Below are 57,258 nucleotides of genomic sequence, written 5' to 3'. Positions count from 1 at the left end.
AGCACGGTCGTATGGTCGCGACCACCGAACATGTCGCCGATTTCCGGCAGACTGTGGTTGGTCAGTTCCTTGGACAGGGCCATGGCCACCTGGCGTGGACGCGCCACGGAACGTGAACGACGCTTGGACAACAGATCGGAGATCTTGATCTTGTAGTACTCGGCGACGGTACGCTGAATGTTATCCACACTGACCAGCTTGTCCTGGAGCGCCAGCAGGTCCTTGAGCGACTCACGAATCAGTTCAATGGTGATGTCGCGGCCCATGAAGTGCGAGTGAGCGATCACCCGCTTCAATGCGCCTTCCAGTTCACGGACGTTGGAACGAATGCGCTGGGCAATGAAGAAGGCCGCGTCATGTGGCAGTTCGACCTTGGCCTGGTCGGCCTTCTTCATCAGGATCGCCACGCGGGTTTCCAGCTCTGGTGGCTCGACCGCCACCGTCAGGCCCCAACCAAAGCGCGACTTCAGACGCTCTTCCAGGCCTTCGATCTCCTTGGGGTAGCGGTCAGAGGTAAGGATTACCTGCTGGCCACCCTCGAGCAGGGCGTTGAAGGTGTGGAAAAACTCTTCCTGCGAGCGCTCTTTACGGGCAAAGAACTGGATATCGTCGATCAGCAACGCATCCACCGAGCGGTAGAAACGCTTGAATTCGTTGATGGCGTTGAGCTGCAGCGCCTTGACCATGTCCGCGACGAAGCGCTCCGAATGCAGGTACACGACCTTGGCGTTCGGATTCTTCTTCAGCAGGTGGTTACCCACAGCATGCATGAGGTGGGTTTTACCCAGGCCCACACCACCATAAAGGAAGAGCGGGTTGTAACCATGCTTGGGGTTGTCTGCCACCTGCCAGGCAGCCGCGCGCGCCAGCTGGTTCGACTTACCTTCGACGAAGGTGTCGAAGGTGAAGGTGCGGTTCAGGTAACTGGTGTGTTTGAGCGCACCTTCAACCTGCACGGTACGCTGTTCGGTCCTGGCACTGCCAGACGACGCAGAAGCCGGTTCGGCCATGGCATCAAAGCTATCACGCGAGGATGGCTCGGCCAGTTCATCGACCAGCACAGGCTCAGCCGCCGCGACGGCGACGGGTTCGACCGCTGCCGGCACTGCCTTCTGTGTCTGGCTCTGGGCCTGGGTCTGGGCCAGCGAGGCGGCCACCGCTGCACTTACTGGCGCGTTGGGTGCAGCACGTGGCGCGGAGCTGCGACGGCTGCCGATCAACAAGGAAAGGGCAGGCGCAATGCCGCTGCCGTTTTCGCCCAACAGCTCGAGCAAACGACCCAGGTACTTTTCATTGACCCAATCGAGAACGAAACGGTTAGGCGCATAGACGCGCAACTCGTCGCCTTCGGCTTCGACCTGTAGCGGACGGATCCAGGTGTTGAATTGCTGGGCAGGCAGTTCATCGCGCAGAAGCTCCACGCACTGCTGCCAAAGTTCCACTGACACGGATATCCCCTGAGTTTGAAAGCCGGATGAGGCAAAAACAAACCGCCATTGTACCGGTCGAGCGTTCAGTTATCCACATGTGGACACGTTAGGAACCATGCCAAAACAGCCATTTATCGACCAAAACGGCTTCCTCACACTGTGAATAAGCCCTGTGGATAAGCGGCCATGAGCGCTATGCACAACCTTGAGGTCAGGCCTGTTGATAACTCCCCTGTGGATAAGCGGTGATTTAATCCACAGCTTTTGACCACGAAGAAAACAAGCGCAGCACCGGTTGAGAACACAGTTGTAAAACTCTGTACAGCCCGGATTTTCTGGCCTAGAGCATGTTATCCACAGAAGGTTATCCACTTAAGATTTATAGATTCTTCAGAAAAGCTTTTTATATGTCTCTTCTTTTTTTTCATGTTGTCCCCAATTCGTGTGTCCGATCAAGCACCCTTGGTGAATGGACAAGCACGCACCGTCCATCACGTGCTCTATATGGAAAGACTGGTTGGAAATTGACCTACGGGCTTGCTTTCTCTAGAATCGCCGGTCTCTTAAAAAGGGGGCCATCCCGGCCCGTCGTCGACAAACCAGGTAACACGCCATGAAACGTACTTTCCAACCAAGCACCATCAAGCGCGCGCGCACCCACGGCTTCCGTGCCCGTATGGCTACCAAGAACGGCCGCGCTGTTCTGTCGCGTCGTCGTGCCAAAGGCCGTAAGCGTCTGGCCATTTGATTTTTCGGCACAGGTGGTGAGTCAGGACTTCAGTCGGGAAAAGCGACTGCTTACACCCCGACATTTCAAAGCGGTCTTCGACTCCCCAACCGGCAAGGTTCCAGGGAAAAACCTGCTGATCCTTGCTCGCGAGAACGGCCTCGATCACCCCCGCCTTGGCCTGGTGATCGGCAAGAAGAGCGTCAAGCTCGCCGTTCAACGCAACCGCCTCAAGCGCTTGATGCGCGATTCCTTTCGCCTGAACCAGCAATTGCTTGCCGGGTTGGACATTGTGATCGTCGCGCGCAAGGGATTGGGTGAGATAGAAAACCCGGAATTGCACCAACACTTTGGCAAACTCTGGAAACGCCTGGCGCGCAGCCGGCCCAGTCCAGCAGTAACCGCCAATTCCGTAGGGGTAGACAGCCAAGATGCGTAAACTGGCGCTCGTTCCGATCCAGTTTTACCGTTACGCCATTAGTCCTCTGATGGCCAACCACTGTCGTTTCTTCCCCAGTTGCTCCTGTTACGCTTATGAAGCCATCGAAAACCACGGCCTCTGGCGTGGTGGGTGGCTAGCCGTTCGTCGCCTGGGGCGTTGTCATCCGTGGAACGACGGCGGTTTCGATCCCGTTCCTCCCGCTCCTTCCTCCCGAACTTCTTCGATAGCCGAGTAATCATGGATATTAAACGCACGATCCTGATCGTCGCCCTGGCAATCGTGTCCTACGTCATGGTCCTCAAGTGGAACCAGGACTACGGCCAGGCTGCCCTGCCGACTCAGAATACTGCTGCCAGCACCGTTGCCCCGGGTTTGCCGGATGGCGTACCGGCCGGTAATGCCGGCGCCAGCGCCGATGTGCCAAGCGCCAACGCCGAAACCAGCGCTGCCGAACTGGCGCCGGTTGCGGTCAGCAAGGACCTGATCCGGGTCAAGACCGATGTCCTGGAACTGGCTATCGATCCGGTCGGTGGTGACATCGTCCAGTTGAACCTGCCGCAGTACCCACGTCGTCAGGACCACCCGGACATTCCGTTCCAACTGTTCGACAACGGTGGCGAGCGTGTCTACCTGGCACAAAGCGGCCTGACCGGCGTCAACGGTCCGGATGCACGTCCTGCCGGTCGCCCTCTGTACGCTACTGACAAGAAGGGTTACCAGCTGGCCGATGGTCAGGAACAACTGGTGGTCGACCTGAAGTTCAGCGACAACGGCGTCAACTACATCAAGCGCTTCAGCTTCAAGCGTGGCGAGTATGACCTGACCGTCAGCTACCTGATCGACAACCAGAGCGGCCAGGCCTGGAGCGGCAACATGTTTGCCCAGCTCAAGCGTGACGCCAGCTCCGATCCGTCGTCGAGCACTGCCACCGGCACCGCTACTTACCTGGGCGCTGCCCTGTGGACCCCTTCCGAGCCTTACAAAAAGGTCTCGATGAAGGACATCGACAAAGGCAATTTGAAAGAAAATGTGTCCGGCGGCTGGGTTGCCTGGCTGCAGCACTACTTCGTGACCGCCTGGATTCCGGCCAAGTCGGACAACAACGTTGTCCAGACCCGCAAGGACAGCCAAGGCAACTACATCATCGGCTACACCGGCCCGGCCATCAGCGTGCCTGCTGGCGGCAAGGTCGAAACCAGCGCCATGCTGTATGCCGGCCCGAAAATCCAGTCCAAGCTGAAAGAGTTGTCCCCAGGTCTTGAACTGACTGTCGACTACGGTTTCCTGTGGTTCATCGCCCAGCCGATATTCTGGCTGCTGCAACATATCCACAGCCTGCTGGGTAACTGGGGCTGGTCGATCATCGTGCTGACCATGCTGATCAAAGGCCTGTTCTTCCCGCTGTCGGCTGCCAGCTACCGTTCGATGGCGCGCATGCGTGCCGTCGCACCAAAGCTCGCTGCACTGAAGGAACGCTTCGGTGACGATCGCCAGAAGATGTCCCAGGCGATGATGGAGCTGTACAAGAAAGAGAAGATCAACCCGCTGGGCGGCTGCCTGCCGATCCTGGTGCAGATGCCAGTGTTCCTGGCCCTGTACTGGGTACTGCTGGAAAGCGTGGAAATGCGCCAGGCCCCATGGATGCTGTGGATTACCGACCTGTCGATCAAGGATCCGTTCTTCATCCTGCCGATCATCATGGGCGCCACCATGTTCATCCAGCAGCGCCTGAACCCGACGCCGCCGGATCCGATGCAGGCCAAGGTGATGAAAATGATGCCGATCATCTTCACCTTCTTCTTCCTGTGGTTCCCGGCTGGTCTGGTGCTGTACTGGGTTGTGAACAACTGCCTGTCGATCACACAGCAGTGGTACATCACTCGCAGCATCGAAGCAGCCAGCAAAAAAGCTGCTGCTTGACAGGCTACTGCGCTAGCCTGTGAATAAAAAACGCCCCCTAGTGGGGCGTTTTTGCTATCTGTCGTTTTTGTCGTAGAGGCTTTCGAGCATGAACACTGTGCGTGAAACCATCGCCGCCATCGCCACCGCCCAGGGCCGCGGCGGTGTGGGTATTGTCAGGTTGTCCGGCCCTCTGGCCGCCAAGGCCGGCCAGTTGATCACCGGCCGTACGCTTACCCCGCGCCACGCCCATTACGGCCCGTTCCGCGACGAGGAAGGCCTGGTACTGGATGAAGGGATCGCGCTGTTCTTCCCCGGGCCGAATTCGTTCACCGGCGAGGACGTGCTGGAACTGCAGGGCCATGGTGGCCCGGTGGTGCTGGATATGCTGCTGCAGCGCTGTGTACAGGTTGGTTGCCGGCTGGCTCGCCCGGGTGAGTTCAGCGAACGTGCATTCCTCAACGACAAGCTCGACCTGGCCCAGGCCGAAGCCATTGCCGATCTGATCGAAGCCAGTTCCAGCCAAGCTGCGCGCAATGCCCTGCGTTCGCTGCAGGGGGAGTTCTCCAAGCGCGTGCACTTCCTGACCGAGGCGTTGATTGCGCTGCGCATCTACGTCGAGGCGGCGATCGACTTCCCTGAAGAGGAAATCGACTTCCTCGCCGACGGCCATGTGCTGGCGATGCTCGATACGGTGCGGGGCGAGTTGTCCAAAGTACAGCGTGAAGCCGGGCAGGGGGCTTTGCTGCGTGATGGCATGACTGTGGTCATCGCCGGTAGGCCGAATGCCGGCAAGTCGAGCCTGCTGAACCAGCTGGCCGGACGGGAAGCGGCCATCGTCACCGACATTGCCGGCACCACGCGGGACATCCTGCGCGAACATATCCACATCGACGGCATGCCGCTGCACGTGGTCGATACTGCCGGTTTGCGCGACACCGATGACCATGTGGAAAAGATTGGCGTGGAACGTGCGCTGAAGGCCATTGGCGAGGCAGACCGGGTGTTGTTGGTGGTGGACTCCACCGCGCCCGAGGCCAGCGACCCGTTTGCCCTGTGGCCAGAATTTCTCGACCAGCGGCCAGACCCGGCCAAGGTGACGCTGATTCGAAACAAGGCCGATCTTAGTGGTGAGCGGGTAGCGCTGGAACAGTGCGATGACGGGCATGTAACGATCACCCTCAGTGCCAAAGGGGACGATGCAGGGCTGCAGTTGCTGCGTGACCACCTGAAGGCCTGCATGGGTTATGAACAGACGGCCGAGAGTGGCTTCAGCGCTCGCCGGCGCCATCTGGATGCCCTGCGCCAGGCCAGTGAGCACCTGGAACATGGCCGTGCACAACTGACCCTGGCTGGCGCGGGTGAGCTGTTGGCGGAAGACCTGCGGCAGGCGCAGCAGGCCCTGGGGGAGATTACCGGGGCATTCAGCTCTGATGACCTGCTGGGGCGGATTTTCTCCAGCTTCTGCATCGGCAAGTAATTCACAGCCAGGCAAAACCAAGAGCCGCTCCTTCGGGAGCGGCTTTTTTTTTGCCTCAAATTTCGCAGCTCCTACGGAAAACGCGCCGCACCTGCAGGCTGTGCAGACCCCTGTGGGAGCGGCTTCACCCGCGAAGAGGCCGGTGCAGGTTCACATTTTTTTCATTTACCTACCCCAATCTGCTCTCAGGAGCCCTGTGGAAAACTCGCCTTCAGCTCCGTTGATAAGCAGGCTTTTTTTCTGAGGACAAACCCGCTTGTGGGTAAACAGCCATTTAATCCACAGGCTAAATCGTGTTATCCATAACCCTCATGGTACTCCAGCCACAGGGTTTAATTTTGCTCTACACAGCATGGATAAAGGCCTGTATAAGCTTATCCACAGAAAGGCTTGTGCATAAGAATAAACATAAAAACAAAGCTTTTTTAAATTTTTCCTCTTTGATTTCTGTTGGCTGCCACTCATCCACAGACTGGTCAAAATTTGCTCAGACGGTTTCTTTAAAGGGGGTGAAGTCCCTATACTTGTCCGCTTACCTTCTCTATTCGCAAAAACAGGCACGAGGTGCGTGGTGGATTTCCCTTCCCGTTTTGAAGTGATCGTCATCGGCGGCGGCCATGCCGGTACCGAGGCTGCGCTTGCGTCTGCACGCATGGGTGTGAAAACCCTGCTGTTGACCCATAACGTGGAAACCCTCGGTCACATGAGCTGCAACCCCGCCATTGGCGGTATTGGCAAAAGCCATCTGGTCAAAGAGATCGATGCCCTCGGCGGCGCCATGGCGCTGGCCACCGACAAGAGCGGCATCCAGTTCCGCGTTCTGAACAACCGCAAGGGCCCGGCTGTACGCGCCACCCGTGCACAGGCCGACCGCGCCATCTACAAGGCAGTGGTGCGCGAAATCCTGGAAAACCAGCCGAACCTGTGGATATTCCAGCAGTCCTGCGACGACCTGATCGTCGAACAGGACCAGGTCAAAGGCGTGGTGACCCAGATGGGCCTGCGTTTCTTCGCCGAATCGGTGGTACTGACCACCGGTACTTTCCTCGGCGGGCTTATCCACATTGGTTTGCAAAACCATTCCGGTGGTCGCGCCGGTGATCCGCCTTCGATCGCCTTGGCCCACCGCATGCGTGAACTTCCGCTGCGCGTCGGCCGCCTGAAAACCGGTACCCCGCCGCGTATCGACGGCCGTTCGGTGGACTTCTCGGTGATGACCGAGCAACCAGGCGATACGCCGATCCCGGTGATGTCGTTCATGGGCAACGCCCAGATGCACCCGCGTCAGGTGAGCTGCTGGATTACCCACACCAATGCGCGCACCCACGAGATCATCGCCTCGAACCTCGACCGTTCGCCGATGTACTCGGGTGTCATCGAAGGTGTTGGCCCGCGCTACTGCCCGTCGATCGAAGACAAGATCCACCGCTTCGCCGACAAGGAAAGCCACCAGGTGTTCATTGAGCCGGAAGGCCTGACCACCCATGAGCTGTACCCCAACGGTATTTCCACTTCGTTGCCGTTCGACGTGCAGCTGGAGCTGGTGCGGTCGATCCGCGGCATGGAGAACGCCCACATCGTGCGCCCGGGCTATGCCATCGAATACGACTACTTCGACCCGCGTGACCTCAAGTACAGCCTCGAGACCAAAGTCATCGGCGGCCTGTTCTTCGCCGGCCAGATCAACGGCACCACCGGTTACGAAGAAGCCGGCGCCCAAGGTCTGCTGGCCGGGACCAACGCGGCCCTGCGGGCGCAGGGCCGAGACAGCTGGTGCCCGCGCCGCGACGAGGCATACATCGGCGTACTAGTCGACGACCTGATTACCCTGGGTACCCAAGAGCCGTACCGCATGTTCACTTCGCGTGCCGAGTACCGCCTGATCCTGCGCGAAGACAACGCCGACCTGCGCCTGACCGAAAAGGGGCGCGAACTCGGCCTGATCGACGACCAGCGTTGGGCCGCCTTCTGCGCCAAGCGCGACGGCATCGAACGCGAGGAGCAGCGCCTGAGGTCGACCTGGGTACGCCCGAACACCGAGCAAGGCCAGGCCATTGTGGATAAGTTCGGTACTCCGCTCAGCCACGAGTACAGTCTGCTCAACCTGCTGGCGCGCCCGGAAATCGACTACGCCGGGCTGATCGAGGCAACCGGTGGTGAAGCGATCGATCCACAGGTCGCCGAGCAGGTCGAAATCCGCACCAAGTACGCCGGCTACATCGACCGCCAGCAGGATGAAATCGCACGTCTGCGCGCCAGCGAAGATACCCGCCTGCCTGTGGATATCGATTACTCGACGATTTCCGGCCTGTCCAAGGAAATCCAGGGCAAGCTGGGCCAGACCCGTCCGGAAACCCTGGGTCAGGCTTCGCGTATCCCGGGCGTGACCCCGGCGGCTATTTCCCTGTTGCTGATTCACTTGAAAAAACGCGGCGCTGGCCGCGAATTGGAGCAAAGCGCTTGAGTTCCCTGGTCACCCCGCAACACGCTGAAGAGTTGTCCACAGGTGCGCGTCAGCTCGGTGTCGAGCTGAGCGCCGAGCATCACGAAAAGCTGCTCGGCTACCTCGCCCTGCTGATCAAATGGAACAAAGCCTACAACCTCACCGCCGTGCGCGACCCCGACGAGATGGTGTCGCGTCACCTGCTCGACAGCCTCAGTGTCATGCCGTTTATCCACAGCGAGCGTGATAACTGGCTGGATGTCGGCAGTGGCGGTGGCATGCCCGGTATCCCGTTGGCTATCCTGCATCCAGACAAGCGCGTGACGGTGCTGGACGCCAATGGCAAGAAGACCCGCTTCCTGACCCAGGTGAAAATGGAGCTCAAGCTGGACAACCTCACGGTTATCCACAGCCGGGTCGAAGCCTTCCAGCCGGCACAACCTTTCAGCGGAATCATCTCTCGCGCCTTCAGCAGCATGGAGAACTTCACCAACTGGACCCGCCACCTGGGCGACACCGGGACGCAATGGCTTGCAATGAAGGGGCTGCATCCTGCCGATGAACTGGTAGCATTGCCCGCAGACTTCACAGTGGAAAGCGAGCAGGCCCTGACCGTTCCAGGTTGCCAGGGCCAGCGCCATCTGCTGATACTGCGCCGCAAGGCATGACTGGGAACACACGCAACAATGGCTAAGGTATTCGCAATCGCGAACCAGAAAGGTGGTGTGGGCAAGACCACCACCTGTATCAATCTCGCCGCCTCGCTGGCCGCGACCAAGCGTCGTGTGCTGCTGATCGACCTCGATCCGCAGGGCAACGCCACCATGGGCAGCGGTGTGGACAAGCACGAGCTCGAGCACTCGGTCTACGACCTGTTGATCGGGGAATGCGACCTGGCCCAGGCCATGCATTACTCCGAGCACGGTGGTTTCCAGTTGCTGCCGGCCAACCGTGACCTGACAGCCGCCGAAGTGGTGCTGCTGGAAATGCAGGTCAAGGAGAGCCGCCTGCGCAACGCCTTGGCGCCTATCCGCGAGAACTACGACTACATCCTCATCGATTGCCCTCCGTCGCTGTCGATGCTGACGCTCAACGCCCTGGTCGCTTCCGATGGCGTGATCATTCCGATGCAGTGCGAGTATTACGCACTGGAAGGTCTCAGCGACCTTGTGGATAACATCAAGCGCATCGCCGCCCGGCTGAACCCGGAGCTGAAGATCGAGGGCCTGCTGCGGACCATGTACGATCCACGCCTGAGCCTGAACAACGATGTTTCGGCGCAGCTGAAGGAGCACTTTGGCCCGCAGCTGTACGACACGGTCATTCCGCGCAACATTCGCCTGGCCGAGGCCCCGAGCTTCGGCATGCCGGCCCTGGCCTACGACAAGCAATCGCGAGGCGCGCTGGCTTATCTGGCCCTGGCCGGGGAACTGGTACGCCGTCAACGCCGTCAATCACGCACTGCACAAACAACTTAAGGAATCCGTATGGCCGTCAAGAAACGGGGTCTCGGACGTGGGTTGGATGCACTGCTCAGTGGTCCTTCCGTCAGCGCGCTCGAAGAGCAGGCTGTGAAGATCGACCAGAAAGAACTGCAACACCTGCCGGTCGAGCTGATCCAGCGTGGCAAGTACCAGCCGCGCCGGGACATGGACCCGGAGGCGCTGGAAGAGCTCGCGCACTCGATTCGCAACCATGGCGTGATGCAACCGATCGTGGTGCGCCCGATCGATGGTAACCGCTACGAGATCATCGCCGGTGAGCGCCGCTGGCGCGCCACCCAGCAGGCTGGCCTGGACAAGATCCCGGCGATGGTCCGCGAAGTGCCCGACGAAGCCGCCATCGCCATGGCGCTGATCGAGAACATCCAGCGTGAAGACCTCAACCCGCTGGAAGAGGCGCTCGCCCTGCAGCGCCTGCAGCAGGAGTTCGAGCTCACCCAGCAACAGGTGGCCGATGCCGTGGGCAAGTCGCGGGTGACCGTGGCCAACCTGCTGCGCCTGATCACCCTGCCTGACGCGATCAAGACCATGCTCGCCCATGGCGACCTGGAGATGGGCCACGCCCGTGCATTGCTCGGCCTGGAAGAACACCGCCAGGAAGAGGGGGCGCGTCATGTTGTCGCACGTGGCCTCACCGTGCGCCAAACCGAGGCACTGGTTCGTCAGTGGCTCAGCGACAAACCTGATCCGGTCGAACCGAGCAAACCTGATCCGGATATCGCACGCCTTGAACAGCGGCTCGCAGAGCGCCTGGGCTCGGCCGTGCAGATACGCCATGGCAACAAGGGCAAAGGCCAATTGGTTATTCGCTACAACTCGCTTGACGAGTTGCAAGGCGTGCTTGCTCACATCCGCTGAAACAATTCCCGTTGTAGCGCGCAGTCGGAAATCACTACCGAATAGTTGAATAGGGGTTAATCCACCCCTATACTCTGCGCGCATTTTGTCGGCACAAATTATGCCAAGTCATAACTGACTTGCTGGTCGACTTCCGAGGAGCAGTTGTGATGGAAATCCGCACGCCAAACCGCCTGCCTTTCCATCGCTGGGCGGTTTTCCCGGTACTGCTGGCTCAATTCGTCGTACTGCTGCTGGCAACGTTGGTGTTGTGGCAGTGGAAAGGGGCGGTCAGTGGATATTCAGGCCTTTGCGGAGGTTTGATTGCCTGGCTACCCAATGTGTATTTCGCCTGGAAGGCTTTTCGCTTCAGCGGGGCCCGGGCGGCACAAGCCATCGTCAAGTCGTTCTACGCTGGCGAGGCAGGCAAGATGATTTTGACGGCAGTGCTTTTTGCACTGACCTTCGCAGGAGTGAAGCCACTGGCGCCGCTAGCAGTATTCGGCGTCTTCGTGTTGACCCTTTTGGTCAGCTGGTTCGCGCCCCTGCTGATGAATAAAAGACTTTCGAGACCTTAGGGCGTTTGAGGCAACCATGGCAGCAGAAACCGCTTCGGGCTATATCCAGCACCACTTGCAGAACCTGACCTACGGTCAACTACCAGACGGCAGCTGGGGCTTCGCCCATTCGGCTGCAGAAGCCAAGGCAATGGGCTTCTGGGCGTTCCACCTGGACACCCTGGGTTGGTCCGTCGCGCTGGGTCTGATCTTCCTGTTCATCTTCCGCATGGCGGCCAAGAAGGCGACTTCCGGCCAACCTGGCGGCCTGCAGAACTTCGTAGAAGTGATGGTGGACTTCGTCAACGGCAGCGTGAAGGACTCCTTCCACGGCCGTAGCCCGGTAATCGCTCCGCTGGCGCTGACCATTTTCGTCTGGGTATTCCTGATGAACGCCGTCGACCTGGTACCGGTCGACTGGATTCCTCAGCTGGCCATCCTGATATCCGGTGACCCGCACATTCCGTTCCGCGCCGTGTCGACCACCGACCCGAACGCGACCCTGGCCATGGCCTTCTGCGTGTTCGCCCTGATCATCTTCTACAGCATCAAGGTCAAGGGCCTGGGCGGCTTCATCGGTGAGCTGACCCTGCACCCGTTCGGCAGCAAGAACATCTTCGTTCAGATCCTGCTGATTCCGGTCAACTTCCTGCTGGAATTCGTCACCCTGATCGCCAAGCCGATCTCGCTGGCACTGCGTCTGTTCGGCAACATGTATGCCGGCGAACTGGTGTTCATCCTGATCGCTGTAATGTTCGGCTCCGGCCTGCTGTGGCTCAGCGGCCTGGGTGTGGTGCTGCAATGGGCGTGGGCTGTATTCCACATCCTGATCATCACCCTGCAAGCTTTCATCTTCATGATGCTGACCATCGTCTACCTGTCGATGGCTCACGAAGATAACCATTAAGACCGCCTGGCGTGTCTGATAGCCTTCCCCGCCTGTTCGGGGGGAGGGCTTAAAAAGTCCGCAAGGGCATGCTGTACCAAACGATTTGTTTTACCGCTTCAAACTAAAAACCTAACCAATACGACGTAAAAGTCGGGAGGAAAGATGGAAACTGTAGTTGGTCTGACCGCTATCGCTGTTGCTCTGCTGATCGGCCTGGGTGCTCTGGGTACCGCCATTGGTTTCGGCCTGCTGGGCGGCAAGTTCCTGGAAGGCGCTGCTCGTCAACCAGAAATGGTTCCGATGCTGCAGGTTAAAATGTTCATCGTTGCCGGTCTGCTCGACGCCGTAACCATGATCGGTGTTGGTATCGCTCTGTTCTTCACCTTCGCGAATCCGTTCGTTGGTCAGATCGCCGGCTAATCACTCGTCACCACGAGTTGATGGCTGTATGAATTAAGACCGAGCGAGGTGTTGGCGTGAACATTAATGCAACCCTGATTGGCCAATCCGTTGCTTTTCTGATTTTTGTACTCTTCTGCATGAAGTATGTGTGGCCTCCGGTCATCACTGCCCTGCAAGAGCGCCAAAAGAAGATTGCCGACGGCTTGGACGCTGCCAACCGCGCAGCTCGCGACCTGGAGCTGGCCCAAGAGAAAGCGGGTCAGCAACTGCGCGAAGCTAAAGCACAGGCAGCCGAAATCATCGAGCAAAGCAAGAAACGCGCTGCTCAGCTTGTCGAGGAAGCCCGTGATCAGGCCCGCGTCGAAGCTGACCGTGTGAAGGCTCAGGCTCTGGCCGAGATCGAACAGGAACTGAACAGCGCTAAAGACGCCCTGCGCGCCCAAGTGGGTGCCCTGGCCGTTGGTGGTGCTGAAAAGATCCTTGGCGCCACAATCGATCAAAACGCGCATGCGGAGCTGGTTAACAAACTGGCCGCTGAAATTTAAGCGAGGGCGATCATGGCAGAACTGACCACGTTGGCCCGACCTTACGCTAAGGCTGCCTTTGAGCATGCCCAGGCCCATCAGCAACTGGCCAATTGGTCAGCCATGCTCGGCCTGGCTGCTGCGGTGTCGCAAGACGACACCATGCAGCGCCTGCTCAAGGCCCCGCGACTGACGAGCGCAGAAAAGGCCGCCACGTTCATTGACGTGTGCGGTGACAAGTTCAATGCACAGGCACGGAATTTCATTCATGTTGCCGCGGAAAACGACCGTCTCCTGCTTCTGCCGGAGATTGCCGCCCTGTTCGACCTGTACAAGGCCGAGCAAGAGAAATCCGTGGACGTGGAAGTCACCAGTGCCTTCGCGTTGAACCAAGAACAGCAAGACAAACTCGCCAAGGTTCTCAGTGCACGGTTAGGCCAGGAAGTGCGCCTGCACGCGTCGGAGGATGCCAGCCTGATTGGCGGCGTCGTCATCCGCGCTGGTGACCTGGTAATCGATGGCTCTGTTCGCGGCAAAATCGCGAAACTGGCCGAAGCATTGAAATCTTGAGTTTGAAGGGGCAGCAGAGCAATGCAGCAACTCAATCCTTCCGAAATTAGTGAAATCATCAAGGGCCGCATCGACAACCTCGATGTGAGCTCCCAAGCCCGTAACGAAGGTACCGTTGTTTCGGTATCCGACGGTATCGTGCGGATCCACGGTCTGGCCGACGTCATGTACGGCGAAATGATCGAGTTCCCTGGCAGCGTATTCGGCATGGCCCTGAACCTGGAGCAAGACTCCGTAGGTGCAGTGATCCTGGGTGCCTATGACACCCTCGCCGAAGGCATGAGCGCCAAGTGCACCGGTCGCATCCTGGAAGTTCCGGTCGGCAAAGGCCTGCTGGGCCGCGTCGTCGACGCTCTGGGTAACCCGATCGATGGCAAAGGTCCTCTGACCACCACCGAAACCGACGCGGTCGAAAAGGTCGCTCCAGGCGTGATCTGGCGTAAGTCGGTAGACCAGCCTGTACAGACTGGCTACAAGTCCGTCGACGCCATGATCCCTGTCGGCCGTGGCCAGCGCGAGCTGATCATCGGTGACCGTCAGATCGGCAAGACCGCCATGGCCATCGACGCCATCATCAACCAGAAAGACTCCGGTATTTTCTGTGTTTATGTTGCTGTCGGCCAGAAGCGTTCCACCGTTGCCAACATCGTTCGCAAGCTGGAAGAAGCCGGCGCCCTGGCCAACACCATCGTGGTCGTTGCCAGTGCTTCGGAATCCGCCGCACTGCAGTTCCTGGCGCCATACGCCGGCTGCACCATGGGCGAGTTCTTCCGTGACCGCGGTGAAGACGCCCTGATCGTTTACGATGACCTGTCCAAGCAGGCCGTTGCCTACCGTCAGATCTCCCTGCTGCTGCGTCGTCCACCAGGACGTGAAGCGTACCCAGGTGACGTGTTCTATCTCCACTCCCGTCTGCTGGAGCGTGCATCGCGCGTTTCGGAAGAGTATGTCGAGAAGTTCACCAACGGCGCAGTCACTGGCAAGACCGGTTCCCTGACCGCCCTGCCGATCATCGAAACCCAGGCTGGCGACGTTTCCGCGTTCGTTCCGACCAACGTGATTTCCATCACCGACGGTCAGATCTTCCTGGAATCGGCCATGTTCAACTCGGGCATCCGCCCAGCAGTGAACGCCGGTGTTTCGGTATCCCGCGTAGGTGGTGCCGCTCAGACCAAGATCATCAAGAAGCTGTCCGGTGGTATCCGTACCGCTCTGGCTCAGTACCGTGAACTGGCTGCATTCGCCCAGTTCGCTTCCGATCTGGACGAAGCGACCCGCAAGCAGCTGGAGCATGGTCAGCGCGTTACCGAGCTGATGAAGCAGAAGCAGTACGCGCCGATGTCCATCGCGGACATGGCCCTGTCGCTGTATGCCGCTGAGCGTGGCTTCCTGACTGACGTAGAAGTCTCCAAGATCGGTAGCTTCGAGCAAGCACTGATCGCCTTCTTCAACCGTGATCACGCTGAACTGATGGCGAAGATCAACGTGAAGGGTGACTTCAACGACGAAATCGACGCAGGCCTGAAAGCCGGTATCGAGAAGTTCAAGGCCACCCAGACCTGGTAAGCCGCAGCGGGGGCTCAGGCCCCCGCTTGCTAACCTGATAGGTGATACATGGCAGGCGCAAAAGAGATTCGCAGTAAGATTGCGAGCATCAAAAGCACGCAAAAAATTACCAGCGCCATGGAGAAAGTGGCGGTCAGCAAGATGCGCAAGGCACAAATGCGCATGGCTGCTAGCCGTCCTTACGCGGAGCGTATCCGCCAGGTGATAGGTCATCTGGCCAACGCCAACCCGGAATATCGCCACCCGTTCATGATCGAGCGCCCTGTAAAGCGCGCCGGTTATATCGTGGTGAGCAGTGACCGTGGTCTGTGCGGTGGCTTGAACACCAACCTGTTCAAGGCCCTGGTCAAGGACATGAACGAAAACCGCGAACAGGGCGTGGAAATCGACCTGTGCGTGATCGGCAGCAAGGGTGCGACTTTCTTCCGCATCTTTGGCGGCAACGTCGTAGCCGCGATCAGCCACTTGGGCGAAGAGCCATCGATCAACGATCTGATCGGCTCCGTCAAAGTGATGCTGGACGCCTACCTGGACGGCCGTATCGATCGCCTCTCGGTGGTTTCGAACAAGTTCATCAACACCATGACCCAGAAGCCAACGGTCGAGCAATTGGTACCGTTGGTGGCAACCCCGGATCAGGATCTCAAGCATCACTGGGACTACCTGTACGAACCCGACGCAAAAGAGCTGCTGGACGGCTTGATGGTGCGTTACGTGGAGTCGCAGGTGTACCAGGCGGTGGTCGAGAACAACGCTGCTGAACAAGCGGCCCGGATGATCGCCATGAAGAACGCCACAGACAACGCCGGTGATTTGATCAAAGAGCTTCAGTTGATCTACAACAAGGCGCGTCAGGCTGCGATCACCCAGGAGATCTCGGAAATCGTCGGCGGCGCTGCCGCGGTTTAACGGTTCAAATATTCAGAGGATCCAGCTATGAGTAGCGGACGTATCGTTCAAATCATCGGCGCCGTCATCGACGTGGAATTCCCACGTGACGTCGTGCCGAGTGTTTACAACGCGCTGAAAGTACAAGGCGCGGAAACCACCCTGGAAGTTCAGCAGCAGCTGGGCGACGGCGTGGTTCGTACCATTGCGATGGGCTCGACCGAAGGCCTGAAGCGCGGTCTGGAAGTCGTTGACTCCGGCGCTGCCATTTCCGTTCCTGTTGGTAAGGCCACCCTGGGCCGTATCATGGACGTACTGGGCAACCCGATCGACGAGGCCGGCCCGATCGGCGAAGAAGAGCGTCGCGGTATCCACCAGCCAGCGCCTTCGTTCGCTGACCAGGCAGGCGGCAACGACCTGCTGGAAACCGGCATCAAGGTTATCGACCTGGTTTGCCCGTTCGCCAAGGGTGGTAAGGTTGGTCTGTTCGGTGGTGCCGGTGTCGGCAAGACCGTAAACATGATGGAACTGATCCGTAACATCGCCATGGAACACAGCGGTTACTCCGTGTTCGCTGGTGTGGGTGAGCGTACTCGTGAGGGTAACGACTTCTACCACGAGATGAAGGACTCCAACGTTCTCGACAAGGTAGCGCTGGTCTACGGTCAGATGAACGAGCCACCAGGAAACCGTCTGCGCGTAGCGCTGACCGGCCTGACCATGGCCGAGAAGTTCCGTGACGAAGGTAACGACGTTCTGCTGTTCGTCGACAACATCTATCGTTACACCCTGGCCGGTACCGAAGTATCCGCACTGCTGGGCCGTATGCCTTCGGCAGTAGGTTACCAGCCGACCCTGGCTGAAGAGATGGGCGTTCTGCAAGAGCGTATCACCTCCACCAAGGAAGGTTCGATCACCTCCGTTCAGGCCGTATACGTACCTGCGGACGACTTGACCGACCCGTCGCCAGCGACCACCTTCGCCCACTTGGACGCCACCGTCGTTCTGTCCCGTGACATCGCCTCCCTGGGTATCTACCCAGCGGTCGACCCACTGGACTCGACTTCGCGCCAGCTGGACCCGAACGTGATCGGCAACGAGCACTACGAGACCGCTCGTGGCGTTCAGTATGTTCTGCAGCGCTACAAAGAGCTGAAAGACATCATCGCGATCCTGGGTATGGACGAACTGTCCGAAGCCGACAAGCAACTGGTAGCCCGCGCTCGTAAGATCCAGCGCTTCCTGTCGCAGCCGTTCTTCGTGGCCGAAGTCTTCACCGGTTCGCCAGGCAAGTACGTTTCCCTGAAAGACACCATCGCTGGCTTCAGCGGCATCCTCAAAGGTGACTACGACCACCTGCCAGAACAAGCGTTCTACATGGTCGGCAGCATCGACGAAGCGATCGAGAAAGCCAAGAAACTGTAATTCCTGCGCCCCGCAAGGGGCGCTATCAGGTTGAGGCAAGCAGATGGCTATGACAGTCCATTGCGATATCGTCAGCGCGGAAGGAGAGATCTTCTCCGGCCTGGTCGAGATGGTAGTTGCGCACGGTAACCTAGGTGATCTTGGTATCGCTCCGGGTCACGCGCCGCTGATCACCAATCTCAAGCCTGGTCCGATCACGCTGACCAAGCAGGGTGGCGCCCAAGAGGTGTTCTACATCTCTGGTGGTTTCCTCGAGGTTCAGCCGAACATGGTCAAGGTGCTTGCCGATACCGTGCAACGTGCTGCAGACCTGGATGAAGCTCAGGCTCAGGAAGCCCTCAAGGCTGCCGAGAACGCCCTGAATCTGAAAGGCGCGGACTTCGACTACGGCGCCGCCGCCGCACGTCTGGCCGAGGCCGCAGCTCAGCTGCGTACCGTCCAGCAAATGCGCAGAGGCAAGTAATCGGCTCTCGGCTGATAACTTCTGTTGCGATTGAGTAAAAGGGTAGCCTCGGCTACCCTTTTTCTTTTTCTGATTTCTCCCCCCCGGTCATTTCACTGACCACCCAGGATTGGTAGCCAGTAATGTCACTCGATATCGTTATTCTCGCCGCCGGCCAAGGCACCCGCATGCGCTCGGCGCTGCCCAAGGTGCTGCACCCGGTAGCCGGCAACTCCATGCTTGGCCATGTTATCCACAGCGCGCGCCAGCTGCAGCCGCAAGGTATTCATGTGGTCATTGGCCATGGTGCCGAGTTGGTTCGCGAGCGCCTGGCCGCCGACGACCTGAACTTCGTCATGCAGGACAAGCAGCTGGGTACCGGCCATGCGGTTGCCCAGGCATTGCCGGCCTTGACCGCCGAAACCGTGCTGGTGCTGTACGGTGATGTGCCGTTGATCGAAGTGGAAACCCTGCAGCGTCTGCTGGCCAAGGCCAACGAGAAGCAGCTGGGCCTGCTCACGGTGACCCTCGACGACCCGACCGGCTATGGCCGCATCGTGCGTGACGAGCAGGGCAAGGTGACCGCCATCGTTGAGCACAAGGACGCCAACGATGCGCAGAAAGCGATCAAGGAAGGCAACACCGGTATTCTGGCCCTGCCGGCCGCGCACCTGGCGGACTGGATGGGCCGCCTGTCGAACAACAACGCCCAGGGTGAGTATTACCTGACCGACGTCATCGCCATGGCTGTGGCCGATGGGCTGGTGGTGGCTACCGAACAGCCACACGACCCGATGGAAGTGCAAGGCGCCAACGACCGCCGCCAGTTGTCCGAGCTGGAGCGCCACTACCAGTTGCGCGAAGGCCGTCGCTTGATGGCCCAGGGTGTGACCCTGCGCGACCCGGCGCGTTTTGATGTCCGCGGTGAAGTGACCGTTGGCCGTGACGTGCTGATCGACATCAACGTGATTCTCGAAGGCAAGGTGGTCATCGAGGACGATGTGCAGATCGGCCCGAACTGTGTGATCAAGAACACCACCCTGCGCAAAGGTGCAGTGGTCAAGGCCAACAGCCACCTCGAAGGTGCCGTGATGGGCGAGGGCAGCGATGCCGGCCCGTTCGCCCGCCTGCGCCCGGGTAGCGTGCTGGACGCCAAGGCCCATGTGGGTAACTTCGTCGAACTTAAAAACGCCCACCTCGGGGAAGGCGCCAAGGCAGGTCACCTGACCTACCTGGGCGATGCCGAAATTGGTGCACGCACCAACATTGGCGCCGGCACCATCACCTGCAACTACGATGGCGCCAACAAGTTCAAGACCGTGATGGGCGAGGACGTGTTCATCGGCTCGAACAACTCGTTGGTAGCGCCTGTGGAAATCAAGGCTGGTGCGACCACTGCTGCCGGCTCGACCATCACCCAGGCCGTGGAGGCAGGCGATCTGGCGGTGGCTCGTGCACGTCAGCGCAACATCTCGGGTTGGAAGCGTCCGGAAAAGATCAAGAAGAGCTGAGTTATACACAGCTGTTTCGATCGAAAGCCGACTTATGTGAATAAGTCGGCTTTTTTCTTGGTCGTTTGGTGTTACTTGTGGGAGCAGCCTTGTGTCGCGAAAGGGCTGCGAAGCAGCCCGGCAATATTCGCGTTACCTTTGAAATCATTGGGGCCGCTTCGCGGCCCTTTCGCGACACAAGGCCGCTCCCACAAGGGCATGGCGAGTGCTGGGAGAATCTATCCACAGGGCAGTGACAACTTGACGAATCGCTCATCTTAGGTTTTGATTGCCATCATTATCTTTCGAATCGAAACTTAAGCGCTCATGTCGAAACGAAACACCCCGCAGCGGCGGCACAACATCCTGGCTTTGCTCAGCGAGCAGGGCGAGGTGAGCGTGGACGCGTTGGCCAAGCGTTTCGCTACCTCGGAGGTCACCATCCGCAAGGACCTCGCTGCCCTCGAAACCAACGGCCTGTTGCTACGGCGCTACGGTGGCGCGGTCCCGGTGCCTCAAGAGCTGCTCGGTGAACCTGCCCAGCCGGTGTCTTCCTATAAAAAGGCCATCGCCCGCGCCGCCGTGGCACGTATCCGCGAACATGCGCGGATCATTATCGACAGCGGCAGCACCACGGCAGCCATGATCCCTGAACTGGGCCGCCATCCTGGCCTGGTGGTGATGACCAATTCGATGAACGTGGCCCGCGCCATCTGCGACCTTGAACACGAGCCGGTGCTGCTGATGACCGGTGGCACCTGGGACCCGCATTCCGAGTCGTTCCAGGGCCAGGTGGCTGAGCAGGTGTTGCGCTCCTACGATTTCGACCAACTGTTCATAGGCGCCGACGGTATCGACCTCGGCCGCGGCACCACCACCTTCAACGAACTTCTCGGCCTGAGCCGGGTCATGGCCGAAGTCGCCCGTGAAGTGATCGTGATGGTCGAATCGGACAAGGTAGGGCGCAAGATCCCCAACCTCGAGCTGCCCTGGGGCAGCGTGCACACCCTTATTACTGACGAACGCCTGCCCGCAGCGGCACGCGAACAAATTCAAGCCCGCGGCATCAACCTGATCTGCGCCGCGATCAGCCAGGAGCAATAAACCATGTGTGGAATCGTTGGTGCCGTCGCCGAGCGCAACATCACAGCCATCCTGATCGAAGGCCTCAAGCGTCTTGAGTACCGCGGGTACGACAGCGCCGGCCTGGCCGTCCTCACCCAGAACGGTGAACTGCAGCGCCGTCGCCGTATCGGCAAGGTCAGTGAACTGGAAGCCGCTGTTGCTGCCGAGCCACTGGCCGGCCAGCTGGGCATCGCCCACACTCGCTGGGCCACCCACGGTGCGCCGACCGAGGGCAACGCCCACCCGCACTTCTCGGGCAATGAAGTGGCCGTGGTGCACAACGGCATCATCGAGAACCACGAAGAACTGCGCGAAGAGCTGAAGGGCCTTGGCTATGTCTTCACTTCGCAGACCGATACCGAAGTCATCGTCCACCTGATCCACCACACCTTGAAGAGCATTCCGGACCTGACCGATGCCTTGAAGGCTGCGGTGAAGCGCCTGCATGGCGCTTATGGCCTGGCGCTGATCAGCGCCAAGCAGCCTGACCGCCTGGTAGCCGCACGTAGTGGCAGCCCGCTGGTCATCGGCCTGGGCCTGGGCGAGAACTTCCTGGCGTCCGACCAGCTGGCCCTGCGCCAGGTCACCGACCGCTTCATGTACCTGGAAGAAGGCGACATCGCCGAAATTCGCCGTGACCAGGTCTCCATCTGGGACCAGGATGGCCACAAGGTCCAGCGCGAAACCGTGCAGTACCACGAAGGTGCCGAAGCTGCCGACAAAGGTACCTACCGCCACTTCATGCTCAAGGAAATTCACGAGCAGCCAAGCGTGGTGCAGCGCACCCTGGAAGGCCGCCTGGGCAAGGACAACGTGATGGTCCAGGCCTTCGGCCCGCAGGCTGCCGAACTGTTCGCCAAGGTGCGCAACGTGCAGATCGTTGCCTGTGGTACCAGCTACCACGCCGGCATGGTCGCCCGTTACTGGCTGGAAAGCCTGGCCGGGATCCCGTGCCAGGTCGAAGTAGCCAGCGAGTTCCGTTACCGCAAGGTGGTGGTGCAGCCGGACACTCTGTTCGTCTCCATCTCGCAATCTGGCGAAACCGCCGACACCCTGGCCGCACTGCGTAACGCCAAGGAGCTGGGCTTCCTCGGTAGCCTGGCGATCTGCAACGTCGGTATCAGCTCGCTGGTGCGTGAGTCGGACCTGACCCTGCTGACTCTGGCCGGCCCGGAAATCGGCGTGGCCTCGACCAAAGCCTTCACCACCCAACTGGTTTCGCTGATGCTGCTGACCCTGGCCCTGGGCCAGGTGCGCGGTACCCTGGAAGCCGGCGTCGAAGCCGAGCTGGTCGAAGAACTGCGCCGCCTGCCGGCCCGCCTGGGCGAAGCCCTGGCCATGGACGCCACCGTCGAGAAAATCGCCGAGCTGTTCGCCGACAAGCACCACACCCTGTTCCTCGGCCGTGGTGCGCAGTACCCGGTGGCGATGGAAGGTGCGCTCAAGCTCAAGGAAATTTCCTACATCCACGCCGAAGCCTACCCGGCAGGCGAGCTGAAGCACGGCCCGCTGGCGCTGGTGGACAGCGACATGCCGGTGGTAACCGTTGCGCCGAACAACGAACTGCTGGAGAAGCTGAAGTCCAACCTGCAGGAAGTACGCGCCCGTGGTGGCGAGCTGGTAGTGTTTGCCGACGAGCAGGCCGGCATGACCAATGGCGAAGGTACCCACGTGATCAAGGTGCCGCACATCGCCGACGCCCTGGCGCCGATCCTGTACACCATCCCGCTGCAGCTGCTGTCGTACTACGTCGCCGTGCTCAAGGGCACCGACGTGGACCAGCCGCGTAACCTGGCCAAGTCGGTTACGGTCGAGTAAGCCAGAAGCCAGGGGCGCTTTTGTGGATTTAGAGAATTAAAACTGTCGCAGGATAATTAAAACTGTCGCAGGAGCCGGTGAGACCTCTCTCCCCCGCTCCTGCGAGCACCGCCCCTTGCCAACCCCGCCCCCTCCAGCTATGGATCGGCCAAAAATGCTGCTGCGAATCCAACCAGATGAATCTCTGCGTTCGTATGTTGAACGAAACATTTATCTTGGTCTTAAAAGTCAGGAAGACCTTCGCAGGGCCGCTCTACAACCTGGCCTTCCTTTATCCTGAATCCCGTTACAGCCTATTCCGCCGCTATCAGGCAGGCACCAAGGACGTCTGGCATGTTCATGGTGACTCAGCTAAACCCAGTTCCATGGTGTTGGGTTATGACCAGTACGCAGGTAGCCTGCAGAAAATCCGCAATTACGTCACTGAGGGCGTGAAGATCAAGGCGCTCGACTATCGGCTCTCATCCGCGGTCAAAAATGGCGTTATTGAGTTCGAGCGCAATCGAAGTGTTTACTCATGCCCAAACCGGGCAAACCGACCAAGTCCAGTTGACGACGCGCTGGCGGGCGCCTGCCTACCCGATCGGCAGATGAGCCACTCCAGCCCTGCTGTTGCGCATCCATTCGGACCTGAATGCCTGCTGTCCGGAGTGCGTCAGGCAGGACCTGCAAGAATTGGGTTTCTCCCGCCGGTGACGAAGTTTCCCTGGCCGACGCCAGCAACGCTGGTGAAAAACTAAATCTTCGAACCGCCACCCCAGTGACTGAACGGATCGTTAATATAGAGCGGCTGATAATAAAAATGCGTGGAACCCAGCCTGTGAAAATCCAGCCTCTTCCGCCGCTCAAGAGTCTTCATGCGTTTGAGTCTGCGGCGCGCCACTTGAGCTTTACCCTTGCTGCCAAGGAATTAAATGTCACCCAAGGTGCAATCAGCCGTCAGGTTCGCCTTCTTGAGGACTACCTGGGCAAGGCACTGTTCACCCGTACCACCCGTAGCATGGCCCTGACCCCCACCGGCACGCAGTATTACGAAACGGTGCGTGAATGCATGCTGTACCTGGCCCGAGTCACCGGCGAGATACGCCAGTGGCAAGGCAACCAGCAAGTCACCGTAGCCACCAGTACCGCCATGGCTTCGCTGTGGTTGCTGCCCAAGGTGTCGGAATTCCAGAACGCCCATGAAGACATCGACCTGCGGATCATCGCCCACGACCATGTGAAGGATTACGCCAGGCTCGACAGTGACCTGGCGCTGTACTACTGCAACCCACCGCCCAAGGACATGGCTGTCACGCCGCTGTTCTCGGAAGAAATCTTCCTGGTGTGCAGCCCGGCCTATCTGACCAGGCATCCGCAACTGAGCAGCATCGAAGGGTTGTCGTCGTGTACCTGGCTATGGCTTGAAGACTCCCAGCGCGACTGGGTAGGTTGGCCCGAGTGGTTCAAGCGCCTGGGGTACGAGCCCATGACGCCCAAGCACCGCGTCAACATCAACAGCTACGGCATGCTGATCCAGTCGGCGATCAGTGGCCAAGGCGTGGCCCTGGCCTGGGGCAACCTGGTGGACGATGCGTTGAGCACTGGTGCGCTGGTCAAGCCCAACGATGTGGTACTGCAGACCGACGCTAAGTTCTGCCTGCTGGAGTCGTCCGCCAAGCGAGGCCCTCGTGAAAGCGTGCGGCTGTTCCGGGACTGGTTGATGGCCCTGCCTTCGGTGCAGAAATAGCCAGCCCAAAACACAAGACCGACAGCGGATGGCTGTCGGTCTTGTGTCTTCCAGGGCGGGTTGAGGTCAGCTGGCTTTCTTCGCTGTTAGCCCCATATCAAGCCCCCCGCTGGCCAACGACCCAGCCACCGGCGTGATGCCTTGCGGGAGCATCCCAGGGATAGGCAGGCGCCCACCCGGCGGCGTATCAAGCAGGCCGTCAGCCATCTCCTGGCGCAAGCTGCGCATCAGGGTGTAACTAATCAGCAGGATGAAGCCCGCAATCGGCAATCCTGCTGCGATGCTCGCCATCTGGATCGCCTTGAGCCCCCCCGCCATCAGCAGGACCGTGGCAATAGCACCCTCCAGGATGCACCATAGCAGGCGGATACTCTGCGGCGGGTTGGCACTGCCCATGGAGTTCAACGTACACAGCACTTGGGTGCCGGAGTCGGCCGAGGTGATGAAGTATGTCGCCAGCAGGATACAGACCAGCACGCTCAGCACCTTGCCCAAGGTACCCGCGTCGATCTTGTGCAGCAGGGTGAACATGGCTGCGGTGGTTTCCTGCTTGGTCGCCAGCAATACCGTGCCACCTTCGAACTTGGCCTTGTCGCCCTGCAGTTCACCACTGGCAACCAGTTCTGCGTGGTGATGACGATCGACCTGCTCAGCCTTGAGCGCGGCACCGCCGAACACCGACATCCAGATGATGGTCACCAGGGTGGGTACCAACAGTGCGCCGGCGATCAGTTCACGAATGGTGCGGCCTTTGGAAATTCGCGCGATGAACAGACCGACAAACGGGCCCCAGGTCATCCACCACGGCCAGTAGAACGCCGTCCACCAGTTCTGCCAGCCGCTGTCTTTCTGGGTATCGCTCCAGAAGCTCAGGCCCACTACATGGCTGGCATAGTCGCCGGTGCTTTCCAGCATCAGGTTGAGGATGTAGCGGGTTGGCCCCAGCAGCAGGATCACCACCACCAGGACCACCGACAAGAGCATGTTCCATTCCGAGAGACGCTTCATGCCACGCGACACACCGGCCATCACCGATACGGTGGTGACCATGGTTATGAGCACGATCAGGGTGATCTGGACCCCCAGGCTGATGGGCAGGTCGAACACCTGACTCAGCCCGGTGTTCATTTGCACCACGCCCAGGCCCAGCGACTGGGATACACCAAACGCGGTAATCACCACAGCAAGGATGTCCACCACATGTCCGATGGGCCCATAGATGCGCTCACCGATCAGTGGGTAAAGGATCGAGCGCATGCTCAGCGGCAAGCCCTTGCGGTAGGCAAAGTAGGCAAGGCCCAGGCCGACGATGGTGAAAATGGCCCAGGGATGCAGGCCCCAGTGGAACAGGGTGATACGCATGGCTGTGGTGGCGGCTTCGTCGGTGAGGCCGGTGGAGAACGGGTTGCCCGCGTAATGCCACATGGGTTCGGCAACCGACCAGAAGATCAGGCCGATGCCCATGCCACCACTGAACAACATGGCGATCCAGGAGCCGAAGCTGAATTCGGGTTTGTCGTCGTCTCGCCCAAGCTTGATCTGCCCGAACTTGCTGCACATCAGATAGATCAGCAGTCCCAGCACAACCGTTACGGAGATCAGGTAGAACCATTTGAAGTTCTGCAGGATGAAGTCTGAGGCACGTTGAAAAGCCGCTGCTGCATGTTCGGCAAACAGGGCGCAAAACAGCACGAAGACCACAACGGCCAGTAACGACCAGATCGTCACGGTGGGGTTGAGGCCTTTGAGCAGGCCAGATTCGGCACGCATTGGATATCCCCTATTGTTTTTGTTCAAGGGTTTGATGTCACGGTTTGGGTAAAACCGCTGCCACAGGCAGGTGCCGGATCCCTGGCGGCGGTCTTCCCGCAGGCCCAAGGCGCGGCACGCTCCCTTGGGCCCTATCAAAATGGGAGAACTACCCGCACTTCGACAAACCATTTCTAATCATTAATTGATTACCAAAAATCATTAATCTGAAAAGTCCAAAGCCTGACCATTCATCTAATTTTTCTTGGCCATTACTATCGCCTGCGAATAAATCATTAATGATAATAACTGATAAATAGCGTTGAAATAAATCGTTTGTCGCGCCCTCCTTCTCTTGCTGAAACTGGCACCAGGCATCAAGGCATTGCCTGCCGTGCATCTAACAAGAGAAAACAAAAAATGACCGTATCGACTGATTCCCGCCTTATTCCCGTCCACGCCCTGGAAACCGTTCTGGCGCCTATCCATGAAGCTCATGGCCTGACCAACGAGTTCTACACCGACCAGCGCTATTTCGAACTTGAGCGCGACGAGGTGCTGGGGCGCAACTGGGCCTGTATCGGTTTTGCCAGCGACTTGCCGACCAACAGCTACGTCAAACCGGTCGATTTCATGGGCCTGCCGCTGTTGATGATGCGCAACCGCGAAGGTCTGGTGCAGGTGTTCCACAACGTCTGCAGCCACCGCGGCGTGAAACTGGTGCAACAGGCGGGTGAAGTGCAGGGTGTGATCCGCTGCCCCTACCACTCCTGGACCTACGACCTGAATGGCGGCCTCAAAGGTACCCCACACGTCGGCGGAATCAATCAGCACAAAGACGAACGTTTCGCGTGCGAGAAACACGGCCTGAAGGCGCTGCGCACCACGATCTGGATGGACATGGTGTTCATCAACCTGTCTGGCGACGCACCGGCCCTTGAAGAACAACTGCAGCCGCTGACCGAACGCTGGACCCAGTTCCTGGGCACCGACGGCATGGATCTGCTGCGCCGTGAAGCAAACAGCGGTGCGATGAGCATCGAGGTCAACTGCAACTGGAAGCTGGCGGTCGAGAACTACTGCGAGGCCTACCACCTGCCGTGGGTGCACCCGAGCCTGAACAGCTACTCGCGCCTGGAAGACCACTACAACATCATGTTCGAGGAATTCGCCGGGCAGGGCAGCCACGCCTACAACCTCTCGGCCGTTGCCGGTACCCATCTGCCGATCTTCCCATCCTGGCCACAGGACCGCCTGCGCACCGCCGAGTACGTGGCGTTCTTCCCCAACGTGCTGTTGGGCATCCAGGCCGACCATGCGTTCGCCATGATGCTCGAGCCTGTGGCGCCGGGTAAAACCATCGAGCACCTGCGCTTGTTCTACGTGGGTGACGAAGCGCTCGACAGCCATTACGACGCCTCGCGCAAAGCGGTAATGGAATCCTGGCGCGTGGTGTTCGCCGAAGACATCGCCTCGGTCGAAGGCATGCAGATGGGCCGCTCCTCGCCTGGCTACAGCGGTGGTGCGTTCTCGCCGGAAATGGACCTGCCGACCCACTACTTCCACAAGTGGGCTGCCCGCCAACTGCTTGACTGCGCGCAACGCGCCTGAGGTGATCACCATGCATCCGATAGCCCCGCACTGGCTGAACTTCATTGACGGCCAGTGGACCGACAGTGAGCAGCACCTGAGCATCCACAACCCTGGCACCAGCGAACCTGTGGCGACCATCGCCCAAGCCAGTGTGGCCGACGCCGAACGCGCTTTGCAGGCCGCCCGGCGCTGCGCCGACAGCAACGCTCTGACCCGCGTTCGCCCTGCTCAGCGGGTGACCTGGTTGCTTGAGGTTGCCGCGCAGATTCGTGCAATCACCGACGAAGGCGCGTGGGTGCTGTGCCAGGAAAACGGCAAGAGCCTGCGCGATGCCCGTGACGAATTCGTCGAGGCCGCGCGCTACTTCGAGTACTACGCCGGCATGGCCGACAAGATCGAAGGCAAGTCGATTCCGCTGGGTGACGGCTACATGGACTTCACGGTCTACGACCCCATGGGCGTGTCGCTGCAGATCGTGCCGTGGAACTTCCCCGTGTCGATCTGCGCCCGCTCCCTGGCCCCAGCCCTGGCGGCCGGCAACGCGGTAGTGATCAAGTCGCCGGAGCTGTCGCCACTTGGCCTGTGCGTGCTGATGCAGGCCATCGAGCGTGCCGGCCTGCCACAGGGTGCAGTCAATCTGATCTGCGGCCGTGGCCGTGAAGTGGGTGCCTACCTGGCCGGCCATCGCGATGTCGACCAGATCGTCTTCACAGGTTCCGTCGGCACCGGCCAGAGCATTCTGCGCAGCGCCGCCGAACACGCGATTCCCAGCGTCATGGAGCTGGGCGGCAAATCGGCGGCCCTGGTGTTCCCGGATGCCGATCGCGAGCAACTGATCAACAGTGTGAAAAGCGGCATCTTCTTCAATGCCGGCCAGGTGTGCTCGGCCATGTCGCGCCTGCTGGTACATCGCTCGATCTACGACGAGGTCGTCGCTGACGTGGTAGCGATGGCCGAAGGGCTGACCGTGGGCCTGGGCCAGGACAACCCCGACCACACGCCAGTGATTTCTGCCGGTCAGCTCGAAGGCATCGAGGCCCTGTGCCGACGTGCCCAGCAGCAAGGCGCGGTGGTCGCAACCGGCGGCGAGGCCATCAGTGGCCTGCGCGGACACTACATGGCGCCAACCGTACTGCGCGATGTGACTGCGCAGATGGAGATTGCCCAGACCGAAGTCTTCGGCCCTGTGCTGGCAGTGATCCCCTTCGACAACGAAGAGGAGGCCATCGCCATTGCCAACGGCACTGCGTTCGGGCTGGTGGCCGGCGTGTTTACCCAGGACCTCAATCGCGCCCTGCGCTGCGCCCGGCAACTGTGCGCCGGCCAGGTGTTCGTCAACGAATGGTACGCAGGTGGCATCGAAACGCCGTTTGGCGGCGTCGGGCTCTCGGGCTTCGGCCGGGAAAAAGGCCAGGAGGCGCTCTACAGCTACGTCAGGACCAAGAACCTGGCCGTGCGTATCAAGGGCGAGTGAGGAGGTAGCGCGATGAAAACCTGGCTCTGCATCATCTGTGGCCTGATCTACGACGAAGCCAAAGGTTGGCCCGACGACGGTATTGCCCCCGGCACGCGCTGGGAGGATGTGCCCGAAGACTGGCTATGCCCTGAATGCAAGGTCGGCAAGGCCGACTTTGAAATGATCGAACTCAGCACCCCGATCGCAGCTGTGGCTGCCGCGCCGGTCATCCAGGCCCAGCCTGTGGTCGCGGCCCGCCCGGCACAACCAGTGGTCATCATCGGCAGCGGCCATGCCGGCTACGGCCTGGCACAGGCCCTGCGCAAGGCCGACCCGCAACTGGAGATTCGCGTACTGACCCAGGAATCGGGGCATCTCTATTCCAAGCCTGCGCTCTCCATCGCCCTGGCCCAGGGCCGCACCGCCGCAGCCCTGGCCACCGAAACGCCGCTGGCGATCGAACAGCGGCTGGGCATTCGTATCTATACCGGCTGCAAAGTCGAACGCATCGATGCCCGGGCGCGGCGCTTGTACACCAGCCTCGGCGAAATGGACTACGGTCAACTGGTGCTAGCCAGTGGGGCCTCTGCCGTGCGGTTGCCTATCGAGGGCTGCGCCGAGGCACTGCTCAGCGTCAACAACCTGCAGGATTACCAGGCGTTCCGCCAACGCCTTGAAGGCGTGCGCAGCGTGGCCATTCTGGGCGACGGTCTGATCGGCTGCGAGTTTGCCAACGACCTTGCGAGCAATGGCTATCAGGTGCGGGTAATCGGCCTGGGTGCCTGGCCCATGGAGCGCCTGCTCCCCGAGGCGGCCGGCCAGCACCTGCAACAAGCGCTATCCGGGTTGGGGGTGCAGTGGAACCTGCGCACCACCTTGCAGTGCATCGAGCCGGGCAGCGATGGCTACCGACTGACCTTGGCCGACGGTCAAGTCGTCGCTGCGGACCTGGTGCTCAGTGCAGTGGGCCTGCGCCCCAACCTTGAGCTGGCGCTGGAAGCCGGCCTGGACTGCGGCCGCGGGATCAAGGTCGACGCACACCTACAGACCTCGCAACCGGGCATCTATGCCTTGGGCGATTGCGTCGAGATCAACGGCCAGTTGCTGCCCTACCTCGCGCCGATTAACGAAGGCATTCGTGCCCTGGCCAAGACCTTGCTGGGCCAACCGACCGCCGTCCACTACCCCCTGGCGCCGGTGACGGTGAAAACCCCGGTCGCCCCACTGTGCCTGCTGACACCTCCCGGTGGCTGCGAGGGCCAATGGCGCTGCGATGCAACCAGCGATGGACTGAGCGCTGCGTTCCACGACCACGCCGGTGCCCTGCGCGGGTTCGTGCTGCTCGGCCGTCAGGCACAACTGCAACGAAATACCTGGCTGCAAAGCTGCCAGGACACCCAACAAAATGTGGCCTGAGGCCGAACCATGAACAGTATCGTCAATCTGCCTCACGATGACCGCAGCTGCGGCTGGTATGCCGCGTTGCCAGAACCTGCGCCGAGCAAGCACCTGAGTGGCGAACAGAACGCCGACTATGTGGTGATCGGCGCCGGCTTTGCCGGGCTTGCCGCCGCACGGCGCCTGGCCGAGCACCTGCCGCAGGCGCGCATCATTCTGGTGGATGCCCAGCGAATTGCTTACGGCGCCTCCGGGCGCAACTCGGGTTTCGTCATCGACCTGCCGCACAAGTTCGCCCTCGAACATCCCGACCCACAGCACAAACAACGCCTGTTGGGCCTGAACCGCTCAGCCATCGATCAGCTGCAGACATTGATCGGCCGTCACAGCATCGAATGCCAGTGGTCCCATGCGGGCAAATACCAGGGCGCGGTGGGAGAACGTGGCGAGGGTTATCTGGATCACTTTGAAAAACTGATGGCCGACCTGGGCGAGCCCTATCGCGTAGTCGGGCGTGACGAACTGGCCGATGTACTCGGTAGCCGCTACTACAGCCGCGCCATTTACACGCCCGGTTGCTTCCTGATGCAGCCTGCTGCCCTGGTACGTGGCTTGGGTGGTTCACTTCCCGGCAACGTCGAAGTGCTTGAAGAGTCGCCAATCCGCACACTTCAGAAAGACCCCAGCGGCAAGTGGCTGTTGCGCGGCGACAACGGCCTGATCCGCACTCCGCAGGTATTGCTGGGCACCAGCATTTTCACCCAGGAGTTCGGCTACCTGCGCAACCGGCTGCTGCCGGTGATGACCTTCGCCAGTTGGACGCGGCCACTGAGCGATGCCGAGATGGCGGCGGTTGGCGCCCAGGCCGACTGGGGCCTGACCCCAGCTGACCACGCCGGTACTACTGTAAGAATGACCCAGGACCGGCGCCTGATCATCCGCAATACCTACAAGCATGTCCCTCGCTACGGACGCAGCATCACCGATGCCACCCGCAACAAGATCCGCGAGGACCATCGCAAGGCCTTCGCGGCGCGCTATCCGCAACTGGCACAGGTGCCGTTCACCCATACCTGGGGCGGGGTCTATGCGATCTCGCGCAACTTTACCAACTACTTCGGCCAGCTCGATGACGGTGTTTACGCCACTGCCTGCGACAACGGTGTGGGCGCGGCCTGGGGCACCATCTCCGGAACACTGCTGGCGGACATGGCAGTGGGGGCGGACTCCCGGCAATTGAGTGACATCCGCGCAGTGACTGGCATGCCTTCGCGTAACCCACCTGAGCCGTTCTTGGGCATGGGGGTGCGCACCCGGATCCGCTGGGCAGCGTTCAACAGCAGGCGCGAAGTATGAGCCGCGCGCCAAGCGGCAAAGGCCCGGTGCGTCTGGTCGACCACCGGGACCTGGACTTTGTCCAGCGGGGCGGCCCGCCAGGTGACGCGTGGGTAGCACGCGCCATCAGCAACGAAGTGTCGCCAAACCTGGGCATCGGCTTTGCCCGCTGGGAAGGTGCCGAAGTGGCCTGGACAGTGCTCTACGACGAAGTGATTTTTGTCATTGAGGGCTGTTTTGAGCTCCAGGCCAACGGCGAGGTGTATCGCGTGTCGCCCGGTCAGGTGCTGTGGATTCCCGAAGGCACGGCGCTGGTGTATGCAGGCCACGCGCTGTTCGGTTATGTGGTGTACCCGGGTGATTGGAAACAGCGCCACGGCCTTGCCTGACTACCGACCACGCCTGGTCTGGGGAACCCAATTGTTCGCACTATCCAAACGGTTCGGCACGATCTATGTCGCTGCGTTGTTGATGCAGCTGGGTTCCAGCCTGCTGATGACCTACCTGGCCCTGCGCCTGGATGCCTCCGGTGTGGCGCAGCTATGGGGCGGTGCGCTTATGGCTGGCAACGCGCTGGGCATGGTGTTGGGAGCCCGCTCGGGTTATTGGCTGATTGGCCTGGTCGGCCATGCACGAGCCTTTGTGGTGAGCGCCGGGGTCATTGTCACTGCAGTGCTCTCGCACCAGCTCAGTGATGGCTTGCTGCTGTGGCTTGCCCTGCGTTTTGTCGTTGGCGCGGCAATGATGTGCCAGTTGATGGTCATCGAGAGCTGGCTCAACGACTGCGCACCGGTCGGCCGGCGAGGCGGCGCCATGTCGCTGTACATGGTGGCCAGCTATGTCGGCATGATGCTAGGGCAACTGATGCTCAGCCTTGGGGATGGCCTGGACACCTTGGCGTTGACGGGCGTGGCCATGGCCTTTGCCATTGGTTTGATCCCCGTGGCCCTGCACAACGGCACCCAGCCGAGCAACATCAGCCAGGCCCGGATCAAGCCGATGCTGTACCTGCGCAGACTTCCTCAATCGTTGTTCACGATTCTTGCCTCGGGATTGCTCAACGGTTGCCTGTATGGGCTGACGCCGATCTTTGCTGCGCAAATGGGCTTTACGCCGGCGCAGGTCGGGCAGTTCATGGCCGTCAGCATTGCCGCCGGGCTGCTGGCACAACTACCACTGGGTAAACTGTCGGATCATATTTCCCGCATCACCTTGATCCGCGCTACCGCCGCATTACTGTGCATCGCCTACTTGCCGCTGGCCTTCGGGCTGGCATCAGGGCAGCTGTGGATCATGTTGACGGGGGCTGCCATCGGCTTCTTGCAGTTCTGTTTGTACCCGCTGGGCGTTGCCCATGCCAATGACAACCTGGAGCCGGAATTGCGTGTATCGGTGGCCGGGGTGCTGCTGATGACCTTTGGCATTGGCGCGACCATCGGGCCGCTGGTTGCAGGGGCGATGATGGAGCATGCCGGTCCACAAGCGCTGTATCTGTTTGGCATTGGTGTAACGGCGATGGTTGTTTGCTTTATGAGGAATAAATCCGGCGTTGATGTGTCATTGGCAAGGTTGTCGTGAAGCGGCTGCAACCGTGGTATATCGAGATTGCTATGCGGTCCCGTCGGTGAGTGAGAGGTGAATCACCCCTAGTTTTATAGACCTCAGGCTAACGACCACTTTGGCCGGTTATGCCTGATGCGACGGGCTGCAATGGGTCGAACTTGGCCTATCACGAAGGTTAGCAATTGGCCTTTTGCTGCCCTCCGCCAAGGGCCATCACGGCGTCCAGACCAATAGAGGCAATAGGCCGTCGAGTTGCTAGGATGAGGTTGAGTTGGCCTGGGCATTTGGAACCCCGATCGACAGTTCAACCCACATCTGGGTGATGATCATCGGTCTCGTTACCTATTTCATCCCTCGTCGATGAATCATGACCCGACGTCTGCTCAGCCGCTGGTGCTGTTAAACGTGCACCAAAGCCTTGCGGTCCCTGGCTGCGACAGTTTTTATTCTCTAGCGCATCAGTCTCAACCGGTATTTTTGGCCATTGCGACAGTTTTGCGTTTCCTCTCCAAGAGGCTGCAGACCGCGAAAGACGGGACCCTCCTGCGACAGTTTTTATTCTCTAAATTCAGCAGCCCATCGCGACACAAGGCCGCTCCTACAGGAGAACGCAGTTTCCTGTAGGAGCGGCCTTGTGTCGCGACGGGGCGCAAAGCAGCCCCCGGTTATCTCGCATCAGATCTGCATCGCCATCCCGTCCACATTCATCGCTGCCTGGCGCAAGGCCTCGGAGCGGGTCGGGTGGGGGTGGCAGGTGAGGGCGATGTCTTCTGCCGAGGCCGAAAACTCCATGGCCACGCAGAACTCACCGATCATCTCGCTGACACTTGGGCCTACCAGGTGCACACCCAGCACTTCGTCGGTCTCGGCATCGGCGATGACCTTGGCGAAGCCTTCGGTCTCGTGGTTGATCTTGGCCCGGCTGTTGGCCGTGAACGGGAACTTGCCTACTTTATAAGCACGCCCTTCGGCCTTGAGCTGCTCTTCGGTCTTGCCCACGGTGGCCAGCTCCGGGCGGGTGTAGATCACGCCAGGAATAAGGTTGTAGTTGACCTCGTGGGGCTTGCCGGCGATGCGTTCGATGCAGGCCACCGCTTCGTCTTCGGCTTTGTGCGCCAGCATCGGGCCGGAGGTGACGTCGCCAATCACCCAGATACCCGGCACGGAAGTGCGGTGGTGGTCATTGCCGAGCATGCCGCGCTTGTCGGTTTCCAGGCCCACGCTTTCCAGGTTCAGCCCTTTGGTATAGGGGCGGCGGCCGATGGCGACCAGTACGTAGTCGGCCTGCAGCGTTTCTGCGGTGCCGCCAGCTGCTGGCTCCAGGGTCAGGTTCACGCCATCGGCGCTGGCGTTCGCCTGGGTCACCTTGCTACCCAGCTTGAACACCATGCCTTGTTTGGCCAAGGCCTTCTGCAGGGTCTTGGCGGTTTCTTCGTCGGTGCCCGGACAGATGCGGTCGAGGTATTCGATGACCGTGACCTGGCTGCCCAGGCGGCGCCATACCGAACCCAATTCGAGGCCGATCACGCCAGCTCCGATGACGACCAAATGCTTGGGCACCTGTGGCAGCGACAGCGCGCCGGTCGAGTCGATGATGCGCTGGTTGTCGATGGTCACGCCCGGCAGGGGCGTAGGTTCGGAGCCGGTGGCAATGACGATGTCTTTGGCCTGCAGTGCGGTTTCGCTGCCATCCTCAGCCTTGACCACGACCTTGCCGACGCCATCCAGGCGACCCCAGCCCTTGATCCAGTCGACCTTGTTCTTGCGGAACAGGTACTCGATGCCCTTGGTCAGGCCGGTCACGCTCTCGTCCTTCTGTTTCATCATCTGGGCGAGGTTGAGGGTAGGTTTGACCTCGATACCGAGGTGAGCGAACTCGTCACCACTGGCGGCTTCGTACAGCTCGGAAGCATGTAACAGTGCCTTGGAGGGCATGCAGCCCACGTTCAGGCAGGTGCCGCCCAAGGTCGAGCGGCCTTCCACGCAGGCTACGCTCAGGCCCAGTTGGCCGGCGCGGATGGCTGCGTTGTAGCCGCCAGGGCCACCGCCGATGATCACCACGTCATAGGATTTCATGGGTTCAACTCCAGGATGAAGAAGCGCAAGAGGGGCACAAGGTTAAGCTGAGATGCAAGAATTGTATACAATCCGCGATGTGCATAAGATTAGTTGGTTCTAGACCATGGTCTCGTTTAGAGGAAACATCCCACGAATGAACTACTCTGATCCGGCGACGTTCGAAATATCAGGCGTCGTGGCCAAATACGGACAGGAGGGTCGTTCATGCTTGCGCAACTTCCACCGGCACTGCAGAGCCTGCATCTGCCGCTGCGGCTGAAACTGTGGGACGGTAACCAGTTCGATCTGGGGCCTAGCCCGCAGGTCACTATCCTGGTCAAGGAGCCACAGCTGATCAGCCAGTTGAGCCACCCGAGCATGGACCAGCTGGGTACGGCATTCGTCGAAGGCAAGCTGGAGCTTGAAGGCGATATTGGTGAAGCCATCCGCGTATGCGACGAACTGAGCGAAGCGCTACTGACCGACGAAGACGACACCCCACCGCAGCGTCAGGCCCACGACAAGAGCACCGACGCCGAAGCGATTTCCTACCATTACGATGTTTCAAACGCGTTCTACCAGCTATGGCTGGATCAGGACATGGTCTACTCGTGCGCCTACTTCCGTGAACCGGACAACACGCTGGATCAGGCACAGCAGGACAAATTCGATCATCTGTGCCGCAAGCTACGCCTGGAAGCGGGTGACTATCTGCTCGACGTTGGCTGCGGCTGGGGTGGGCTGGCGCGTTTCGCTGCTCGCGAATATGGCGCCAAGGTGTTTGGTATCACCTTGAGCAAGGAGCAGCTCAAGCTCGGTCGCGAGCGGGTGAAGGCAGAGGGGTTGGCCGACAAGGTCGACCTGCAGATTCTCGACTACCGCGACCTGCCTCAGGACGGCCGCTTCGACAAGGTTGTCAGCGTTGGCATGTTCGAGCATGTCGGGCATGCCAACCTGGCGCTGTATAGCCAGAAGCTGTTCGGTGCCGTGAGGGAAGGGGGGCTGGTGATGAATCACGGTATCACCGCCAAGCATGTGGATGGTCGCCCGGTCGGGCGTGGCGCTGGCGAGTTCATCGATCGCTACGTCTTCCCCCATGGCGAGCTGCCGCACCTGTCGATGATCAGTGCCAGCATCTGTGAAGCGGGGCTGGAAGTGGTAGACGTGGAAAGCCTGCGTTTGCACTACGCCAAGACCTTGCACCACTGGAGCGAGAACCTGGAGAACCAGCTGCACAAGGCGGCGGCGCTGGTGCCCGAGAAGACCTTGCGCATCTGGCGGCTGTACCTGGCCGGGTGTGCCTATGCCTTCCAGAAAGGCTGGATCAACCTGCATCAGATTCTGGCAGTTAAACCCTACCCCGATGGGCACCATGATCTGCCCTGGACGCGTGAAGACCTATATCGCTGAATTGCTAAAAAGTACGCAAGCGCGACACCATACTCTGTGGGAGCGGGTTTACCCGCGAATGCGTCGGTACAGCCACTGACGTCTTCGCGGGTAAACCCGCTCCCACAAGGTGTGCGATACCCAGAGAGGGCGCTTACGCTTCACAGAATCGGCGAAATCAGCCGAGCAATCCGCATCCCCAGTTGCTGCAGCCGATGAGTATCGCGGCTGTCCTCCGCAGTAATTTCCCGTGCCTGTTCAAAGTCATTGCTCAGCATTTTCTCGACCTGGTCAGCGAAGCCGCGGTCGACCGTGAGCAGGGTGATTTCGAAGTTCAGGCGGAACGAGCGGTTGTCCAAGTTGGCACTGCCGATCGCGCTGACATCGTCATCCACCAGCACCACCTTCTGATGCAGGAAGCCCGGTTGGTAGCGGAACATGCGTACACCCGCACGTACCGCTTCGAAGGCGAAAAGGCTGGAGGCGGCATAGACGATGCGATGGTCTGGGCGTGACGGAATCAGCACTCGCACATCGACCCCACGCAGTACTGCCAAACGCAACGCGGCGAACACCGCCTCGTCGGGGATGAAGTACGGGCTGGTGATCCACACGCGCCGGGTGGCTGAATGGATCGCCTCAAGGAAGAACAGCGAGCAGGTTTCCTGTGGATCGGCCGGGCCGCTGGCCAAGGCTTGGCACAGCACGCCGTTGTCAGGGTAGGCGTCCGGCAGAATCAGCGGCGGTAGCTGGCGCGTGGCCCAGTACCAGTCCTCGGCGAACGACTCCTGCAGGCAGGCCAGCACCGGCCCGCTGATCTGCACGTGGGTGTCGCGCCAAGGTGAAAGCTGCGGGTGGCCACCGAGGTACTCATCGCCCACGTTGTGCCCGCCGATAAAACCGAGCAAGCCATCCACCACCACGATTTTGCGGTGGTTACGGAAGTTAACCTGGAAGCGGTTGAACCAGCCCCGACGGGTTGCGAAGGCATGAATCTGTACACCACCGTCGCGCATCAACTGGCTGTAGCTTGCCGGCAAGGCATGGCTGCCGACACGGTCATACAGCACGAACACCCGCACCCCCTCGGCGGCCTTGCGCAGCAGCAGTTGCTGCAACGCTTTGCCAAGGTTGTCGTCATGGATGATGAAGAACTGCACCAACACCACGTCGCGGGCTTTTTCGATGGCGGCAAATATTGCATCGAATGTTGCTTTGCCATCGATCAGCAGCTTCACCTCGTTATTGGCAAGGCAGGGCATGCGCCCGAGCTTGGGCATGGCGCGCAACGCCGCATAGCTTTCCGACTCACGGGCCGTGAGGGCTTCTTCTACCCAAGGCCGCCAGTTGAGGTCGGCCATGGCCACATGCATTTCCTGGTTGGCCTGGCGCCGGGCCTTGATGTAGGCATAGAACGAGCGCGCACCGAAAATCAGGTAAGGGATCAGGGTGAGGTAAGGGATGAAGAACAACGGCATGGCCCAGGCGATTGCGCCTTGGGCAGTGCGCACGGTGAACAGTGCGTGCAGCGCGGCGACGATACCCAGCAGGTGAACCAGGCCGAGTAGGTAACCGAAGAAGTAGGGGCTGTGGTAGTCCATATGCATCCTGCTTGCCGAGTACACTTGAGTAACAGAACACGTTCCCGGTCCGCCTTGCAACCTGCAGGGGGATTTGGCGTCTAAGGCTCAGCCCGGCCCGCTTGGCCGGCTTTTTCCAGGAGCGTTCGTCCATGAAGATTCGTCTGCCACTGTTGGCGTTGGCCCTAGGTGTGAGCAGCCCGCTGGTGCATGCTCAGATGCTACAGCCAGGTTTGTGGGAGCTGACCACCAGCAACATGCAGGTCGATGGCAAGCCGTTGCCCGATATGGAGTTCATGCTTGGCCAGTTGAAGAACCTGCCGCCAGAGCAGCGCGCGATGATGGAAGGGGTGCTGGCCAAGCAGGGAGTGACTGTTGGGGGTAAGGGGGTGCGCTCGTGCCTGACGCCAGAACAGGTGGCAACCAACGATATCCCTCTGCAGGACCCGAAGTCAGGTTGTACCCAAAAGATAACCGACCGCACCGGCAATGTATGGAAGTTTCAGTTCAGCTGCCCCAAAGCGCAGGGCAGTGGCCAGGCGACTTTCCTCAGTGACCGGGAATTCACCACCCAGGTCAACGGTACATTCAACGCCTCGGGTGTACAGCAGCAAGGCAGCATGAACACCCGTGCCGTGTGGTTGGGTAATGACTGCGGCTCGGTCAAGCCGCGCAGCTGACATCCCATTGCCACTGGCTGGTCGCGACAGCATCGTGGGCATGCAGGCTTTCTGCATGTTCCACGCGCAGCTTGAAGGCCGTACTCCATTCCATTTGCCGTAGCGCCTTGTGCAGCCGTCGTGCGGCGTCTTCACAGAACATCAGGTTCTGGCCGTTGGCCAAGGCAAAGGCTTGTTCGTCTGCGCGCTTAACTGCGGTCTGCACCGCTGTCCCCAGGCTTGCTTCTATGCGGTCGATCAACTCGGTGATTGGCAGAACCTGCTGATTGCTGCGCAGCCTTACCTGGATTTGCGCGCTACTACGTTGGCTATGGGGCGTCGCCACGATGCCTTCGGCGCTGCCAAGCCACTGCAGCACTGCAGATTTGTCGACCTGCTCTGCGCTGAAATGCGCCTGGAACTGCTGCTGAATCAGTTGCCGTGCAAGTGCCGCCGAGCATGGGCAGGTCGAGGAGTAAGGCACAGAAACGGATAGTTCCACGTGGAACATTTCATTTTCGATTCTTGCATCGACTGTGACGGCATAGCTTTTCCAACCCTCCAACGGGCTGATCAACGCAGGCCTTTTCAGTAGATGCTCGAAGCGCAAACGCAGATAGGCGGCGGAAGAAAGGCCTTCGTGGCTGCTGAGGAAGTCAGCCAACAGCTGGCGAATGGTGAGCGGCGTCAGAGGCTGATGTTCCAACGACTCCAGGGCGAGATAAAGCCGCGACATATGGATACCGCGTGAGCTGCCGTCTACCAGGCTAACGCCGGCATCGACCGTGGCAGCTGCTGTGCGCCCCTCGAACTGTACAGGTTGGGCGATCCCGCACATACCCACCCAGTTCAAAGGTAAGGCGTATTCATGGGTTTGTGCGGCAATGTCGGGGAGCTTGAGCTGAGTCATCTGGTATTCCAAACAAAAGGGAGATCAGCGGCCATCACCGATCAAGCTGCATGCCAGGGGAGGCACCCAGACACGTGGCGGGTTCATTTTTCCTCCCGGTGGGCACTCATTCATCACGAACGGCTTGGCGAAATTGTATTGTTACTTTATAACATCGTGCAATGCATCGTTTCGAATGCGCTCGCCTGAAGAGGTTTCGCCATGTCCAACCGTCTCCCTGTCACCGTGCTATCCGGCTTCCTTGGCGCCGGCAAGAGCACCTTGCTCAACCATGTGCTGCGTAACCGCGACAACCTGCGAGTCGCGGTCATCGTCAATGACATGAGCGAAATCAACATCGATGCCAGCGAGGTGCAGCGCAACGTAAGCCTCAACCGTGCCGAGGAGAAGCTGGTGGAGATGAGCAATGGCTGCATCTGCTGCACGCTGCGTGAAGACCTGCTCGAGGAAGTGGCGCGGCTGGCTGAAGAAGGGCGTTTCGATTATTTGCTGATCGAGTCCACAGGGATCTCGGAGCCACTGCCTGTGGCCGAGACCTTCACCTTCCGCGACGAACAGGGCCGTAGCCTGTCCGACATGGCGCGCCTGGACACCATGGTCACTGTGGTCGATGGCCTGAACTTCCTGCGTGATTACCAGGCAGCAGACAGCCTGGCCAGCCGTGGCGAAACCCTGGGTGAGGAGGACGAGCGCTCGATCAGTGACTTGCTGATCGAGCAGGTCGAGTTCGCCGATGTACTGTTGCTGAGCAAGATCGACCTGATCAGCCAGCACGAGCGCGAAGAGCTCATGGCCATTCTGCGCAGCCTCAATGCCCGGGCGCAGATCGTGCCCATGGTCATGGGCCAGGTACCGCTGGACCGCATCCTCGACACCGGCCTGTTCGACTTCGACCAGGCCGCCCAAGCTCCGGGCTGGCTGCAAGAGTTGCGCGGCGAGCATGTGCCGGAAACCGAAGAGTACGGCATTGCCGCCACCACCTGGCAGGCCCGGCGCCCCTTTCATCCACAGCGCTTTTTCGACTTTATCCACACGCCCTGGAGCAATGGCCGCCTGCTGCGTTCGAAAGGTTTTTTCTGGCTGGCCAGCAAATACCAGGAAGCCGGCAGCTGGTCGCAGGCAGGCGGCATGATGCGCCATGGCTTGGCGGGCCGCTGGTGGCGTTTCGTGCCGCGCGAGCAGTGGCCACAGGATGTGGATAACACAACCGCGATCTTGAAGAACTGGGTTGCCGAGAGCGGTGACTGCCGCCAGGAATTGGTGTTTATCGGGCAGAATATTGACTTCGAAGAATTATCCACAGCACTCGATGCATGCCTTTTGACCGATCAGGAAATGGAATTGGGGCACATGGGCTGGTTGCGCCTGCCCGATCCGTTCGGTCCATGGCATGAGGAGGCCGCAGCATGAACCCTGCATCCAAGCCTGTGGATATTTTCCAGGTATTTGGCGAGACACCGCAGGTGCTGACCGATGTGCTGCAGGATGGCGTAAACCTGGCAGTATGGCGGCGACGTTTGCCACCACAACTGGAGGACTTTGCCGCGCTGGTGGTCAGCCTCGGCCAGCCCTTGGCAGACCAGCGCGTCATCGATGTGGATGAGCAGCACATGCCGGTTTTCACCGAACTCTTGCGCGAAGCGGCCGACTTGCACGGCTATGAGGCATTCGTGGCGGATGTGGCCTGGCTGGTGGCGGCCTATACCTGCCTGGTGGGTGCGCAGCGGGTAGGTTTGCGCCTGCGGGTACTGACGGGCCCGATGTGCCCGCGCTTCCATGTGGATAACGTCCCGCTGCGTCTGCTCACTACCTACGCAGGCCCAGGTAGCGAGTGGTTGAAAGAGGACGCGAGCCCTCGTGGCAACTTACACACAGCAATACTTCCTGTGGATAACGTTCAGTACTTGCAAGCTGGCGATGTGGCGGTGCTCAAAGGTGAAAAGTGGCAGGGCAACGAAGGTGCGGGCCTGGTGCATCGGTCGCCATCGGGGCAGCAGGGGCGCCTGCTGCTCAGCCTTGACTGGCTGGCCTGACGGCGCATAGTGAGGCATCGCCATCGCCCGAAGCTTTTCCCCATGCTGCAGAACATTCCCACCCATGTGATTGCCGGCCCACTGGGGGTCGGCAAGACCACCTTGATCCGTCATCTGTTGGCCCAGCGTCCGGCCAATGAGCGCTGGGCTGTATTGATCAATGAGTTCGGCCTGGTAGGCCTGGATGCGGCCCTGCTCGGCCGTGACGAAGACGGTATCGCCATAGGCGAGGTCGCAGGTGGATGCTTGTGCTGCGTCAATGGCATGCCGTTCCAGGTGGGCCTGGGCCGACTGCTGCGCAAATCCCGCCCTGACCGGCTGTTCATCGAGCCGTCCGGACTGGGTCATCCCTTGCAGTTGCTTGCTCAGTTGCAAAAAGCCCCTTGGGCTGGAGTGCTGACAATACAGCCATTGCTGATGGTCGTGGACGCGCAGTCGATGGTCCGGAACGAGCAGCTTCCGGAGGCTCAACAGCAGGCGTTCGATGCCGCTGAAAGCGTTGTCTTGAACAAATCAGAGGCTGTGGATGAACTCACTAAATTGTTGATAAATAATAAATTTTATGGAAAGAAAATATTCTGGACCGTCCAAGGTAGGCTGCCCTTGTCGGACCTTCCGGCTATAACCAATGGCATTGTCGACAGCTCGGTTGTGGATAACAGCATTGTCGACAATCTTGTAAATCCACCGACAGCGCTATGGGCAGATCCCGGGCAGCCGATCTGTCTTGCCCAGCAGGGAGAGGGAGGTTGGAGCATCGGCTGGCGCTGGCACCCTGGGCAGCAGTTTTATCCACAGCGGTTGCAGGCGTTCTTGCGGGCTTGGCCGTGGCGGCGTGCCAAAGGGGTTATCCACAGCGTGGAGGGCTGGCAATCATTCAATGGCCTGAATGGGGACATGCCCGCCTGGCAGCCCAGCGACTGGCGCAGGGATACGCGTATCGAGCTGATTTTCGACCAGCCGCAATCGCAATCCGCGCTGCAGGCCGGGTTGAGCGAATGTCGTGTCAGCTGATCAGTTGCGCCAGCGGTTGTGCTCCTGGCGCCACTGCTGCATCTCGATGACATTGTCGGTGCGCGGTGGGGTCTTGATCTCGAACGGGTAGGGCGCCAGTTCGATCTGCACGCTGTGGGCGCCGAACTGGGTCACGGTACCGGGGTGGCGCTGCTCGCCCGTGACGGTGAACTCGAAGGCGTAGACGCGCGCCAGGCGCTTGCGGCCGTTGGCGTCACGGACAAAGGCGATACGCTTGAGTGCGACCGCGTCGTCGAGCAGTTCGAGGTCGAGCTTGGCGCAATGCTGTTTGACCCGTTCCAGGGCTTTCTCGCGCAACCCGTGGTTGTGCCACAACCAGGCGCCTGCCGTGGCGACCAGCATCAGGACGAAGAGGTTTTCCAGGGTCAACATTTGCGTATGCTCCAAACAGGTCGATCCAGCTTAACTGCGTCCCTGGCCTGTCGTACAGGTGGCAATCGAGTTCATACTGCGTTGCGCACAATCCCTGAAACAGCTTTGGAAACCTCCCGCATGAAACGTACCCCGCACCTGCTCGCCATCCAGTCCCACGTGGTGTTCGGCCACGCCGGCAACAGCGCCGCGGTGTTTCCCATGCAGCGTATTGGGGTCAATGTGTGGCCGCTCAATACCGTGCAGTTCTCCAATCACACACAGTATGGCCAGTGGGCGGGTGAAGTGCTTGCCCCCGCGCAAATTCCCGCGTTGGTGGAAGGCATTTCCAACATCGGCGAGCTGGGCCATTGCGATGCGGTGTTGTCCGGTTACCTGGGCAGTGCCGAACAAGGTCGGGCGATTCTGGCTGGCGTCGAGCGGATCAAGGCAGTCAACCCAAAGGCTTTGTACCTTTGCGACCCGGTCATGGGGCACCCTGAGAAGGGCTGTATCGTGCCAGCGGAAGTGAGCGAGTTCCTGCTCGATGAGGCGGCTACCAGGGCCGATATCCTGTGCCCCAACCAGCTGGAGCTGGACAGCTTCTGTGGCCGCCGAGCGCAGTCGCTGGAGGACTGCGTGAACATGGCGCGCAGCCTGTTGCAGCGCGGGCCGCAGGTGGTGCTGGTCAAGCACCTTGCTTACCCCGGGCGCGCCGAGGACCAGTTCGAGATGCTGCTGGTGACCGCCGAGCAGAGCTGGCATCTGCGCCGCCCGCTGTTGGCGTTCCCGCGGCAGCCGGTAGGGGTGGGTGACCTGACCTCAGGCCTGTTCCTGGCCCGCGTCCTGCTCGGCGACAGCTGGGTGCAGGCGTTCGAATTCACTGCTGCGGCCGTACACGAAGTGCTGCTGGAAACCCAGGCCTGCTCCAGCTATGAACTGCAGCTGGTGCGGGCCCAGGACCGCATTGCGCACCCGAGGGTGCGCTTCGAGGCACAGATGCTGGCGCTTTAAATCGCGTCGGTTTTCAGGTCCTGATAGCGCTTTTCCAGCTCCTGGCGGATCTGTCGGCGCTGCTGGCCCTGCAGGAAGCGGCGCTTTTCTTCACTGCTTTGCGGCTGGCGCGGCGGCACCTGCACCGGGCGACGGTTGTCGTCGACCGCTACCATGGTGAAGAAGCAGCTGTTGGAATGGCGCACCGAGCGCTCGCGGATGTTCTCGGTCACCACCTTGATGCCCACCTCCATCGAGGTGTTGCCGGTGTAGTTTACCGACGCCAGGAAGGTCACAAGTTCACCCACGTGCACCGGCTCACGGAAGATCACCTGGTCGACCGACAGGGTGACTACATAGCTGCCGGCATAGCGGCTGGCGCACGCATAGGCCACTTCGTCGAGGTACTTGAGCAGGGTGCCGCCATGTACGTTGCCAGAAAAGTTGGCCATGTCCGGGGTCATCAGGACGGTCATGCTCAGCTGGGCGTTTCCAGGTTCCATAGTGTGCTCACGGTGAGGTTGCGCGGAATCGGGCGAATGGGGGGCATTATCTGCAGACACTTCTGTTCCCCTCTTTTGAATTTGCCTTCCTGGTACGGGACGTTGGCTGACGCTCCATCGTCACGCCGATCATGCCATCAGCGGCGCTTTTCCAGCCGATCTGTTTCTGCATATTGCACCGCCTTTTTGCGGCGGGGTGCGATGTTAACCTGACTACACCCATGCAACATGGGCTTTTCCTGCATTCAAAACAGTATGTACTTGCTGCTCGCTCAGGGTTGCCTTGGCAGAGGAGCGGTCTGCCCAGGCATCCAGCAACGGACGAGAAAAGGAGTATCACGCCATGCATGCCATCAGCTTCATCCAGGACCTGGCAGTCATCATGCTGGTTGCTGGCGTGGTCACCATTCTCTTTCACCGCCTCAAGCAGCCTGTGGTGCTGGGCTACATCGTCGCCGGCTTCATCATCGGCCCGCACACCCCACCGTTCGGCCTGATCCACGATGAAGGCACCATCAAGACCCTCGCCGAGCTGGGGGTGATCTTTCTGATGTTCTGCCTGGGGCTCGAATTCAGCCTGCGTAAGCTGTTCAAGGTAGGCGCCACGGCGTTCATCGCGGCATTCCTGGAAATCGTGCTGATGATCTGGATCGGTTTCGAGATAGGGCGCTGGTTCGGCTGGAGCACCATGGATTCGCTGTTCCTCGGTGCCATCCTGGCGATTTCCTCGACGACCATCATCGTCAAGGCGCTCAACGACCTGAAGATGAAGAACGAGCGTTTCGCCCAGCTGATATTCGGCGTGCTGATCGTCGAGGACATCCTCGGTATCGGCATCATCGCCCTGCTGTCGGGCATCGCCGTCAGCGGTACGGTCAGCTCGGGCGAGGTGTTCTCCACTGTCGGCAAGCTGTCGCTGTTCATGATCGTCGCGCTGGTCATCGGCATCCTGCTGGTACCGCGCCTGCTGGCCTACGTGGCCAGGTTCGAAAGCAACGAGATGCTGCTGATAACCGTATTGGGCCTGTGCTTCGGCTTCTGCCTGCTGGTGGTGAAGCTCGAGTACAGCATGGTGCTTGGCGCCTTCCTGATTGGCGCGATCATGGCCGAATCGCGCCAGTTGCTGAAGATCGAGAGCCTGATCGAACCGGTACGCGACCTGTTCAGCGCCATCTTCTTCGTCGCCATCGGCCTGATGATCGACCCCCAGGTGCTGATCGACTACGCCTGGCCAATCGTGGTCATTACCCTGGCGGTGGTGTTGGGCAAGATGTTGTCGTGTGGCATGGGCGCGTTCATTGCCGGAAATGACGGGCGTACATCGCTGCGGGTGGGCATGGGGCTTTCGCAGATTGGCGAGTTTTCCTTCATCATCGCCGCGCTGGGCATGACTCTGCAGGTGACCAGCGACTTCCTCTACCCGGTGGCTGTGGCGGTATCGGCAATCACGACGCTGCTGACACCCTACCTGATCCGTGCCGCCGACCCGCTGTCGCTCAAGCTGGGCAAGGTGGTGCCCAGCCGCCTGGCGCGGGTGTTGTCGTTGTATGGCGAATGGTTGCGGAGCATCCAGCCGCAAGGCGAGAGCGCCATGCTCGCGGCGATGATCCGGCGCATCCTGTTGCAGGTTGGGGTGAACCTGGCGCTGGTGATCGCCATCTTCTTCAGTGGTGGCTATTTCGCCGGGCGGATCGGCAACTGGCTCAGCGAGTGGGTCAGCGATACCAGCCAACAGAAAGCGCTGATCTGGGGCGCAGCGCTATTGCTGTCGCTGCCATTCCTGATTGCCGCCTATCGAAAGCTCAAGGCGCTGTCGATGCTGCTGGCGGAGATGGGCGTCAAACCGGAAACGGCCGGACGGCATACTCAGCGCGTGCGCCGAGTTATTGCCGAGGTGATCCCGTTGTTGTCGCTGCTGGTGATTTTCCTGCTGCTATCGGCGCTGTCGGCGAGCATTCTACCGACCAGCGAGCTGCTGCTGGTGATCGCCGTGGTGGCTGCGGTGGTGGTGGCCTTGCTGTGGCGCTGGTTTATCCGCGTGCATACGCGCATGCAGATTGCCTTGCTGGAGACGCTGGAGAACAGCCGCGAGAATACGCACTGAAGAGAGCAATGCTCCCTGCGCAAGATTTCACCGTCGTCCGAGGGGATGGAGCGGTAGCGATGTCGCCAGGCGCAGAAAGCCTGGCGATTTTAACTATGCCGGTGGCACTAGGCCATAAGTTTCCCATTTCTGTGCCTGCCTCTTCGCGGGTAAACCCGCTCCCAAAGGTACTGCACAATGATCAGCACCTGTGCAATACCTGTGGGAGCGGGTTTACCCGCGAAGAGGCAGGCACAAGCAGCACCAGATCAGAGATCGAAATCAGCTCTCCAGCCAGACATCCCGCGCCCAGTGCCAAACCGATTCCCAGCTGTCTTCACCGACGATTTCCTCTTCGGCATCCCACAGCACCACGGTGCCATCCTCTTCGACGCAGTAGTAGTTGTCGCCGTCCTGGCACAGTGGAATCAGGTCACGCGGTACGCCGGCATCCCAGGCGTTGGCGGCGACGTCGGGCAGGTAGGTATGTGACTGTGGGTCGGTAACGGTCACCGGCTCCAGTGAGCCATACACCACGTCACTGACGGTCAGCAGGAACTCTTTGAACACGAACGGAATGTTGATGAACAGCTCTTCTTCGATTTCGACCAGCAGGTCCTCGTCGGGAAGCTCAAGGGGCACCGGCACTGGCTCGTTGGCTTCACGGAGTTGTTCGATCACTTCTTCCACGGTTCACTTCCTCTAACCTAGATGACAACGCTGCGCGTTATACCCTAGTAGGCCACTCTGGCAAAAGCAAAAACCCCGGGACAGGCCCGGGGTTTTTTGTGCAGCACGCAGCGGTTAGCCGTTTTGACGGATACCGGCCACCAGCCAAGGCTGGTTTTCGCCCTGGGTGCGAACCATGTGCCAGCTTTCGCTGAACACTTCGCCCTGGTCGAAGCGCGAGTTCTTCGACACGCCACGGAAGGTCAGGGTGGCGTCGGTACGGTCGGCGCGGTCGTCGACACCGTCCAGCTGTACCTCGAGGTTGTCGATGTAGGTGGACTGGAAGCCATCACCCAGTTCGGCGCGCTCGCGCTTGAGGAACTCGAGCATCTGCGGGGTGACGAACTCGGCGATCTTGTCCATCTCGTTGGCGTCCCAGTGCTGCTGCAGCGCCTGGAAGTGGTTACGGGCAGCAGCCAGGAAGTTCTGCTCGTTGAACCAGGCCGGGGCGTTGATCACCGGGGCGGCTGCGGCAGCAGGTGCTGCCGAACCACCGAAGATCGACGGCTGGGCAGGCTGCGCGTGAGTTTCACGCTGCATCGGCGCATGGCCCGGCATGGCCATTTGCGGCTGCTGCTGGCGACGGCGCGCGGCGATGAAGCGGAACACCAGGAAGGCGATGAGCGCCACGATCAGGAAGTCCATGATCTGGAAGCCTTCGAAACCGTCGCCCATGAACATGGAAGCCAGCAGGCCACCGGCGGCGAGGCCGGCCAGAGGACCCAACCAGCGCGAAGCACCGCTGGCGGCCGGAGCGGCACGGCCAGGTGCGGTCGGCGCGGCGGCAGGCGTGGTTGGCGTGGCCTGGCGGGTCTGGTGAATAGGCGCGGAGCCCGAGCTCTTGCCGCCGCCAAAACGCTTGGCATTGGCGTCCAGGCTCAGCGTCAGGCCGACGCAGAGCGCCAGAGCGATGCTAAGAAAACGTTGCATAAGTGGGATATCCCCTGTTGTGGATTGCACGCGCGTCATGGTGCACAGGTTCCCGGGCACATGACCAGCGACATAATGTTTCGAGCTTTTGCCTGAATGTTACAAACCCGGCACGACCTGCCCTCGGAATGCTGGCGCGATACTTGTGGGAGCGGCCTTGTGTCGCGATAGGGCTGCGAAGCAGCCCCGATATATCAGCGTCAAAGCCACAATCGTGGGGCCGCTTTGCGGCCCTTTCGCGACACAAGGCCGCTCCTACAAGGGACCGCGCAGACTTTCAGATGGCCTCGAGCTTGGCATACCCCAGCATCAGCCACTTGCTGCCTTCGGCAAAATTCACCTGCACACGCGCCTGGGCGCCGGAGCCCTCGAAGTTGAGGATCACACCCTCGCCAAACACCGCATGCTGCACACGTTGGCCAAGGTTGAACGCGGTCTGCGGAATGCTGGCATTGGCAAACAGGTTGCTGTTCGTGGCCGTCTTGGCCCCGCCGAACGGTCGGCTGACGCTGTTGGACAGGCGCACTTCCTGAACCAGGCCTGCCGGAATTTCGCGTACGAAACGCGACACCTTGTTGTAGGTCTCGCTGCCATACAGGCGACGCGTTTCGGCGTAGGTCATGACCAGCTGGCGCATGGCGCGGGTGATGCCCACATAAGCCAGGCGGCGTTCCTCTTCCAGGCGGCCAGGCTCTTCCAGGCTCATCTTGTGCGGGAACAGGCCTTCTTCCATGCCCACCAGGAACACATACGGGAACTCCAGGCCCTTGGCGCTGTGCAAGGTCATCAGCTGGACGCTGTCTTCATGTTCGTCGGCTTGTGCATCGCCTGCTTCGAGCGAGGCGTGGCCGAGGAATGCCGAGAGAGGCGAGAGGTCGGCGTCTTCGTCGGTGGACTCGAAGTTGCGCGCCGCGCTGACCAGTTCCTCAAGGTTTTCTACCCGTGCCTGGCCCTTCTCACCCTTTTCTTCCTGGTGGTAGATGATCAGCCCGGACTGCTCGATGGTGGTCTGGGTCATGGTATGCAGTGGCATGTCCACGACCTTGGCCGCCAACCCCTCGATCAGCTCGATGAACGCACCCAGGGCACTGGCCGCGCGGCCTTTCAGGGCTTTGGCGGCGAGCAGCTGGCACATGGCCTCCCACATCGACACCTGGCTGTGGCGGGCGTGCTCGCGGATGGCTTCGACGGTTTTTTCGCCAATGCCACGTGGCGGCACGTTGATCACCCGCTCCAGGGCTGCATCGTTGCCACGGCCTTCGATCAGCCGCAGGTAAGCCATGGCGTTCTTGATTTCGGCGCGCTCGAAGAAGCGCTGGCCACCGTAGATGCGGTAGGGGATGCGTTCGCGCAGCAGAGCTTCTTCCAGCACCCGCGACTGGGCGTTGGAACGGTACAGTATGGCGATCTCGTTGCGCGCATTGCCCTTCTTGACCAGGCTCTCGATGGTTTCCACCACGTAGCGCGCTTCGTCGTGCTCGTTGTAGGCCGCATACAGGGTCAGCGGTTCGCCTTCACCCATGTCGGTCCACAGCTCTTTGCCCAGGCGCCCGCTGTTGTTGGCGATCAGTGCGTTCGCCGCCTTGAGGATGCCACCGGTGGAGCGGTAGTTCTGCTCCAGGCGGATCATCTCGGCGTCGGGGAAGTCGGCAGTGTACTGGTGAATGTTCTCGATCTTGGCACCGCGCCAGCCGTAGATCGACTGGTCGTCATCGCCCACCGCCATCAGGCTGTCACCGCCGCGCGCCAGCAGGCGCAGCCAGGCGTACTGCACGGCGTTGGTATCCTGGAACTCGTCCACCAGCACGTGGCGGAAGCGCCGCTGGTAGTGCTCCAGCAGGCCCGGGTGGTCGCGCCACAGGTCCAGGGCGCGCAGCAGCAGCTCGGAGAAGTCGATGACCCCGGCGCGCTCGCAGGCCTGCTCATAGGCGGTATAGACGTCGCGCATGGTCGACAGGAACAGGTCGCCCCCGGCCTGGATATGCTGTGGACGCAGGCCTTCGTCCTTTTGCCCGTTGATGAACCACTGGGCCTGGCGTGCCGGCCATTTCTGCTCGTCCAGGCCCAACTCGCGCATCACCCGCTTGATCAGGCGCTGCTGGTCGTCGCTGTCGAGGATCTGGAAGTTCTGCACCAGCCTCGCTTCCTGCCAATGGGCCCGCAGCAGGCGATGGGCCAGGCCGTGGAAGGTGCCGACCCACATGCCCGCCGGGTTGATACCCAGCAGTTGCTCGATACGCTGGCGCATTTCTGCCGCGGCCTTGTTGGTGAAGGTCACCGACAGGATCGAGTGCGGCGATGCCTGCTCCACCTGGATCAGCCAGGCAATGCGGTGCACCAGCACGCGGGTTTTACCGGAACCGGCGCCAGCAAGCACCAGTTGACGCCCGAGCGTGGCCGCTACGGCCTGGCGTTGGGCATCGTTGAGGGAATTCAGCAGGAGGGAGAGGTCGTCTGTGCGCATCGGGCCATTCTAGGGCGCGGCAGGAAATGGGGCAAACCTCTACTGTATAAATATTCACCTGCCACATGCCCGTTCATCGAGCCGATGCAAGGTGCCAGGCCACCGCTAGGGCGACCTGGTCGGCAGCGGCTCAGTCAATCGCCTCGATGGTACGAATTTCGCAGCGCTGCGAACCGTCTGCATGAATGATCTCCACGGTTTTCCAGCCAGTGCCGCCTGCACGCTCGAAAGCCACGGTTTTTTCCGTCAGCACCTGCGGAGTGATTGCGCCGCTATCCAGAAGTTGAAGCTCAAGCACTTCCCAGCCACCCCTGTGGCGCAGCTTGGGTTCGACCAGCACCGGTTCGATGGCCGGGGAGGCGACCGTAACGGTGCCGTGAACCCTGAAAACCTGATTGCCGTGAGCGATGTCGTTGATTGCAACGAGGTTGGTGATAATGGCCATTGTCTGCTCCTGTTTCGGGTTGAAAGTAGCGCCAGTGCGCTGGGCTACTTTCTGCCCTTTCGCCTGCTACGGGAGCAGGGCAGTGCTTCAGCTATGCCATTGCCTGCCGTGCCTGGCGAGCAGGCTGTTGGCTTGCTCTGGCCCGTTACAGCCTGCCGGGTACGGTCGCGGCGCCTGGAAGTGCTCTTCACAGCCCTTGATGATCGGGTCGATCCAGGCCCAGGCCGCTTCCACTTCATCGCGGCGCATGAACAGCGTCGAGTCGCCCTCCAGCACATCCAGCAGCAGGCGCTCGTAGGCGTCCCAGCGGCGGGTCTGGCTGAACACCTGGGCTAGGTTCAGGTCCAGGTCCACAGGTTCCAGGCGCATGCCCTTGCCCGGGCTCTTGGTCATCATGCGCAGGCTGATGCGTTCGTCCGGTTGCAACTGAATCAGCAGCTGATTGACCTGGCCACCATTGAAAAGCTCGTGGGGCACCGGCTTGAACTGGATGACGATCTGCGATGAGCGCCGTGCCATGCGCTTGCCGGTGCGCAGGTAGAAGGGCACGCCCGCCCAGCGCCAATTGTCGATGTGCGCCTCGATGGCGATGAAGGTTTCGGTGTCGCTGTCGTTGTCGACGTCCTTTTCGAAGTAATAAGCCGGCACTTCCTGGCCGCCGATGCGCCCGGCGCCATACTGGCCGCGTACGGTCTTGTCCTGCACGTCCTGGCCAGTGATGGGCTTGAGGGCCCGCAGGATCTTCACTTTCTCGTCACGCACCGCTTCGGCCTCGAACTGCGCGGGGGGCTCCATGGCCACCAGGCATAGCAGCTGAAGCAGGTGGTTCTGCAACATGTCGCGGGTCGCCCCGGCGCGGTCGTAGTAGGCACCACGGTTCTCTACACCCAGGGTCTCGCAAACGCTGATCTGCACGTGATCAACCTGGTTGTTGCGCCACACCGGCTCCAGCAGGGCGTTGGCAAAACGCAGGGCCATGAGGTTCTGCACGGTTTCCTTGCCCAGGTAGTGGTCGATGCGAAATACCTGGTTTTCCTCCAGCACTGCGCCAATCGCTTCGTTGATGGCGGTAGCCGATTCCAGCGAGTGGCCGATCGGCTTTTCCAGCACGATGCGCGCCTCAGTGTCTGCCAGGCCGGCGTTATGCAGGTGCTTGGCAATCGGCACGAACAGATTGGGGGCGGTGGCCAGGTAGAAGATGCGCGTCAAGCCGCCGGGTTCGCCCAGGTAGCGCGCCAGGCGACCGAAGTCGGCGCTTTGCGAAGCATCCATGGCGAAATAGTCGACCCGTGCGGAAAACCGCTGCCAGACCTCTTCGTCGAAGTCGTTGCGGGCAATCTGTGCCCGGCAATGGCGTTCGGCGAGCTTGAGATAATCGTTACGTGGCAAGTTGCGTCGTGCCAGCGCGATGATCCGCACGGCGTTGTTCAGACGGGCCTCGCGAAACAGGTGGTAGAGCGCCGGAAGCAATTTGTGCAGGGCCAGATCGCCGGTGCCGCCGAAGACCAGAATGTCGCAAGGAATAGTCAAACCACCACTCTCCACGTTCGTTTAACTGGGCGGGTTGGCGTCCATGTAGTATAACTACAAAAAAGCTACAACCCGGCCAGCCGATCATAACCGAGTCCAGCCTGTGAATCTGTTGCAACATATCGCCCAATCGCGCCACCTGCTGCGCAAATCGGAACTCAAGGTAGCCGACCACGTGCTACTCGACCCGGCTGCCGTCATGCACAGCTCCATGGCCGATCTGGCGCACAGCGTGGGTATCAGCGAACCGACCATCGTGCGTTTCTGCCGCGCGATCGGTTGCTCGGGCTTCCAGGACCTGAAGCTGAAGCTGGCGCAGAGCCTGGCTGCGGGGGCGAGTTTCGGCCAGTTCGCCATCCATGAAGACGACTCGGTCGCCGACTACAGCCTGAAGATCTTCGACACCACGCTGCACACCCTGATGGAAGTGCGCGAGCACCTCGATCCGCAGGCGCTGCAGCAGGCGGTGACTGCCATGGCCCAGGCGCAGCGTGTGGAGTTCTATGGCTTTGGCGCCTCCGGTGCGGTGGCGGCCGATGCTCAGCACAAATTCTTCCGTCTGTTGCTCAGCGCGGCAGCCTATTCCGACCCGCACATGCAAGCGATGTCGGCGGTGACCCTGAAGCCGGGTGATGTGGCGGTATGCATTTCCCAGTCGGGCCGTTCCAAGGACCTGCTGATTACCGCCAACCTGGTCCGTGAGAGCGGCGCCAATCTGATTACCCTGTGCCCAAGCCAGACACCGCTGGCGGAGCTTTCGACTGTCAACCTGGCGATCGATGTGCATGAAGACACCGAAATCTACACCCCGCTGACCTCGCGTATCGCCCACCTGGTGGTGATCGACGTGCTGGCCATGGGCGTAGCCATGGCGCGCGGGCCGAGCCTGGTCAACCACCTTAAGAGCGTGAAGCGCAGCTTGCGCAGCCTGCGCTTGTCGCCCAAGTCGATCAAGGCTACCGACGACTGATTGTCGTTGCCTGTGCCGGCCCTTTCGCGGGTAAACCCGCTCCCACAGGTACTGCACCGTCCTTGAGGCTGGTGAGCACCTGTGGGAGCGGGTTTACCCGCGAAGAGGCCGGCACAGGCGCTATAAATTTCACTGTTTTGTCACCATTCCACAGCCAAACCGTAAACCACTCAAGCCAGTCTGAAACTCCCGCATCCTATCTGGGAGACAGGCAATGGCTCGTGACTTCGACGGTACGTACCAACCCAGCGCCAAGGCTCGCAAGCAGCAGGAAAAGGATCAGCGCCGCATGGAATACCGCCGCGCGATCGAGAGCTATTGCGACCAACGTCAACTGCTCCGCGAACTAGTGGACTACCCCGAGCTGCAAGAGCTCACGGTCTGGCAGGCGTCGGCAGCAGCTTCCCCGAAAAACGCTCAACCAGCGCGCTGATCAGCGCGCGTTCGCTGCGGATGAATGCCAGAAAGGCCAAGGCCACCGGCGACTGCCGTTTGGCCTTGGACTGCACCACGCACCAACTGCGGTACAGCGGCAGTTCTTCCACCGGCAGCTCCCTCAATACACCGGTAGCCAGCTCCAGGTTGACCGCATGGCGGGTAAGCATGGCAATCCCCAACCCGGCAATTACGCACTCGCGCTGGGCGTCGGCCGAGGCCACCTCCAGGGTCTGGGTGAAATGCACGCGCTTGTCCTTGAAGTATTCCTCGCAAGCCTTGCGCGTGCCCGAACCCTGTTCGCGGACCAGCAGGGTATGAGGCTCCAGGTCCTGCAGGCGCAGTTGCTCCAGTTTGCACAGCGGGTGCTCGGGCGGTGCCACCGCGACAATCGGGTTGTTGAGGAACGGCAGAAAATCCAGGCCCATGTCCTGCGGCACCATGGACATGATGATCAGGTCGTCGCGGTTGTCCGACAGGCGGCGGATTGCCTGGGCGCGATTGACCACCGTCAGGGTCAGGTTGACCTCCGGGTGACGCTGCTTGAAGGCCGCGAACAGGTGTGGCACGAAGTACTTGGCACTGGACTCGATCGCCAGTTTCAACTGCCCCTGCAATGAGCCCTGCATATCCGAAAGCTGCATGTCCAGGCTCTCCAGGCGCCCGAAGATATCGCGGCTGGCGCGTTGCAAGGCCTCGGCAGCTTCGGTCAGGTAGAGCTTCTTGCCCACGTACTCGAACAGCGGCTGGCCGATCAGCTCTTCGAGCTGACGGATCTGTAGACTAACGGCGGGTTGCGTAAGCGCCATCTCTTCCGCCGCACGGCTGTATGAACGCAAATCGCACACCTCATTGAAGACCTGCAATTGACGCAAAGTCATACGCATCAAGGACTTACGCATTTTTATCCGCCCTTCGGCAACACCTTGTTACCGCACTATAAGCTTTTGCTAATACAGCCTCTAACAAATATTGATTTTTGTTTATCAACCTACAGCGCTAGGGTGAATGTGCGACTGGCCAGCAACGTCTGGTCACGCGCCGACCGGGAGAACCGGCTCGACTGTTCCTACGGCTTTGGGAAGACTCCAGTGATAAAAAAAATCCTGATCGCCAACCGAGGTGAAATTGCAGTTCGGATCGTGCGTGCGTGCGCCGAAATGGGCATTCGCTCGGTGGCGATCTATTCCGACGCCGACCGCCATGCATTGCACGTCAAGCGCGCCGACGAAGCCCACAGCATTGGTGCCGAGCCGCTGGCCGGTTACCTGAACCCGCGCAAGCTGGTGAACCTGGCTGTGGAAACCGGCTGTGATGCCCTGCACCCGGGTTATGGTTTCCTGTCGGAAAACGCCGAACTGGCAGAGATTTGCGCCGAGCGCGGGATCAAGTTCATCGGCCCGGCCGCCGAGGTCATTCGCCGCATGGGCGACAAGACCGAAGCACGCCGCACCATGATCGCCGCCGGTGTACCGGTAACCCCGGGTACCGAAGGCAACGTTGCCGATATTCACGAAGCCCTGAGTGAAGGTGACCGCATCGGTTACCCGGTCATGCTCAAGGCCACCTCTGGTGGTGGCGGCCGTGGTATTCGCCGTTGCAACAGCCGTGAAGAACTGGAACAGAACTTCCCCCGCGTCATCTCCGAGGCTACCAAGGCCTTTGGTTCTGCGGAAGTGTTCCTGGAAAAGTGCATCGTCAACCCCAAGCACATCGAGGCGCAGATCCTCGGTGACAGCTTTGGCAACGTCGTGCACCTGTTCGAGCGCGACTGCTCGATCCAGCGCCGCAACCAGAAGCTCATCGAAATCGCCCCGAGCCCACAGCTCACCCCCGAACAGCGCGCCTACATCGGCGACCTGGCGGTGCGTGCGGCCAAGGCAGTGAACTACGAGAACGCCGGTACCGTGGAGTTCCTGCTCGCCGATGGCGAGGTGTACTTCATGGAAATGAACACCCGGGTGCAGGTGGAACACACCATCACCGAGGAAATCACCGGTATCGACATCGTCCGTGAGCAGATCCGCATTGCCTCGGGCCTGCCGCTGTCGGTCAAGCAGGAAGACATCCAGCACCGCGGTTACGCGCTGCAGTTCCGCATCAACGCCGAAGATCCGAAGAACAACTTCCTGCCCAGCTTCGGCAAGATCACCCGTTACTACGCACCCGGCGGCCCGGGCGTGCGTACCGACACGGCGATCTACACCGGCTACACCATCCCGCCGTTCTATGACTCCATGTGCCTGAAACTGGTGGTGTGGGCGTTGACCTGGGAAGAAGCCATGGACCGCGGCCTGCGGGCCCTGGACGACATGCGCGTGCAAGGGGTGAAGACCACCGCCGCGTACTACCAGGAAATCCTGCGCAATCCGGAATTCCGTAGCGGCCAGTTCAACACCAGCTTCGTCGAAAGCCACCCGGAACTGACCAATTACTCGATCAAGCGCAAACCCGAAGAGCTGGCCCTGGCCATCGCCGCCGCCATCGCCGCCCACGCAGGCCTGTGAGGAACCCCATAATGTCCAAGAAAATTCACGTAACCGACACGATCCTGCGCGACGCCCACCAGTCCCTGCTGGCCACCCGCATGCGTACCGAAGACATGCTGCCGATCTGCGACAAGCTCGACAAGGTCGGCTACTGGTCGCTGGAAGTCTGGGGTGGCGCCACCTTCGACGCCTGCGTGCGCTTCCTCAAGGAAGACCCGTGGGAGCGCCTGCGCAAGCTGCGCGCCGCGCTGCCCAACACCCGCCTGCAAATGCTGCTGCGTGGCCAGAACCTGCTGGGCTACCGCCACTACAGCGACGACGTGGTCAAGGCGTTCGTCGCCAAGGCCGCAGTCAACGGTATCGACGTGTTCCGTATCTTCGATGCCATGAACG

The 57,258-nt window shown here is 60.4% G+C and carries 53 protein-coding genes and 1 pseudogene (2 of these 54 cut by a window edge); 41 read left to right on the top strand and 13 right to left on the bottom strand.

Translation table 11 applies throughout. The features are described 5' to 3' along the window. Positions 1-1,448: the 5' portion of a chromosomal replication initiator protein DnaA gene (gene dnaA / locus RR51_RS01020; RefSeq protein ID WP_039612382.1), read on the bottom strand. It extends 91 nt beyond the left edge of the window; only the first 1,448 of its 1,539 coding nucleotides appear in the window; it begins with the start codon at positions 1,446-1,448; its stop codon lies beyond the left edge, outside the window. 595 nt (positions 1,449-2,043) lie between these two features. On the opposite strand from dnaA, the gene rpmH reads away from it, so the two are divergent. The 23 genes from rpmH to RR51_RS00915 all read left to right on the top strand — a co-directional run bounded on the left by rpmH (position 2,044) and on the right by RR51_RS00915 (position 24,185). Continuing rightward, positions 2,044-2,178, top strand: coding sequence for a 50S ribosomal protein L34 (gene rpmH, locus RR51_RS28755; protein WP_003253163.1), 135 nt, complete (start codon positions 2,044-2,046; stop codon positions 2,176-2,178). Positions 2,179-2,191: 13 nt separating this feature from the next. After that, positions 2,192-2,596: a ribonuclease P protein component gene (rnpA, locus tag RR51_RS28750; RefSeq protein WP_003260020.1), complete on the top strand. Its 405-nt coding sequence runs from the start codon at positions 2,192-2,194 to the stop codon at positions 2,594-2,596. After that, positions 2,589-2,834: a membrane protein insertion efficiency factor YidD gene (yidD, locus tag RR51_RS28745; RefSeq protein ID WP_015268406.1), complete on the top strand. Its 246-nt coding sequence runs from the start codon at positions 2,589-2,591 to the stop codon at positions 2,832-2,834. Before rnpA ends, yidD begins: the two co-directional genes overlap by 8 nt. Positions 2,835-2,836: 2 nt before the next feature. After that, positions 2,837-4,519 carry a membrane protein insertase YidC gene (gene yidC / locus RR51_RS01010; protein WP_039612381.1) on the top strand — a complete coding sequence of 561 codons (1,683 nt, stop codon included), beginning with the start codon at positions 2,837-2,839 and terminating at the stop codon, positions 4,517-4,519. A gap of 88 nt (positions 4,520-4,607) precedes the next feature. Continuing rightward, entirely contained in the window at positions 4,608-5,978 is a 1,371-nt protein-coding gene (gene mnmE, locus RR51_RS01005; protein WP_013970244.1) for a tRNA uridine-5-carboxymethylaminomethyl(34) synthesis GTPase MnmE, read from the top strand. 571 nt (positions 5,979-6,549) lie between these two features. Further along, the gene (gene mnmG / locus RR51_RS01000) at positions 6,550-8,442 is read left to right on the top strand and encodes a tRNA uridine-5-carboxymethylaminomethyl(34) synthesis enzyme MnmG (RefSeq protein WP_039612380.1); all 1,893 of its coding nucleotides are present in this window, start codon (positions 6,550-6,552) and stop codon (positions 8,440-8,442) included. Next, the gene (gene rsmG, locus RR51_RS00995; protein WP_039612379.1) at positions 8,439-9,089 is read left to right on the top strand and encodes a 16S rRNA (guanine(527)-N(7))-methyltransferase RsmG; all 651 of its coding nucleotides are present in this window, start codon (positions 8,439-8,441) and stop codon (positions 9,087-9,089) included. Before mnmG ends, rsmG begins: the two co-directional genes overlap by 4 nt. Before the next feature lie 18 nt (positions 9,090-9,107). Then, positions 9,108-9,899 carry a ParA family protein gene (locus tag RR51_RS00990; protein ID WP_012274913.1) on the top strand — a complete coding sequence of 264 codons (792 nt, stop codon included), beginning with the start codon at positions 9,108-9,110 and terminating at the stop codon, positions 9,897-9,899. Between the two features lie 9 nt (positions 9,900-9,908). Next, positions 9,909-10,781 (top strand): ParB/RepB/Spo0J family partition protein, encoded by an 873-nt coding sequence (locus RR51_RS00985; RefSeq protein WP_003260029.1) that lies wholly within the window; start codon positions 9,909-9,911, stop codon positions 10,779-10,781. 149 nt (positions 10,782-10,930) lie between these two features. Further along, positions 10,931-11,338, top strand: a complete 408-nt coding sequence (locus RR51_RS00980) for a F0F1 ATP synthase subunit I (protein WP_008092225.1) — start codon at positions 10,931-10,933, stop codon at positions 11,336-11,338. Positions 11,339-11,354: 16 nt separating this feature from the next. Then, complete coding sequence (gene atpB, locus RR51_RS00975) at positions 11,355-12,224, top strand: F0F1 ATP synthase subunit A (protein ID WP_003260030.1); 870 nt, start codon at positions 11,355-11,357, stop codon at positions 12,222-12,224. Between the two features lie 144 nt (positions 12,225-12,368). Further along, on the top strand, positions 12,369-12,626 hold the full coding sequence (gene atpE / locus RR51_RS00970) for a F0F1 ATP synthase subunit C (RefSeq protein ID WP_003097235.1): 258 nt from the start codon (positions 12,369-12,371) through the stop codon (positions 12,624-12,626). A 56-nt stretch (positions 12,627-12,682) separates the two neighbouring features. Continuing rightward, positions 12,683-13,153: a F0F1 ATP synthase subunit B gene (locus tag RR51_RS00965; protein WP_003260032.1), complete on the top strand. Its 471-nt coding sequence runs from the start codon at positions 12,683-12,685 to the stop codon at positions 13,151-13,153. Positions 13,154-13,165: 12 nt separating this feature from the next. Then, positions 13,166-13,702, top strand: a complete 537-nt coding sequence (locus RR51_RS00960; protein WP_003260034.1) for a F0F1 ATP synthase subunit delta — start codon at positions 13,166-13,168, stop codon at positions 13,700-13,702. Between the two features lie 21 nt (positions 13,703-13,723). After that, the gene (atpA, locus tag RR51_RS00955; RefSeq protein ID WP_013974906.1) at positions 13,724-15,268 is read left to right on the top strand and encodes a F0F1 ATP synthase subunit alpha; all 1,545 of its coding nucleotides are present in this window, start codon (positions 13,724-13,726) and stop codon (positions 15,266-15,268) included. Between the two features lie 48 nt (positions 15,269-15,316). Then, complete coding sequence (gene atpG / locus RR51_RS00950; protein ID WP_013974905.1) at positions 15,317-16,177, top strand: F0F1 ATP synthase subunit gamma; 861 nt, start codon at positions 15,317-15,319, stop codon at positions 16,175-16,177. Positions 16,178-16,204: 27 nt separating this feature from the next. Further along, positions 16,205-17,581 carry a F0F1 ATP synthase subunit beta gene (gene atpD / locus RR51_RS00945; RefSeq protein WP_013974904.1) on the top strand — a complete coding sequence of 459 codons (1,377 nt, stop codon included), beginning with the start codon at positions 16,205-16,207 and terminating at the stop codon, positions 17,579-17,581. Between the two features lie 43 nt (positions 17,582-17,624). Further along, positions 17,625-18,044: a F0F1 ATP synthase subunit epsilon gene (locus RR51_RS00940; RefSeq protein WP_003260039.1), complete on the top strand. Its 420-nt coding sequence runs from the start codon at positions 17,625-17,627 to the stop codon at positions 18,042-18,044. A 122-nt stretch (positions 18,045-18,166) separates the two neighbouring features. Continuing rightward, the gene (glmU, locus tag RR51_RS00935; RefSeq protein ID WP_039612378.1) at positions 18,167-19,534 is read left to right on the top strand and encodes a bifunctional UDP-N-acetylglucosamine diphosphorylase/glucosamine-1-phosphate N-acetyltransferase GlmU; all 1,368 of its coding nucleotides are present in this window, start codon (positions 18,167-18,169) and stop codon (positions 19,532-19,534) included. A 306-nt stretch (positions 19,535-19,840) separates the two neighbouring features. Beyond that, positions 19,841-20,617, top strand: a complete 777-nt coding sequence (locus tag RR51_RS00930) for a DeoR/GlpR family DNA-binding transcription regulator (protein WP_015268400.1) — start codon at positions 19,841-19,843, stop codon at positions 20,615-20,617. Between the two features lie 3 nt (positions 20,618-20,620). Then, positions 20,621-22,456, top strand: a complete 1,836-nt coding sequence (gene glmS, locus RR51_RS00925) for a glutamine--fructose-6-phosphate transaminase (isomerizing) (RefSeq protein ID WP_039612377.1) — start codon at positions 20,621-20,623, stop codon at positions 22,454-22,456. 194 nt (positions 22,457-22,650) lie between these two features. Beyond that, positions 22,651-23,196 (top strand): hypothetical protein, encoded by a 546-nt coding sequence (locus RR51_RS00920; RefSeq protein ID WP_152619848.1) that lies wholly within the window; start codon positions 22,651-22,653, stop codon positions 23,194-23,196. An 80-nt stretch (positions 23,197-23,276) separates the two neighbouring features. Then, positions 23,277-24,185, top strand: a complete 909-nt coding sequence (locus tag RR51_RS00915) for a LysR substrate-binding domain-containing protein (RefSeq protein WP_039612375.1) — start codon at positions 23,277-23,279, stop codon at positions 24,183-24,185. 66 nt (positions 24,186-24,251) lie between these two features. Here RR51_RS00915 and RR51_RS00910 read toward each other — a convergent pair whose 3' ends face one another. Beyond that, positions 24,252-25,955, bottom strand: coding sequence for a BCCT family transporter (locus RR51_RS00910; RefSeq protein WP_039612374.1), 1,704 nt, complete (start codon positions 25,953-25,955; stop codon positions 24,252-24,254). A 399-nt stretch (positions 25,956-26,354) separates the two neighbouring features. On the opposite strand from RR51_RS00910, the gene RR51_RS00905 reads away from it, so the two are divergent. From RR51_RS00905 to RR51_RS00880, 7 genes and pseudogenes are all read left to right on the top strand, one after another. Further along, positions 26,355-27,545, top strand: a complete 1,191-nt coding sequence (locus tag RR51_RS00905) for an aromatic ring-hydroxylating oxygenase subunit alpha (RefSeq protein WP_039612373.1) — start codon at positions 26,355-26,357, stop codon at positions 27,543-27,545. Between the two features lie 10 nt (positions 27,546-27,555). Then, a complete protein-coding gene (locus RR51_RS00900) occupies positions 27,556-29,001 on the top strand; it encodes an aldehyde dehydrogenase family protein (protein ID WP_039612434.1) in 1,446 nt (481 codons plus the stop codon). 12 nt (positions 29,002-29,013) lie between these two features. Beyond that, positions 29,014-29,175, top strand: a pseudogene (locus RR51_RS31465) (rubredoxin); the annotation flags it as partial. Further along, a complete protein-coding gene (locus tag RR51_RS00895; protein ID WP_236693245.1) occupies positions 29,164-30,399 on the top strand; it encodes an NAD(P)/FAD-dependent oxidoreductase in 1,236 nt (411 codons plus the stop codon). The pseudogene RR51_RS31465 and the gene RR51_RS00895, both read left to right, overlap by 12 nt. A gap of 9 nt (positions 30,400-30,408) precedes the next feature. Continuing rightward, on the top strand, positions 30,409-31,737 hold the full coding sequence (locus RR51_RS00890) for an NAD(P)/FAD-dependent oxidoreductase (RefSeq protein WP_082044624.1): 1,329 nt from the start codon (positions 30,409-30,411) through the stop codon (positions 31,735-31,737). Continuing rightward, a complete protein-coding gene (locus RR51_RS00885; protein ID WP_039612371.1) occupies positions 31,734-32,105 on the top strand; it encodes an ethanolamine utilization protein EutQ in 372 nt (123 codons plus the stop codon). The genes RR51_RS00890 and RR51_RS00885 overlap by 4 nt, the downstream gene beginning before the upstream one ends. 31 nt (positions 32,106-32,136) lie before the next feature. Beyond that, positions 32,137-33,294 carry an MFS transporter gene (locus RR51_RS00880; protein ID WP_039612370.1) on the top strand — a complete coding sequence of 386 codons (1,158 nt, stop codon included), beginning with the start codon at positions 32,137-32,139 and terminating at the stop codon, positions 33,292-33,294. A 660-nt stretch (positions 33,295-33,954) separates the two neighbouring features. Here the strand turns inward: RR51_RS00880 and lpdA are convergent. Further along, complete coding sequence (lpdA, locus tag RR51_RS00875; RefSeq protein WP_039612369.1) at positions 33,955-35,355, bottom strand: dihydrolipoyl dehydrogenase; 1,401 nt, start codon at positions 35,353-35,355, stop codon at positions 33,955-33,957. Positions 35,356-35,562: 207 nt separating this feature from the next. Here lpdA and cfaB point away from each other — a divergent pair, with 207 nt between their 5' ends. After that, a complete protein-coding gene (gene cfaB, locus RR51_RS00870; RefSeq protein WP_039612368.1) occupies positions 35,563-36,747 on the top strand; it encodes a C17 cyclopropane fatty acid synthase CfaB in 1,185 nt (394 codons plus the stop codon). A 140-nt stretch (positions 36,748-36,887) separates the two neighbouring features. Here the strand turns inward: cfaB and cls are convergent, their stop codons facing one another. Further along, complete coding sequence (gene cls, locus RR51_RS00865) at positions 36,888-38,327, bottom strand: cardiolipin synthase (protein ID WP_039612367.1); 1,440 nt, start codon at positions 38,325-38,327, stop codon at positions 36,888-36,890. Positions 38,328-38,458: 131 nt separating this feature from the next. On the opposite strand from cls, the gene RR51_RS00860 reads away from it, so the two are divergent. Beyond that, entirely contained in the window at positions 38,459-38,986 is a 528-nt protein-coding gene (locus RR51_RS00860; RefSeq protein WP_015272374.1) for a DUF3617 domain-containing protein, read from the top strand. Here RR51_RS00860 and folE2 read toward each other — a convergent pair. Further along, a complete protein-coding gene (folE2, locus tag RR51_RS00855; RefSeq protein WP_039612366.1) occupies positions 38,970-39,875 on the bottom strand; it encodes a GTP cyclohydrolase FolE2 in 906 nt (301 codons plus the stop codon). The two genes, RR51_RS00860 and folE2, sit on opposite strands and share 17 nt — an antisense overlap. 201 nt (positions 39,876-40,076) lie before the next feature. On the opposite strand from folE2, the gene zigA reads away from it, so the two are divergent. Genes zigA through RR51_RS00840 form a run of 3 tightly spaced genes read left to right on the top strand, consistent with a single transcriptional unit; the run spans position 40,077 to position 42,922 of the window. Further along, complete coding sequence (gene zigA / locus RR51_RS00850) at positions 40,077-41,285, top strand: zinc metallochaperone GTPase ZigA (protein ID WP_039612365.1); 1,209 nt, start codon at positions 40,077-40,079, stop codon at positions 41,283-41,285. After that, on the top strand, positions 41,282-41,908 hold the full coding sequence (locus RR51_RS00845; protein WP_013974848.1) for a DUF1826 domain-containing protein: 627 nt from the start codon (positions 41,282-41,284) through the stop codon (positions 41,906-41,908). Before zigA ends, RR51_RS00845 begins: the two co-directional genes overlap by 4 nt. 42 nt (positions 41,909-41,950) lie before the next feature. Continuing rightward, entirely contained in the window at positions 41,951-42,922 is a 972-nt protein-coding gene (locus RR51_RS00840; protein WP_039612364.1) for a CobW family GTP-binding protein, read from the top strand. Here the strand turns inward: RR51_RS00840 and RR51_RS00835 are convergent, their stop codons facing one another. Then, positions 42,923-43,315, bottom strand: a complete 393-nt coding sequence (locus RR51_RS00835; RefSeq protein WP_015272369.1) for a DUF3301 domain-containing protein — start codon at positions 43,313-43,315, stop codon at positions 42,923-42,925. It lies immediately after the preceding gene. A 120-nt stretch (positions 43,316-43,435) separates the two neighbouring features. On the opposite strand from RR51_RS00835, the gene pdxY reads away from it, so the two are divergent. Beyond that, on the top strand, positions 43,436-44,308 hold the full coding sequence (gene pdxY, locus RR51_RS00830) for a pyridoxal kinase PdxY (RefSeq protein WP_039612363.1): 873 nt from the start codon (positions 43,436-43,438) through the stop codon (positions 44,306-44,308). Here pdxY and RR51_RS00825 read toward each other — a convergent pair. Continuing rightward, positions 44,305-44,790, bottom strand: a complete 486-nt coding sequence (locus tag RR51_RS00825) for an acyl-CoA thioesterase (RefSeq protein ID WP_003260046.1) — start codon at positions 44,788-44,790, stop codon at positions 44,305-44,307. The two genes, pdxY and RR51_RS00825, sit on opposite strands and share 4 nt — an antisense overlap. Before the next feature lie 343 nt (positions 44,791-45,133). Here RR51_RS00825 and RR51_RS00820 point away from each other — a divergent pair, with 343 nt between their 5' ends. After that, on the top strand, positions 45,134-46,894 hold the full coding sequence (locus RR51_RS00820) for a cation:proton antiporter (RefSeq protein WP_039612362.1): 1,761 nt from the start codon (positions 45,134-45,136) through the stop codon (positions 46,892-46,894). Between the two features lie 261 nt (positions 46,895-47,155). On the opposite strand, the gene RR51_RS00815 is transcribed toward RR51_RS00820, so the two are convergent. From RR51_RS00815 to zwf, 5 genes are all read right to left on the bottom strand, one after another. Beyond that, on the bottom strand, positions 47,156-47,563 hold the full coding sequence (locus RR51_RS00815) for an SMI1/KNR4 family protein (protein ID WP_013974843.1): 408 nt from the start codon (positions 47,561-47,563) through the stop codon (positions 47,156-47,158). A 114-nt stretch (positions 47,564-47,677) separates the two neighbouring features. After that, positions 47,678-48,532 carry a Tim44 domain-containing protein gene (locus RR51_RS00810; protein WP_039612361.1) on the bottom strand — a complete coding sequence of 285 codons (855 nt, stop codon included), beginning with the start codon at positions 48,530-48,532 and terminating at the stop codon, positions 47,678-47,680. 277 nt (positions 48,533-48,809) lie between these two features. Further along, complete coding sequence (uvrD, locus tag RR51_RS00805) at positions 48,810-50,996, bottom strand: DNA helicase II (RefSeq protein ID WP_039612360.1); 2,187 nt, start codon at positions 50,994-50,996, stop codon at positions 48,810-48,812. 130 nt (positions 50,997-51,126) lie between these two features. Further along, entirely contained in the window at positions 51,127-51,441 is a 315-nt protein-coding gene (locus RR51_RS00800) for a hypothetical protein (RefSeq protein ID WP_039612359.1), read from the bottom strand. An 87-nt stretch (positions 51,442-51,528) separates the two neighbouring features. Further along, complete coding sequence (zwf, locus tag RR51_RS00795; protein ID WP_039612358.1) at positions 51,529-52,971, bottom strand: glucose-6-phosphate dehydrogenase; 1,443 nt, start codon at positions 52,969-52,971, stop codon at positions 51,529-51,531. Between the two features lie 103 nt (positions 52,972-53,074). On the opposite strand from zwf, the gene hexR reads away from it, so the two are divergent. After that, positions 53,075-53,941 carry a transcriptional regulator HexR gene (gene hexR / locus RR51_RS00790; RefSeq protein ID WP_011536461.1) on the top strand — a complete coding sequence of 289 codons (867 nt, stop codon included), beginning with the start codon at positions 53,075-53,077 and terminating at the stop codon, positions 53,939-53,941. Between the two features lie 214 nt (positions 53,942-54,155). After that, entirely contained in the window at positions 54,156-54,374 is a 219-nt protein-coding gene (locus RR51_RS31460; protein ID WP_080563834.1) for a PA3496 family putative envelope integrity protein, read from the top strand. Here the strand turns inward: RR51_RS31460 and RR51_RS00785 are convergent. Next, positions 54,316-55,278 carry a LysR family transcriptional regulator gene (locus RR51_RS00785; RefSeq protein ID WP_039612357.1) on the bottom strand — a complete coding sequence of 321 codons (963 nt, stop codon included), beginning with the start codon at positions 55,276-55,278 and terminating at the stop codon, positions 54,316-54,318. The genes RR51_RS31460 and RR51_RS00785 overlap by 59 nt on opposite strands. A gap of 189 nt (positions 55,279-55,467) precedes the next feature. Here RR51_RS00785 and RR51_RS00780 point away from each other — a divergent pair, with 189 nt between their 5' ends. Beyond that, complete coding sequence (locus RR51_RS00780) at positions 55,468-56,883, top strand: acetyl-CoA carboxylase biotin carboxylase subunit (protein WP_013974837.1); 1,416 nt, start codon at positions 55,468-55,470, stop codon at positions 56,881-56,883. A gap of 11 nt (positions 56,884-56,894) precedes the next feature. Continuing rightward, positions 56,895-57,258, top strand: partial view of a sodium-extruding oxaloacetate decarboxylase subunit alpha gene (oadA, locus tag RR51_RS00775; RefSeq protein ID WP_013974836.1) — the 5' end (the start) only. The gene runs 1,445 nt beyond the window's last position; the window shows 364 of its 1,809 coding nt (coding positions 1-364); its start codon is at positions 56,895-56,897; its stop codon lies off the right edge, out of view.

The organism is Pseudomonas sp. C5pp, assembly GCF_000814065.1.
Taxonomy (GTDB): Bacteria; Pseudomonadota; Gammaproteobacteria; order Pseudomonadales; family Pseudomonadaceae; genus Aquipseudomonas; species Aquipseudomonas asiatica.
The sequence above is the reverse complement of the archived record's forward strand: the minus strand, read 5'-3'. Positions and strand labels throughout refer to the sequence as shown.

What these genes read in the sequence shown, in the direction of transcription:
- RR51_RS00860 (WP_015272374.1), top strand. Translation starts at nt 38,459, where the DNA reads ATGAAGATTCGTCTGCCACTGTTGGCGTTGGCCCTAGGTGTGAGCAGC.
- RR51_RS00800 (WP_039612359.1), bottom strand. Translation starts at nt 51,441, where the DNA reads ATGGCCATTATCACCAACCTCGTTGCAATCAACGACATCGCTCACGGC.
- atpE (WP_003097235.1), top strand. Translation starts at nt 12,369, where the DNA reads ATGGAAACTGTAGTTGGTCTGACCGCTATCGCTGTTGCTCTGCTGATC.
- RR51_RS00785 (WP_039612357.1), bottom strand. Translation starts at nt 55,278, where the DNA reads ATGCGTAAGTCCTTGATGCGTATGACTTTGCGTCAATTGCAGGTCTTC.
- RR51_RS00990 (WP_012274913.1), top strand. Translation starts at nt 9,108, where the DNA reads ATGGCTAAGGTATTCGCAATCGCGAACCAGAAAGGTGGTGTGGGCAAG.
- RR51_RS00895 (WP_236693245.1), top strand. Translation starts at nt 29,164, where the DNA reads ATGATCGAACTCAGCACCCCGATCGCAGCTGTGGCTGCCGCGCCGGTC.
- RR51_RS00890 (WP_082044624.1), top strand. Translation starts at nt 30,409, where the DNA reads ATGAACAGTATCGTCAATCTGCCTCACGATGACCGCAGCTGCGGCTGG.
- RR51_RS00985 (WP_003260029.1), top strand. Translation starts at nt 9,909, where the DNA reads ATGGCCGTCAAGAAACGGGGTCTCGGACGTGGGTTGGATGCACTGCTC.
- yidD (WP_015268406.1), top strand. Translation starts at nt 2,589, where the DNA reads ATGCGTAAACTGGCGCTCGTTCCGATCCAGTTTTACCGTTACGCCATT.
- cls (WP_039612367.1), bottom strand. Translation starts at nt 38,327, where the DNA reads ATGGACTACCACAGCCCCTACTTCTTCGGTTACCTACTCGGCCTGGTT.
- rpmH (WP_003253163.1), top strand. Translation starts at nt 2,044, where the DNA reads ATGAAACGTACTTTCCAACCAAGCACCATCAAGCGCGCGCGCACCCAC.
- RR51_RS00885 (WP_039612371.1), top strand. Translation starts at nt 31,734, where the DNA reads ATGAGCCGCGCGCCAAGCGGCAAAGGCCCGGTGCGTCTGGTCGACCAC.
- RR51_RS00820 (WP_039612362.1), top strand. Translation starts at nt 45,134, where the DNA reads ATGCATGCCATCAGCTTCATCCAGGACCTGGCAGTCATCATGCTGGTT.
- RR51_RS00905 (WP_039612373.1), top strand. Translation starts at nt 26,355, where the DNA reads ATGACCGTATCGACTGATTCCCGCCTTATTCCCGTCCACGCCCTGGAA.
- RR51_RS00835 (WP_015272369.1), bottom strand. Translation starts at nt 43,315, where the DNA reads ATGTTGACCCTGGAAAACCTCTTCGTCCTGATGCTGGTCGCCACGGCA.
- glmS (WP_039612377.1), top strand. Translation starts at nt 20,621, where the DNA reads ATGTGTGGAATCGTTGGTGCCGTCGCCGAGCGCAACATCACAGCCATC.
- atpD (WP_013974904.1), top strand. Translation starts at nt 16,205, where the DNA reads ATGAGTAGCGGACGTATCGTTCAAATCATCGGCGCCGTCATCGACGTG.
- folE2 (WP_039612366.1), bottom strand. Translation starts at nt 39,875, where the DNA reads ATGACTCAGCTCAAGCTCCCCGACATTGCCGCACAAACCCATGAATAC.
- cfaB (WP_039612368.1), top strand. Translation starts at nt 35,563, where the DNA reads ATGCTTGCGCAACTTCCACCGGCACTGCAGAGCCTGCATCTGCCGCTG.
- atpG (WP_013974905.1), top strand. Translation starts at nt 15,317, where the DNA reads ATGGCAGGCGCAAAAGAGATTCGCAGTAAGATTGCGAGCATCAAAAGC.
- RR51_RS00845 (WP_013974848.1), top strand. Translation starts at nt 41,282, where the DNA reads ATGAACCCTGCATCCAAGCCTGTGGATATTTTCCAGGTATTTGGCGAG.
- zigA (WP_039612365.1), top strand. Translation starts at nt 40,077, where the DNA reads ATGTCCAACCGTCTCCCTGTCACCGTGCTATCCGGCTTCCTTGGCGCC.
- RR51_RS00910 (WP_039612374.1), bottom strand. Translation starts at nt 25,955, where the DNA reads ATGCGTGCCGAATCTGGCCTGCTCAAAGGCCTCAACCCCACCGTGACG.
- uvrD (WP_039612360.1), bottom strand. Translation starts at nt 50,996, where the DNA reads ATGCGCACAGACGACCTCTCCCTCCTGCTGAATTCCCTCAACGATGCC.
- yidC (WP_039612381.1), top strand. Translation starts at nt 2,837, where the DNA reads ATGGATATTAAACGCACGATCCTGATCGTCGCCCTGGCAATCGTGTCC.
- RR51_RS00810 (WP_039612361.1), bottom strand. Translation starts at nt 48,532, where the DNA reads ATGCAACGTTTTCTTAGCATCGCTCTGGCGCTCTGCGTCGGCCTGACG.
- glmU (WP_039612378.1), top strand. Translation starts at nt 18,167, where the DNA reads ATGTCACTCGATATCGTTATTCTCGCCGCCGGCCAAGGCACCCGCATG.
- mnmE (WP_013970244.1), top strand. Translation starts at nt 4,608, where the DNA reads ATGAACACTGTGCGTGAAACCATCGCCGCCATCGCCACCGCCCAGGGC.
- RR51_RS00840 (WP_039612364.1), top strand. Translation starts at nt 41,951, where the DNA reads ATGCTGCAGAACATTCCCACCCATGTGATTGCCGGCCCACTGGGGGTC.
- RR51_RS00930 (WP_015268400.1), top strand. Translation starts at nt 19,841, where the DNA reads ATGTCGAAACGAAACACCCCGCAGCGGCGGCACAACATCCTGGCTTTG.
- RR51_RS00980 (WP_008092225.1), top strand. Translation starts at nt 10,931, where the DNA reads ATGGAAATCCGCACGCCAAACCGCCTGCCTTTCCATCGCTGGGCGGTT.
- lpdA (WP_039612369.1), bottom strand. Translation starts at nt 35,355, where the DNA reads ATGAAATCCTATGACGTGGTGATCATCGGCGGTGGCCCTGGCGGCTAC.
- RR51_RS00920 (WP_152619848.1), top strand. Translation starts at nt 22,651, where the DNA reads ATGTTGAACGAAACATTTATCTTGGTCTTAAAAGTCAGGAAGACCTTC.
- RR51_RS00940 (WP_003260039.1), top strand. Translation starts at nt 17,625, where the DNA reads ATGGCTATGACAGTCCATTGCGATATCGTCAGCGCGGAAGGAGAGATC.
- pdxY (WP_039612363.1), top strand. Translation starts at nt 43,436, where the DNA reads ATGAAACGTACCCCGCACCTGCTCGCCATCCAGTCCCACGTGGTGTTC.
- atpB (WP_003260030.1), top strand. Translation starts at nt 11,355, where the DNA reads ATGGCAGCAGAAACCGCTTCGGGCTATATCCAGCACCACTTGCAGAAC.
- RR51_RS00900 (WP_039612434.1), top strand. Translation starts at nt 27,556, where the DNA reads ATGCATCCGATAGCCCCGCACTGGCTGAACTTCATTGACGGCCAGTGG.
- RR51_RS00960 (WP_003260034.1), top strand. Translation starts at nt 13,166, where the DNA reads ATGGCAGAACTGACCACGTTGGCCCGACCTTACGCTAAGGCTGCCTTT.
- atpA (WP_013974906.1), top strand. Translation starts at nt 13,724, where the DNA reads ATGCAGCAACTCAATCCTTCCGAAATTAGTGAAATCATCAAGGGCCGC.
- RR51_RS00825 (WP_003260046.1), bottom strand. Translation starts at nt 44,790, where the DNA reads ATGGAACCTGGAAACGCCCAGCTGAGCATGACCGTCCTGATGACCCCG.
- RR51_RS31460 (WP_080563834.1), top strand. Translation starts at nt 54,156, where the DNA reads ATGGCTCGTGACTTCGACGGTACGTACCAACCCAGCGCCAAGGCTCGC.